58 protein-coding genes and 3 riboswitches (2 of these 61 cut by a window edge) are annotated in these 57,671 nt (G+C 36.3%); of the genes, 25 read left to right on the top strand and 33 right to left on the bottom strand.

From position 1 onward, the window contains the following. The 6 genes from C9J37_RS10865 to panF form a co-directional block, all read left to right on the top strand. A protein-coding gene (locus C9J37_RS10865; RefSeq protein WP_107895353.1) for a 3-oxoacyl-ACP synthase crosses the window boundary here: on the top strand, window positions 1–426 show its 3' end. Its footprint begins 579 nt before the window's first position; only the last 426 of its 1,005 coding nucleotides appear in the window; its start codon lies beyond the left edge, outside the window; it ends in the stop codon at window positions 424–426. 12 nt (window positions 427–438) lie between these two features. Continuing rightward, on the top strand, window positions 439–1,350 hold the full coding sequence (gene phaZ / locus C9J37_RS10860) for an intracellular short-chain-length polyhydroxyalkanoate depolymerase (RefSeq protein ID WP_107895352.1): 912 nt from the start codon (window positions 439–441) through the stop codon (window positions 1,348–1,350). Continuing rightward, window positions 1,334–2,065 carry a 3-oxoacyl-ACP reductase FabG gene (gene fabG, locus C9J37_RS10855; RefSeq protein ID WP_025219463.1) on the top strand — a complete coding sequence of 244 codons (732 nt, stop codon included), beginning with the start codon at window positions 1,334–1,336 and terminating at the stop codon, window positions 2,063–2,065. Before phaZ ends, fabG begins: the two co-directional genes overlap by 17 nt. Window positions 2,066–2,082: 17 nt before the next feature. After that, on the top strand, window positions 2,083–3,549 hold the full coding sequence (locus tag C9J37_RS10850; protein WP_107895351.1) for a class I adenylate-forming enzyme family protein: 1,467 nt from the start codon (window positions 2,083–2,085) through the stop codon (window positions 3,547–3,549). A gap of 244 nt (window positions 3,550–3,793) precedes the next feature. After that, on the top strand, window positions 3,794–4,057 hold the full coding sequence (locus C9J37_RS10845; protein WP_024361794.1) for a YhdT family protein: 264 nt from the start codon (window positions 3,794–3,796) through the stop codon (window positions 4,055–4,057). Then, window positions 4,057–5,502: a sodium/pantothenate symporter gene (gene panF, locus C9J37_RS10840; protein WP_107895350.1), complete on the top strand. Its 1,446-nt coding sequence runs from the start codon at window positions 4,057–4,059 to the stop codon at window positions 5,500–5,502. The genes C9J37_RS10845 and panF overlap by 1 nt, the downstream gene beginning before the upstream one ends. Window positions 5,503–5,597: 95 nt before the next feature. Here the strand turns inward: panF and C9J37_RS10835 are convergent, their stop codons facing one another. Continuing rightward, entirely contained in the window at window positions 5,598–5,969 is a 372-nt protein-coding gene (locus tag C9J37_RS10835; RefSeq protein ID WP_024361792.1) for a nucleotide excision repair endonuclease, read from the bottom strand. A gap of 243 nt (window positions 5,970–6,212) precedes the next feature. After that, window positions 6,213–6,322: riboswitch (SAM riboswitch) on the top strand. 101 nt (window positions 6,323–6,423) lie between these two features. Between C9J37_RS10835 and metA the strand changes: the two genes are divergently transcribed. Continuing rightward, on the top strand, window positions 6,424–7,359 hold the full coding sequence (metA, locus tag C9J37_RS10830) for a homoserine O-acetyltransferase MetA (protein ID WP_024361791.1): 936 nt from the start codon (window positions 6,424–6,426) through the stop codon (window positions 7,357–7,359). A 77-nt stretch (window positions 7,360–7,436) separates the two neighbouring features. Here the strand turns inward: metA and C9J37_RS10825 are convergent, their stop codons facing one another. The 6 genes from C9J37_RS10825 to plsY all read right to left on the bottom strand — a co-directional run bounded on the left by C9J37_RS10825 (window position 7,437) and on the right by plsY (window position 12,678). Next, complete coding sequence (locus C9J37_RS10825) at window positions 7,437–8,594, bottom strand: GerAB/ArcD/ProY family transporter (protein ID WP_107895349.1); 1,158 nt, start codon at window positions 8,592–8,594, stop codon at window positions 7,437–7,439. A gap of 28 nt (window positions 8,595–8,622) precedes the next feature. Next, complete coding sequence (locus C9J37_RS10820) at window positions 8,623–8,853, bottom strand: hypothetical protein (protein ID WP_107895348.1); 231 nt, start codon at window positions 8,851–8,853, stop codon at window positions 8,623–8,625. A 6-nt stretch (window positions 8,854–8,859) separates the two neighbouring features. After that, window positions 8,860–10,056, bottom strand: a complete 1,197-nt coding sequence (locus C9J37_RS10815; RefSeq protein ID WP_107895347.1) for a Ger(x)C family spore germination protein — start codon at window positions 10,054–10,056, stop codon at window positions 8,860–8,862. A 21-nt stretch (window positions 10,057–10,077) separates the two neighbouring features. After that, a complete protein-coding gene (locus C9J37_RS10810; protein ID WP_107895346.1) occupies window positions 10,078–11,619 on the bottom strand; it encodes a spore germination protein in 1,542 nt (513 codons plus the stop codon). A 146-nt stretch (window positions 11,620–11,765) separates the two neighbouring features. Further along, window positions 11,766–12,056 carry a HesB/YadR/YfhF family protein gene (locus C9J37_RS10805; protein ID WP_107895345.1) on the bottom strand — a complete coding sequence of 97 codons (291 nt, stop codon included), beginning with the start codon at window positions 12,054–12,056 and terminating at the stop codon, window positions 11,766–11,768. 19 nt (window positions 12,057–12,075) lie between these two features. Further along, complete coding sequence (gene plsY / locus C9J37_RS10800) at window positions 12,076–12,678, bottom strand: glycerol-3-phosphate 1-O-acyltransferase PlsY (protein ID WP_069512652.1); 603 nt, start codon at window positions 12,676–12,678, stop codon at window positions 12,076–12,078. 652 nt (window positions 12,679–13,330) lie between these two features. Here plsY and parE point away from each other — a divergent pair. From parE to C9J37_RS10765, 7 genes are all read left to right on the top strand, one after another. Then, window positions 13,331–15,307 carry a DNA topoisomerase IV subunit B gene (gene parE / locus C9J37_RS10795; protein WP_107895344.1) on the top strand — a complete coding sequence of 659 codons (1,977 nt, stop codon included), beginning with the start codon at window positions 13,331–13,333 and terminating at the stop codon, window positions 15,305–15,307. After that, window positions 15,304–17,736: a DNA topoisomerase IV subunit A gene (gene parC, locus C9J37_RS10790; protein WP_107895343.1), complete on the top strand. Its 2,433-nt coding sequence runs from the start codon at window positions 15,304–15,306 to the stop codon at window positions 17,734–17,736. Before parE ends, parC begins: the two co-directional genes overlap by 4 nt. A gap of 198 nt (window positions 17,737–17,934) precedes the next feature. Next, window positions 17,935–18,046, top strand: a riboswitch (TPP riboswitch). 200 nt (window positions 18,047–18,246) lie between these two features. Beyond that, a complete protein-coding gene (locus tag C9J37_RS10785; RefSeq protein ID WP_107895342.1) occupies window positions 18,247–19,245 on the top strand; it encodes an ABC transporter substrate-binding protein in 999 nt (332 codons plus the stop codon). Then, window positions 19,246–19,539: a thiamine-binding protein gene (locus C9J37_RS10780; protein ID WP_024361781.1), complete on the top strand. Its 294-nt coding sequence runs from the start codon at window positions 19,246–19,248 to the stop codon at window positions 19,537–19,539. A gap of 8 nt (window positions 19,540–19,547) precedes the next feature. Next, window positions 19,548–20,309, top strand: coding sequence for an ABC transporter permease (locus C9J37_RS10775; RefSeq protein WP_407656242.1), 762 nt, complete (start codon window positions 19,548–19,550; stop codon window positions 20,307–20,309). Next, window positions 20,284–21,033: an ABC transporter ATP-binding protein gene (locus tag C9J37_RS10770; RefSeq protein WP_107895340.1), complete on the top strand. Its 750-nt coding sequence runs from the start codon at window positions 20,284–20,286 to the stop codon at window positions 21,031–21,033. Before C9J37_RS10775 ends, C9J37_RS10770 begins: the two co-directional genes overlap by 26 nt. Further along, on the top strand, window positions 21,023–21,772 hold the full coding sequence (locus C9J37_RS10765) for a TatD family hydrolase (RefSeq protein WP_107895394.1): 750 nt from the start codon (window positions 21,023–21,025) through the stop codon (window positions 21,770–21,772). The genes C9J37_RS10770 and C9J37_RS10765 overlap by 11 nt, the downstream gene beginning before the upstream one ends. A gap of 22 nt (window positions 21,773–21,794) precedes the next feature. Here the strand turns inward: C9J37_RS10765 and C9J37_RS10760 are convergent, their stop codons facing one another. The 5 genes from C9J37_RS10760 to C9J37_RS10740 form a co-directional block, all read right to left on the bottom strand. Then, window positions 21,795–21,983: a ribosome rescue factor BrfA gene (locus C9J37_RS10760; RefSeq protein WP_024361777.1), complete on the bottom strand. Its 189-nt coding sequence runs from the start codon at window positions 21,981–21,983 to the stop codon at window positions 21,795–21,797. Between the two features lie 97 nt (window positions 21,984–22,080). Then, a complete protein-coding gene (locus C9J37_RS10755) occupies window positions 22,081–23,625 on the bottom strand; it encodes a solute symporter family protein (RefSeq protein WP_107895339.1) in 1,545 nt (514 codons plus the stop codon). Then, window positions 23,622–23,960: a DUF485 domain-containing protein gene (locus tag C9J37_RS10750; protein WP_107895338.1), complete on the bottom strand. Its 339-nt coding sequence runs from the start codon at window positions 23,958–23,960 to the stop codon at window positions 23,622–23,624. Before C9J37_RS10750 ends, C9J37_RS10755 begins: the two co-directional genes overlap by 4 nt. A 460-nt stretch (window positions 23,961–24,420) precedes the next feature. Next, entirely contained in the window at window positions 24,421–25,974 is a 1,554-nt protein-coding gene (locus tag C9J37_RS10745; protein ID WP_107895337.1) for a solute symporter family protein, read from the bottom strand. Next, window positions 25,975–26,310, bottom strand: a complete 336-nt coding sequence (locus C9J37_RS10740; RefSeq protein ID WP_069512644.1) for a DUF485 domain-containing protein — start codon at window positions 26,308–26,310, stop codon at window positions 25,975–25,977. 559 nt (window positions 26,311–26,869) lie between these two features. Between C9J37_RS10740 and C9J37_RS10735 the strand changes: the two genes are divergently transcribed. The 6 genes from C9J37_RS10735 to C9J37_RS28945 all read left to right on the top strand — a co-directional run bounded on the left by C9J37_RS10735 (window position 26,870) and on the right by C9J37_RS28945 (window position 30,351). Next, window positions 26,870–27,490 carry an SCO family protein gene (locus C9J37_RS10735; RefSeq protein ID WP_107895336.1) on the top strand — a complete coding sequence of 207 codons (621 nt, stop codon included), beginning with the start codon at window positions 26,870–26,872 and terminating at the stop codon, window positions 27,488–27,490. Between the two features lie 338 nt (window positions 27,491–27,828). Beyond that, a complete protein-coding gene (locus C9J37_RS10730) occupies window positions 27,829–28,062 on the top strand; it encodes a hypothetical protein (protein ID WP_137067792.1) in 234 nt (77 codons plus the stop codon). A 194-nt stretch (window positions 28,063–28,256) separates the two neighbouring features. Next, on the top strand, window positions 28,257–29,024 hold the full coding sequence (locus C9J37_RS10725) for a class I SAM-dependent methyltransferase (RefSeq protein ID WP_107895334.1): 768 nt from the start codon (window positions 28,257–28,259) through the stop codon (window positions 29,022–29,024). 281 nt (window positions 29,025–29,305) lie between these two features. Beyond that, window positions 29,306–29,623 (top strand): YcaO-like family protein, encoded by a 318-nt coding sequence (locus tag C9J37_RS10720; RefSeq protein ID WP_107895333.1) that lies wholly within the window; start codon window positions 29,306–29,308, stop codon window positions 29,621–29,623. A 26-nt stretch (window positions 29,624–29,649) separates the two neighbouring features. Then, the gene (locus C9J37_RS28950) at window positions 29,650–30,000 is read left to right on the top strand and encodes an MFS transporter (RefSeq protein ID WP_235617086.1); all 351 of its coding nucleotides are present in this window, start codon (window positions 29,650–29,652) and stop codon (window positions 29,998–30,000) included. A gap of 201 nt (window positions 30,001–30,201) precedes the next feature. After that, window positions 30,202–30,351, top strand: a complete 150-nt coding sequence (locus tag C9J37_RS28945; protein ID WP_235617085.1) for a hypothetical protein — start codon at window positions 30,202–30,204, stop codon at window positions 30,349–30,351. A 748-nt stretch (window positions 30,352–31,099) separates the two neighbouring features. Here the strand turns inward: C9J37_RS28945 and C9J37_RS10710 are convergent. From C9J37_RS10710 to C9J37_RS10625, 18 genes are all read right to left on the bottom strand, one after another. Beyond that, a complete protein-coding gene (locus C9J37_RS10710) occupies window positions 31,100–31,552 on the bottom strand; it encodes a tetratricopeptide repeat protein (protein WP_201262158.1) in 453 nt (150 codons plus the stop codon). Between the two features lie 223 nt (window positions 31,553–31,775). Continuing rightward, the gene (locus C9J37_RS10705; protein WP_107895332.1) at window positions 31,776–33,131 is read right to left on the bottom strand and encodes an FAD-dependent oxidoreductase; all 1,356 of its coding nucleotides are present in this window, start codon (window positions 33,129–33,131) and stop codon (window positions 31,776–31,778) included. 190 nt (window positions 33,132–33,321) lie between these two features. After that, window positions 33,322–33,603, bottom strand: a complete 282-nt coding sequence (locus C9J37_RS10700) for a Fe-S cluster assembly protein HesB (protein ID WP_107895331.1) — start codon at window positions 33,601–33,603, stop codon at window positions 33,322–33,324. Beyond that, on the bottom strand, window positions 33,600–35,369 hold the full coding sequence (gene arsA / locus C9J37_RS10695) for an arsenical pump-driving ATPase (RefSeq protein ID WP_107895330.1): 1,770 nt from the start codon (window positions 35,367–35,369) through the stop codon (window positions 33,600–33,602). The genes C9J37_RS10700 and arsA overlap by 4 nt, the downstream gene beginning before the upstream one ends. 1 nt (window position 35,370) lies before the next feature. Further along, window positions 35,371–35,730 (bottom strand): arsenite efflux transporter metallochaperone ArsD, encoded by a 360-nt coding sequence (arsD, locus tag C9J37_RS10690; RefSeq protein ID WP_107895329.1) that lies wholly within the window; start codon window positions 35,728–35,730, stop codon window positions 35,371–35,373. Window position 35,731: 1 nt separating this feature from the next. Beyond that, window positions 35,732–36,151, bottom strand: coding sequence for an arsenate reductase (thioredoxin) (gene arsC / locus C9J37_RS10685; RefSeq protein ID WP_107895328.1), 420 nt, complete (start codon window positions 36,149–36,151; stop codon window positions 35,732–35,734). Between the two features lie 12 nt (window positions 36,152–36,163). After that, entirely contained in the window at window positions 36,164–37,222 is a 1,059-nt protein-coding gene (gene arsB / locus C9J37_RS10680; protein ID WP_107895327.1) for an ACR3 family arsenite efflux transporter, read from the bottom strand. Continuing rightward, complete coding sequence (locus tag C9J37_RS10675) at window positions 37,215–37,541, bottom strand: ArsR/SmtB family transcription factor (protein ID WP_107895326.1); 327 nt, start codon at window positions 37,539–37,541, stop codon at window positions 37,215–37,217. Before C9J37_RS10675 ends, arsB begins: the two co-directional genes overlap by 8 nt. Before the next feature lie 428 nt (window positions 37,542–37,969). Further along, complete coding sequence (locus C9J37_RS10670; RefSeq protein WP_107895325.1) at window positions 37,970–39,532, bottom strand: glycoside hydrolase family 10-like protein; 1,563 nt, start codon at window positions 39,530–39,532, stop codon at window positions 37,970–37,972. Between the two features lie 344 nt (window positions 39,533–39,876). Continuing rightward, window positions 39,877–40,110 (bottom strand): cold-shock protein, encoded by a 234-nt coding sequence (locus C9J37_RS10665; protein WP_107895324.1) that lies wholly within the window; start codon window positions 40,108–40,110, stop codon window positions 39,877–39,879. Between the two features lie 146 nt (window positions 40,111–40,256). Further along, entirely contained in the window at window positions 40,257–41,033 is a 777-nt protein-coding gene (locus tag C9J37_RS10660) for a GNAT family N-acetyltransferase (protein ID WP_107895323.1), read from the bottom strand. A 475-nt stretch (window positions 41,034–41,508) separates the two neighbouring features. After that, a complete protein-coding gene (locus C9J37_RS10655; protein ID WP_107895322.1) occupies window positions 41,509–43,365 on the bottom strand; it encodes an alpha/beta fold hydrolase in 1,857 nt (618 codons plus the stop codon). Between the two features lie 57 nt (window positions 43,366–43,422). Beyond that, window positions 43,423–43,989, bottom strand: coding sequence for a TetR/AcrR family transcriptional regulator (locus tag C9J37_RS10650; protein WP_137067794.1), 567 nt, complete (start codon window positions 43,987–43,989; stop codon window positions 43,423–43,425). A 217-nt stretch (window positions 43,990–44,206) separates the two neighbouring features. Further along, the gene (locus C9J37_RS28940) at window positions 44,207–44,347 is read right to left on the bottom strand and encodes a hypothetical protein (RefSeq protein WP_235617084.1); all 141 of its coding nucleotides are present in this window, start codon (window positions 44,345–44,347) and stop codon (window positions 44,207–44,209) included. A 441-nt stretch (window positions 44,348–44,788) separates the two neighbouring features. Then, complete coding sequence (locus C9J37_RS10640; RefSeq protein WP_107895320.1) at window positions 44,789–45,793, bottom strand: DUF4179 domain-containing protein; 1,005 nt, start codon at window positions 45,791–45,793, stop codon at window positions 44,789–44,791. Further along, entirely contained in the window at window positions 45,771–46,313 is a 543-nt protein-coding gene (locus C9J37_RS10635; protein ID WP_167397297.1) for a sigma-70 family RNA polymerase sigma factor, read from the bottom strand. The genes C9J37_RS10640 and C9J37_RS10635 overlap by 23 nt, the downstream gene beginning before the upstream one ends. A 334-nt stretch (window positions 46,314–46,647) precedes the next feature. Beyond that, on the bottom strand, window positions 46,648–47,061 hold the full coding sequence (locus C9J37_RS10630) for a DUF6892 domain-containing protein (protein ID WP_107895318.1): 414 nt from the start codon (window positions 47,059–47,061) through the stop codon (window positions 46,648–46,650). Between the two features lie 240 nt (window positions 47,062–47,301). Next, entirely contained in the window at window positions 47,302–48,216 is a 915-nt protein-coding gene (locus C9J37_RS10625; protein ID WP_107895317.1) for a LysR family transcriptional regulator, read from the bottom strand. A gap of 304 nt (window positions 48,217–48,520) precedes the next feature. Between C9J37_RS10625 and C9J37_RS10620 the strand changes: the two genes are divergently transcribed. Both C9J37_RS10620 and C9J37_RS10615 read left to right on the top strand, forming a co-directional pair. Continuing rightward, entirely contained in the window at window positions 48,521–49,069 is a 549-nt protein-coding gene (locus tag C9J37_RS10620) for a cupin domain-containing protein (protein WP_107895316.1), read from the top strand. Window positions 49,070–49,240: 171 nt separating this feature from the next. Continuing rightward, on the top strand, window positions 49,241–50,038 hold the full coding sequence (locus C9J37_RS10615; protein WP_107895315.1) for a dihydrodipicolinate synthase family protein: 798 nt from the start codon (window positions 49,241–49,243) through the stop codon (window positions 50,036–50,038). A 168-nt stretch (window positions 50,039–50,206) separates the two neighbouring features. Here the strand turns inward: C9J37_RS10615 and C9J37_RS28935 are convergent, their stop codons facing one another. Next, on the bottom strand, window positions 50,207–50,356 hold the full coding sequence (locus tag C9J37_RS28935) for a hypothetical protein (RefSeq protein ID WP_235617083.1): 150 nt from the start codon (window positions 50,354–50,356) through the stop codon (window positions 50,207–50,209). 584 nt (window positions 50,357–50,940) lie between these two features. On the opposite strand from C9J37_RS28935, the gene C9J37_RS10605 reads away from it, so the two are divergent. Further along, entirely contained in the window at window positions 50,941–51,471 is a 531-nt protein-coding gene (locus C9J37_RS10605) for a hypothetical protein (protein WP_107895314.1), read from the top strand. Window positions 51,472–51,852: 381 nt separating this feature from the next. Here the strand turns inward: C9J37_RS10605 and C9J37_RS10600 are convergent, their stop codons facing one another. Further along, a complete protein-coding gene (locus C9J37_RS10600; protein ID WP_107895313.1) occupies window positions 51,853–52,389 on the bottom strand; it encodes a GNAT family N-acetyltransferase in 537 nt (178 codons plus the stop codon). A 203-nt stretch (window positions 52,390–52,592) separates the two neighbouring features. Next, window positions 52,593–53,234 (bottom strand): 5,6-dimethylbenzimidazole synthase, encoded by a 642-nt coding sequence (gene bluB / locus C9J37_RS10595; protein WP_107895312.1) that lies wholly within the window; start codon window positions 53,232–53,234, stop codon window positions 52,593–52,595. A gap of 554 nt (window positions 53,235–53,788) precedes the next feature. Beyond that, window positions 53,789–53,985: riboswitch (cobalamin riboswitch) on the top strand. A gap of 170 nt (window positions 53,986–54,155) precedes the next feature. Between bluB and C9J37_RS10590 the strand changes: the two genes are divergently transcribed. Both C9J37_RS10590 and C9J37_RS10585 read left to right on the top strand, forming a co-directional pair. Further along, complete coding sequence (locus C9J37_RS10590; RefSeq protein ID WP_107895311.1) at window positions 54,156–54,884, top strand: DUF4430 domain-containing protein; 729 nt, start codon at window positions 54,156–54,158, stop codon at window positions 54,882–54,884. A gap of 107 nt (window positions 54,885–54,991) precedes the next feature. Further along, a protein-coding gene (locus tag C9J37_RS10585) for an S-layer homology domain-containing protein (protein WP_107895310.1) crosses the window boundary here: on the top strand, window positions 54,992–57,671 show its 5' portion. 1,118 nt of this gene lie beyond the right edge of the window; only the first 2,680 of its 3,798 coding nucleotides appear in the window; it begins with the start codon at window positions 54,992–54,994; the stop codon falls past the right edge of the window.

Below are 57,671 nucleotides of genomic sequence, written 5' to 3'. Positions count from 1 at the left end.
GTCGTTATCCCCGTTGGAGGTACTAAAAAGCCTTTGACACCAGAAGATTTAGCGAATAATTTGTACCAATTAGATGTTTTAGATCCAGTCGGTATGAAAGAACGGCTTGAGCAAAAATCTTTAAATAATTTTTTAAAGGTCATTCGTACATCTTTAGCGAAAAGTGGATTAAGAGAAGAACATATTAGTTATCTCGCTATGCTTCATATGAAGCGCTCTGCGCATGCATATATCCTATCAGAACTTGGTTTGAAAGAGGAACAATCCATTTATCTTCAAGACTATGGTCATATTGGACAAATTGATCAAATATTATCATTACAGCTTGCATTAGAGCAAAAGCGTATTGTGGATGGGGACATTGTCACGCTTGTTAGTGCGGGTATCGGCTATGTATGGGGAGCTATAACAATTCGCTGGGGATAGGGAGGAAGCACGATGTTACAAACGGTTCAACTAAGAAACGGGGAAACAATGGCTTATCGGAAGCGGGATGGAGGTAACCAAACGTTATTGTGTATTCATGGTAATATGACCTCCTCCAAACATTGGGATGTGCTGTTGGAAGCTCTAGATCCAAACTACACGATTTATGCCATTGATTTAAGAGGTTTTGGAGGTTCATCCTATCATCAACCTATTCGCGCTATTCAAGATTTTAGTGATGATGTCAAACTATTTGTGGATGCCATTGACTTAGACCATTTTGACATGATTGGCTGGTCCACAGGCGGAGCCGTATGCATGCAGTTTGTTGCAAATTATCCAGGTTATTGTCAACGGCTGATTTTATTGGCGTCCGCTTCGACGAGGGGGTATCCATTTTATAGTGACTTCGGTACGGGCAATCCAGCCGCATTCAAAAGAGCTGCCACGTATCAAGAAGTACTGATGGATACGTCGAAAACAAAGACGGTACAAGGTTTCTACGATACAAAAAATAGCCAAGGCTTAAAGTCGATTTGGGATACAATCATTTATACCCATCGTCAGCCCGACCCTGAACACTATGATGCCTATGTAGCCGATATGCTCACACAAAGAAATTTAGCCGAAGTTTACCACGCGTTAAATACTTTTAATTTAAGTGCAGTAGATAACGAAGTGGCGAAAGGGACGAATGAAGTACAACAACTAAACATTCCGATTTTAGTGTTAAGAGGAGACCGTGACTTAGTGATTACCGAGCAAATGAATGAGGAAACAATGTGCGATTTAGCAAAGCATGCACAATTTGTTCGTTTAAAAAATTGTGGGCATTCTCCGCTAATCGATGATTTACAACAACTGCTATTTGAAATTGAAACATTTTTACAATTCGGAGGGAAAATCAATGCGCTTAAACAATAAAGTAGCCATTATTACAGGGGCGGCAAACGGGATAGGATTTGCTGCAGCAGAACGATTCATAGAAGAAGGAGCCGTTGTATATCTTGCGGATTTTGATGACAACGCAGGAAAAATGGCAGCCAATCAACTAGGTGAAAAAGCTATATTCGTGCAGGTTAACGTAGCAGATAGAGAGAGTGTGAAAAAGCTTGTGACAACTGTGATCGAGCAAGCTGGTCGCATTGATATTTTAGTAAATAATGCAGGAATAACACGCGATGCCATGTTGTCAAAAATGACAGAGGACCAATTTCAGCAAGTGCTTGATGTCAACTTGTCAGGGGTTTTCCACTGCACGCAAGAGGTTAGTGTTCATATGATAGCTGCTGGATACGGAAAAATTATTAATACCTCCTCGGTCAGTGGTGTTTATGGAAATGTAGGGCAAACAAATTATGCTGCTTCAAAAGCTGCGATTGTAGGTATGACGAAAACATGGGCAAAGGAGTTAGGGCGTAAAGGCATCAATGTGAATGCGGTGGCACCTGGATTTACAGAAACTGAAATGGTCAAAAAGATGCCCGAAACGGTACTGGAAAAAATGCGTGCAATCGTGCCGCTTCAACGATTAGGTACACCTAGGGATATTGCTAATGCTTATTTATTTTTAGCATCTGAAGAGGCTTCCTATGTCCATGGTCATACACTCCATGTGGATGGCGCTATTATGATGTGATAAAGGAGGAGTTCAAGATGTTTGCAGAGCAAGCTTGGATTTTTAATCGTGCATCTTTAACACCGAATCGGCTAGCATTAGTGAACTTAGAAACAAATGAACAATGGACTTATCGGCAATTAACACTTGAAATCGCCAAATGGAGCCATTTTTTTGAAAATCAAGGATTACAGGCAGGTAGCCGAGTAGCGGTTTTTTCTCGAAATAATAGTCACTTATTTGCTATATTATTTGCTTGTGGATTACGGGGGCTGATTTATGTTCCTTTAAACTGGCGCTTAAGTGCAGAGGAGTTAAATGAAATTGTTGCGGATGCTACACCTTCTTTACTTTTATATGATCAAGGAATACCATGCCCTTTACAACTAGCAACGATGTACCCTATTCAACAAGTTCTGCCGTCAGCGACTATTGCGAGCTCAATAGAACTGGATTTAAATGAACCTTGGCTAATGATTTATACAGGTGGCACAACTGGCAAAGCAAAGGGGGTAGTGTTGTCTTTCAATTCTGTAAATTGGAATGCAATTAATACAATTATTAGTTGGGGGTTATGTGAAGACGATTGTACGTTAAACTATATGCCTATGTTTCATACCGGTGGGCTTAACGCACTATCCATTCCATTGTTAATGGCGGGTGGGACCGTTGTTATCGGTGATAAGTTTGAAGCGGAAACAGCACTAAAAGCAATTAATTTCTATAAGACAACGATTTCGCTTTTTGTCCCAACGATGTATCAAGCCATGATAACGACAAATTATTTTCACAAAAGTAGTTTTCCCACTGTAAAGGTGTTTTTATCTGGCGGCGCACCGTGCCCTCTGCCGATATATGATGCGTTTTTTAAAAAGGGACTTTTTTTTAAAGAAGGTTATGGCTTAACAGAGGCTGGACCGAACAATTTTTATATCTCACGTGAAGAAGCCTATGTCAAAAAGGGGGCAGTAGGTAAAAGTATGCAATTTAATGAGGCGAAAATTATCAATCAAGCGGGTGAAAGCTGCGCTGCCCATGAAGTAGGCGAACTGTTCGTTAGAGGGAAGCATATGTTTCGATTTTATTGGAATAATCAGCAGGAAACCGACAATACGATACGAGATGGCTGGTTAAGGACTGGTGATTTAGCGACAATGGATGAAGAAGGTTATTTTTATATCGTCGGTCGTAGGAAAGACATGATTATTAGTGGTGGGGAGAACGTCTATCCGCAAGAAGTGGAGCAATGCATACTTCGTCATCAGCTCGTAAAAGAAGCGGCAGTCATTGGAGCACCAGATAATTATTGGGGCGAAATTGTCACAGCATTTATTGTCTGCCATCATAAGTCAGATACGTTAGTAGACGAAGTAGAAAACCTGTGTCGAAGCTATTTAGGTCACTATAAAATCCCGAAAAAAATTATTATGATTGATGAATTACCAAAAACGATTGTTGGGAAAATTGATAAAAAAGCGCTTCAATTGCAATTAAAAAGCTCTTGAAGATAGGTAAGGTGTGTGAAATCGCCACGAAAGACTCTGAAACCGCCAATAAGAAGGGGGAAATCGCCACAAAAATCACAACAATCGCCCGAAAAGGCAGAAAGCATATTCTGAGGAGCCTTTTTAAGACACCCATTTGATAGGTATTGTTCGCTAACTTTCGCTTTTTTTATCTACTTTTCTCACAATGCTTCCCATTAGACCTACATCACAGTAAAATAGAGTAGGTTAGGGGGATTCTATTTTGAAAGATCAACGCTTTAAAATTGCGCATCGTGAGGCGCTTATTGGCATTGGGCTTGTATTTGTCAACTTTGCAATTTGGTACGGCTTTGCATATGGTCTAGGTTCGGGGGATCCAACAGCATATTCGTATGTATTGGGTTTCCCCGCTTGGTTTTTCTATAGTTGCATCGCTGGAACAGGTTTTATGATTGTATTAATCTGGCTCGTCTTAAAGCTCTTTTTTAAAGAGGTACCATTTGATGACGGGGAGGTGGATGAATAATGCATTGGCAAGTTATTTTTCCGCTTCTTGTTTTTTTAATTATTATTTTTGGGATTGGCATATGGGCGAATAAGCATGTTCGTTCATCGAATTCATTTTTACAGGAATATTTTCTTGGCGGTCGTGAAATGGGCGGCTTTATCCTAGCAATGACGATGATTGCCACGTATGGTAGTGCAAGCAGCTTTATCGGTGGACCGGGTGTTGCTTATAATAAAGGGCTTGGATGGGTCTTGTTAGCGATGGCTCAACTGCCAGCAGGCTATTTTGTACTGATGATACTAGGCAAGAAATTTGCCATTATTGCTCGCCGCTATCAAGCGATTACATTAATTGATTTTTTACGTGAACGCTACAAAAGCCATGTCATCGTTATATTGTCCGCGATTAGTATTATTGTCTTTTTATTTTCTGCGATGATGGCACAATGGGTCGGGGGCGCGCGCTTAATTGAATCATTAACAGGTCTTGACTATACAGCAGCACTCTTTATTTTTGCTGTTTCAGTATTAATTTATGTAATTATCGGAGGATTCCGTGCTGTAGCGTTAACGGATACGGTTCAAGGTTCCATTATGGTGATTGGTACTGTTATTTTACTGATTGGGACAATCGTTGCCGGTGGTGGCATCGATCAAATTATGACGTCCCTTGTTGCAGAAAATCCAAACCTAGTGTCACCATTTGGTGCTGAAGGGGAACTGACACCATTGTACGTCTCAACATTTTGGATTTTAATCGGCATTGGTGTGGTAGGGCTCCCTCAAATAGCAGTCCGCGCCATGAGCTATAAAGATTCCAAAAGCATGCATTTAGCGATTATTATTGGCACAATTGCTATTGGGACAATTATGTTCGGAATGCACTTGATTGGTGTATTAGCCCGTCCAGTAATTCCTGGCATTGAAATTGGTGATAAGGTAATGCCGTTGCTTACGTTAAAAGTGCTGCCGCCGTTTTTAGCGGGCATTGTGTTAGCAGCACCAATGGCAGCGACGATGTCTACCGTGAATGCGTTGCTGATGCTAGTTAGTTCAACAGTGGTAAAGGATATTTATTTGAACTATATCAAGCCCACTGCCAATGATAGAGAAATCAAGCGTGCTAGCTTCGTGGTAACAACGGTGATTGGTTTAGCAGTCGTTGTATTTGCGTTAAATCCGCCAGATTTACTTGTTTGGCTCAATTTATTTGCATTTGGCGGCTTAGAGGCTGTCTTTATTTGGTCAGTTGTCCTAGGGTTGTATTGGAAAAAAGCCAATAAATACGGTGCGATTGCGTCCATGGTTACGGGCATGACGTTATATATTATGATTGATCGCTTTTATCCGACGATTTTTGGTATGCATACGGTGACCATCCCGATAGTAGCTTCATTGATTATCTTTGTTATTGTCAGTTGGCTAACAGCTCATAAATTTAAAGATGAAAAACTATTTATCTAATGATGAAAACCTCGAGTGACAACGCTTGGGGTTTTTCTTTTTGCCACTATAGAATAGAAAAACCGTTAGCATCATGTATGCTAACGGCTTGAATCTTAATAAAATACTTTATCTAGATTATATTTTGCACGGAATGTGTTAATCGCATATGTTTCGTAAATTTCACGTTCCATTGGATCATCAATTTCATACACTTCGATTTTGAAAATTTCATCACGGTATTTTTTCATTGGTGATACATTATCTTCAAAATGCTTTTTAATACGTTGGCGAATTTTACGTGCTTTCCCTACAAATAATAGCTCATTTTTTTCATTATAAAATAAGAAAATGCCACCTTTTTCGCGAGTGATTTTATGGAAATCAATAAAACCGTGGAAAGGCGTAATTTCTACATCCCCTGGTTTTAATACTTGCTCACGTTGACGAATTACTAAGTCTGGTTTTGGGAGTTCAATTTTAATCAAAATATTCACGTTCCTCTCTGTTACTAAAGGTATATGTTAACATAATACCTCTATGATTGCCATTACGATTTATTGGTTCCATTAATTTTCGTGTATGCCTATTAGAATTGGGACTGGCTGTCAAAAATATAACTTGATAGTAGTGTTTAACAATTCATAAGCTTCCATTCGTTTAAATACGAAATATTCTATGTATTATTGAAATTCTTAATTGTTCATGATACAATTCTTTTTAATTGAATAATCTTATCAAGAGAAGCTGAGGGATTTGGCCCTATGACGCTTCAGCAACCTCTAACATTGTTAGAAAGGTGCTAATTCCACCAAAGGATTTTTCCTTTGAGAGATAAGAGTGAACGTGATAATTATCCTTCTCATTCTTGCTCTTATGGAATGAGGGGGATTTTTTAATTTTACATAGAGAGAAAAAAATGAAAGAAAAGGGGACTACAATATGCCAATTAATATTCCGAAAAACTTACCAGCTGGAGAACATTTACGTGAGGAAAAAATATTCGTCATGGAAGAAGATCGTGCCAAAACACAACAAATTCGTCCGTTAAATATTTTAATATTTAATTTAATGCCGGAAAAAGAGAAAACAGAATTACAATTACTTCGATTGCTTGGAAATACGCCATTACAAGTCAATATAACATTTTTAAATACGGCAACACACGAGTCTAAAAATGTTAGTAAATCGCATTTACAACTCTTTTATTCAACATTTAATGAGATACGCCATCGTCGCTTTGACGGGATGATTATTACGGGTGCACCAGTGGAAAAAATGGCATTTGAAGAAGTGAATTATTGGGAAGAAATCTCAGAGATAATGGATTGGTCTGCTAAGAATGTCACATCTGTCTTGCATATCTGTTGGGGTGCACAGGCTGCCTTATATCATCACTATGGCATCGGAAAATTTGAATTACCAGAAAAGTGTTCGGGTGTATATTCACATGTGATTACGGATTTAACGGTCGATTTAGTAAGAGGATTTAGTGATTTATTTACAGCACCACATTCGCGGTATACTTCTGTTTCAATCGAAGAAGTACGCAATCATCCGGAATTACGTTTACTATCATATTCAGAAGATGCAGGCGTTTTTATTGTCCAATCAAAAGATAATAAAAATATTATGATTACTGGGCACTTAGAATACGATGCGACAACACTAGCCGATGAATATAGTCGCGATGTGGCAAAAGGAATCGACATTGCAGTGCCTGTTAACTATTTCCCGAATGATGACCCAGCTAAAGAACCTATTAATACATGGCGAGCACATACCCATTTATTATTCTCCAATTGGCTAAACTACTATGTTTATCAAGAAACGCCGTATGAATGGGATTTTGTTGATGAAATTGAATACCATATCTAATTGGTCGCCTTCCATTTGCTCTTATGAAATTCTAAAAAATCCAATTTCTCAATCGATATACTGAGAAGTTGGATTTTTTATGGTGTTTCACTTGAGTTCAATGTACTTTTTTCAGTCTGTTGATTTGAATGGTCACCGGCTGTTTTGCTTCGAATCTTTCGCACTTTTGCAATGACTAGTAATAATAGGGCTAATAAGACAGTGAATAAGCCTGAATACAGCGGCCAAATTTTTTGATTATAATTATTAGAATGCACAATATTCGGATGAACAATTTGAGACAGCGCAATCATACACATTCCTAATGGCAAAATCAATGGTCGAGGATCTTTAATATTTAGTATTTGTGCTATACCTATTACAGATGCATAAAAATAGAGAAATGTTCGAATATAGATGGAGATAATCCACATGACAGCCATAACAATTTCAACACGTTGAAAAAAATTGCCTATAGAAATCCGTTGAGCCAGTGCATAGCTAGGAAATGTCTCAATGGAAGTATTCGTTGGACCAATCACGAGTGTTGAGAGGGCTATAATGATAATTAATACAATTCCTCCGCAAAGTGTGCCGAAATAAAATCCTTTTTGCGCTGCTTTCGGTATATTGACAGCAGAAGGGAAAATCATAAGTAACATAACGAGCGGGAATGAAAAAATACTCATAAATTTAAGAATACCGGTTATTAATGATGTTGTCTTTGTTTCAAAAATGGGTTGAATATTTTCAATATTAATTTGAGGCGAAATACAAATAAGAAATACAATAAATATAAATGAAAATATAGGAAATAGGATTTCTGCTGACCGTGCAAACACTTCAATGCCTAGAAACGATGCAAAAACAAGAATAATGGTAAATAATACAGCAAAGGACAAAGTAGGTGTCTCGGGCATTACTTCTGTTTGCATAAAGATGCCGATAAAATATAATAATTCACTTGCCGAAAAAAATGCGAGTGTGATAAACCCTAGAGAGGTTAAAGTTCCAAGATATTTACCTAAAATTTTTCCATTTGCTTCGACAAACGTAAGGTGCGGTGTTTGATTTCCAAGACTTGTATACAGTTTTACAATTAAAAAGCTTAATAAGACGCCAATAGTTGCGCCAATCCATGCATCTTGATGAAGCTGCTTCGTAATACTCGCTGGCACAATTAATATGGCCGTCCCAATAGAATGGAGAAGGGTAATGATTGTAAATTGTCTGGCACTAAGTAATTGTTTTTCCATTAGTCACTACCCTTTCTAGTCATTCTTATTAAAAAAATGATAATAACATTTTCCTAATAGGTGTAAAAATAAATGTAATAAAATCTAATGGGCTAGGGATATTTATTTTTAAACCAATGGCGATATTTAAAATGGCGCCTATAAACAATAAAATGGAAAAGGCGAATATTGTTTTTTTTTCGCCTTTTTTCAATAATGGAGGAATCGTAATATAGGCAATAATCAACGAAACAAGTATGACGATCATGCTAATAAACATCGTGAGTTACTCCTTTGAATTGTACAATAATGAGTTTTGAATTGTTCCTAATCCTTGGGTTGTGACCTGTACATCGATCGTAACAGGTACAGTTGGATAAATTGTTGACCATTCTTTATGAATCTTTTCCCACTTTTTCGGATCGCTGCGATGGAGTGCCTCGCTAAAACCTAATAAATCGAGCTTATAATTTTTCTGAATAATAGCTAAAGTTTTTTCTGTATGTTCTTTTATTTTTTCTGCTGTCTTTTGGTCAATCTGTTGAATCGTGTTGTTTTGGGTTAAATTAATGGCACAATTCACTTCACCAATATTTTGTGTAACATCAATTTTTATCGTGATTTGTGGCGTACCATTTTTGAACGTCCCTTTAATTTTGGAGGACGAACTTGTAATTTCTGTTGATAACTCTCCACCTTTAGGGCACGCGAGAACTTCTACGGTACTTTTAACTTTGTTATTCAAGTAATTAAAATAAATACTGTCATCTTCTGATAATAACCCCACTAATTTATCCTCTTTAAAGATAGCGATACCCGCATATTTTAAAATAACAGGTGTTTTAATCCTTTCTACATTGGTTTGGTCAATCCCTAATTGCAAATCTCCGTGTATTTCAACTGCTGATAATACCGCACTTTTTTCTTTGCTACTAAGGGTATTAAGCAATTCATCTGTGTTAACAGATAATGTTGAACCCCATGATTTTTCCGACACCTTAATCGAATTTAATAATTTATTGGCTGGCATTTTTTCAATGGGTGTTAATACGTTCAGCACGTCTTTTGCAGGCGCTTTATGAGATACTACAAGATCAAAGTCGTTTCTAAATTCATGATCTCTTGCAATAAAATCTAGCGGTTCGTTTAAGCCTTCTTCTGCTAATTCTTCACCAATTACGACAATTTGTAGATGAGAAAAATAAGGTTTCCGTGGTGTTATTGTTGTCATTCTTCTAATGGCTTCAAACACACTTTTTCCCTTTGCATGGTAAGTAACAACGGGGGCACGTCCACTAGACGGTTGCCTTGAGGAAATTTCACTCGGAGCAACAACTTGAATGGAAACTTCATACTCCTCGTCTACCTTATCAATGCCAAGTGCAACGACGATCGCTAATTCGTTTAACTCCCGCTTACTCCAGCAACCACTCAATATTAAAGTGAGGATTAAGAATAACAAAATCATCTTTCTGTTTGACATGATGGATTCCTCATTTGCACTTTAATGTTTAGTTCTTTTTTCGTAATATTGTTGTTCTCGGACATTATTTTGTTGACTAACGAGTCGTGGTCTTGTAAATAACTTTCTACGTGGGAATAAGACCATCGCATCTTTTTGATCTTTCACAATTAATGGCCCGAATGGACTCATATAGGGAACACCAAAAGATCTTAAACTACATAAATGAAGAATAATCATCATAATGCCGAACATCACCCCAAATAAACCAAAAATCGCAGCTAATATCATAAGAGGGAAGCGTAGGACACGAATCGTATTTGATAAGCCGTAAGAAGGAAATAGGAAGCTACAAATGGCTGTTAATGCCACGATAATGACCATCACTGCGGATACTACGCCAGCTTCCACGGCAGCTTGACCTATTACTAACGTACCGACAATGGATACCGCTGGACCAATCGTTCTTGGCATCCGTAGACCTGCCTCGCGTAATATTTCAAAGGCAATTTCCATAATTAGCGCTTCTACAACGGCAGGGAAGGGCACGCCTTCTCGCTGTGAAGCGATACTAATAAGCATCGGCGTCGGTAGCATTTCTTGATGAAAGGTCGTAATAGCTACATATAAAGAAGGCATAATTAATGCAAGCGAAATACCAAAAAAACGTAAAAGTCGGATAAGTGAACTAATAATCCAATTTTGGTAATAATCTTCTGCAGCCTGTAAAAAGGATGTAAATACGACAGGGACGGTTAACACAAGAGGTGTTCCATCCACTAATATCGCAATTCGACCTTCTAATAATTCAGCGGCAATAACATCTGGACGTTCTGTGTTGTAAATCATTGGGAATATAGAAAATTTCGAGTCCTGAATAAAATCTTCTATATATCCGGTTTCTAATATGCCATCAATTTTAATTTGATCTAGGCGGTCAAGCACCTCTTGTACAATTTTGTCATTGGCTATGCCATTGATATACATAACAGCTACATCTGTTTGGGTTACCTCTCCTATGACCCGAGATTTTATCCAAAGATTAGGGCTTTTTATTTTGCGACGAATGAGTGCTGTGTTCGTCCGCAATGTTTCAGTAAAAGACTCTCGTGGCCCTCTAATCACAGATTCTGTTTGTGGCTCGGTGACGGCTCGATCTTTTGCGCTTTTAGTATCTGTCGCAATTGCCACGGATTGCCCTTCTAATACAATGACGGTCTCACCATTTAAAATGGACGTAAATAATGCGGTAAAATCAAAAAGATCCTTTACATCACCTACCGCTAAACATTGTTTTTTCATATAGTCGTTTATATTGTCAATTTTATTTTCCGGTTCGTTGTCAATTTCAAGCAGTAGATTTTCAAGTATAAAATCCGTAATAACAGTTTTGTCAGAAATACCATCAATGTTGATAATGGCGATGGATAAACAATCAAGTTTGTCGATAATAATTTCACGAATAATCACATCATTACTATGACCAAGTGCTTCTTTGATTGTAAAAATATTTTCTGAAAGCGAAGTGTGCAGTAAATTCGTTAATGGCTGTTGGGAGGTATTGTTGTTTTCGGAAACGGGCATTTATATTCCTCCTCAGAGTATAGATTGACTAGTATGAGGATGGTCAATTTTGTGGAGAGCTAAACCAAAACGAGTAAACTTAAGATGGTTTAGTTTTGAAATAAAAAAAACAGTATTTCCTTTCAATAGCGAAAGGAAATACTGTGTTATTTTTTATAGTCATACTTTAATTCGTGAAGTTGTTCGTCTACATCAACGTGTAAGTTATAATCGTTAAAAAACCATAAATCTTTTTCGTCAATATAGTATGTGACATCGTCTACTACAGTTTGAACGCCTATCTCAATCGGTTCTTCACGTGTCATCCCTAGGGAAAAACCTTCATGAAAGGGACTTGAGCCGCCATATCTAGCATAAAAGCGAATTGAATCACCTTTTTCGACTTCCATTTCATTTTTAAACCATTGTAAAGCTTGCGCTGTCAGTGCGATATTCATGCGAGAACTCCTTTCATGTTTAAAGCCATTTAACTTTTGGCTCCGTGCCATTTTTAATGCGCGAAATATTTGCTCGGTGTCGATAAATGATAAAGGTAAATAAAAAGGCTACTAAAATCCCTAATGCAAAATCGCCTGTCACAAAAAAATAGATTATCGAATAAATTAATGCTACGAGTGCCGCAATCATTGATGTGAGGCTGACAATTTTCGTGAGCTTTAATGTTACGATAAAAGTGATGAATAGTAAAATGAATAAAGGCCAAGAATAGCCTAGGAGGACGCCAGCTGAAGTGGCAACAGCTTTACCGCCACGGAAACTTGCGAAGATAGGGAACATATGTCCAATGACCGCAACAAGCCCTAGAATAAGTGAGTGAATCGTGACATCAGCAAATACTGGTAGCGTCACTAGTAACACGGCTGCTGTTCCTTTTAAAACATCCATCACCGTCACCACTAAACCTGCTTTTTTCCCTAATATACGGAAAGTATTGGTAGCCCCTAAATTGCCGCTACCATGCTCGCGAATATCTGTTTTGTAAAATATTTTGCCAATCCATAACCCGGAAGGTATAGAGCCGATGAGATAGGCACATAAAATAATAAGTCCGTTTAACATAGGTGGACTCCTTTCATCCAAATAATAACACTTGGTACTAATAGTTTGTAACAAGTATTTTACACTTTTTCTCTTTAATCTACAATGATATGAAGGAGATTTCATCATGAGCCTTGAATTCAATACAAAAGGAAAAAGCACTTCATGATTTCAAAAGTCACAGGCTTATGATAGCTTATGTTAGGTTATTCGGAACTAGTATCGTATTAATACCTAAGCACTTTCTTAAAATATAGGTAAAATGGCAATTTTGTCAATCACACATTCCTTTGGTAGAATAGAAGTCTATCTTTAATTTCTCTTGTGAAGCTATTAAAAATCATCACTCAACAGAAAACGTCTACCGATGATGTTTTTGGTATGCTGTAGTGTTAAGTAATTAGAAGGCGTTCAATGCTGGCTTTAGTGAAGATAGCGCCTCTTACAGTTGTCGTGGATTTTTGTTTGGTCGTACAAGGCAGTAAGCTTAAAATAGGTGCAGTCATTCATGACAGCAGCCTGCCCTGGCCTCTAAATAAAGTTCATAGAAGCAATTACGTTGTAGCGTAATTAAAAAAATATATATCTGTCACTAGCTATTGACAGGAAATGCTATTATTATTAGGATGAGAACGTAATCAGAACATGCGTTTGTTTTTTGGAGGGGAATCTTTTGGCGAATAAACAGTCACCTAGCGTCTATAATGATGACGCAATTCAAGTATTAGAAGGATTAGAAGCGGTACGAAAGCGACCCGGCATGTATATCGGTTCCACAGATGGCAGAGGACTTCATCACCTTGTATATGAAATCGTAGATAATGCGGTGGATGAAGCACTTGCTGGCTTTGGTTCTCATATCATTGTCACAATTCATAAAGATCAAAGTTTAAGCGTTCGAGATTTTGGACGTGGAATGCCAACAGGTATGCATAAAATGGGCAAACCTACCCCTGAAATTATTTTCACAGTCTTACATGCAGGTGGTAAATTTGGACAAGGCGGCTATAAAACGAGTGGCGGCTTACACGGTGTTGGCTCTTCCGTTGTTAATGCCTTATCGACATTTTTAGAAGTGACGATTCATCGCGATGGCAAAAAATATAAACAGCGTTTTGAAAACGGTGGACATCCTGTGACGACTTTAGAAGAAATCGGTCAGACAAAGCAAACAGGCACACTGGTCCATTTCCTGCCAGATGACACGATTTTTTCCGTCACAAAATTTAATTATGATACACTTGCAGAACGTTTACGTGAGTCTGCATTTTTATTAAAAGGATTAAAAATTGAGTTAATTGATCAACGCGAGGAAGGCAAAGGTGATGTTTTCTTTTACGAAAACGGCATTGAAGCTTTCGTTGCGTATTTGAATGAGGAAAAAGATGTTCTTCATCCTGTCAAATATGTAGAGGGTGAGCAAGACGATATCGAAGTTGAATTTGCCTTCCAATTCAACGATGGTTATTCAGAAACGATCTTATCGTTTGTAAACAACGTCCGTACACGTGATGGTGGTACGCATGAGACCGGTGCAAAAGCTGCCTTGACAAGAGTTTTCAATGAATATGCACGGAAAATAGGATTACTAAAAGATAAAGATAAAAATCTTGAAGGGACAGATATTCGCGAAGGTTTAGCGGCAATTATCTCTGTCCGTATTCCTGAACATTTATTACAATTTGAGGGGCAAACGAAAGGAAAGCTTGGTACAAGTGAAGCGCGTTCGGTAGTCGATAGCGTTGTCTCAGAGCAAATCTTCTATGTGCTAGAAGAAAATGCGGAATTGTCTGCATCTCTTGTTCGAAAAGCGATTCGTGCTCAACAAGTACGTGAAGCGGCGCGAAAAGCACGTGAAGATGCTCGTAACGGGAAGAAAAGCAAAAAAGGAAGTACGATTCTTTCAGGGAAGTTAACCCCTGCACAATCTCGCAATGCTGCGAGAAACGAATTATATTTAGTCGAAGGTGATTCTGCTGGCGGTTCAGCGAAACAAGGGCGAGATCGTACGTTTCAGGCGATTTTACCGTTGCGCGGTAAAGTCATTAATACCGAAAAAGCGAAGCTCCAAGATATTATGAAAAACGAGGAGATTTCCACGATTATTCATGCTATTGGTGCAGGAGTTGGAGCGGATTTCTCAGTAGAAGATTCAGCCTACGATAAAGTTGTCATTATGACCGATGCTGATACGGATGGAGCACATATTCAGGTGCTACTATTAACATTCTTCTATCGGTATATGCGCCCATTAATTGAGGCTGGCAAAGTGTTTATTGCGTTACCACCACTTTATAAAGTATCAAAGGGTGTAGGGAAAAAAGAGGTCATTGAATATGCTTGGACCGAAAATGATTTACAAAAAGCCATTAAAAAAGTAGGGAAAGGCTATATCCTACAACGTTATAAAGGACTTGGTGAGATGAATGCTGACCAACTGTGGGATACAACGATGAACCCTGAGACGCGTACGTTAATTCGTGTCACGATTGAGGATGGGGCACGTGCTGAGCGTCGCGTGACAACGTTAATGGGCGATAAGGTAGAGCCGCGCCGTAAATGGATCGAAGCAAATGTTAACTTCGGCATGGAGGATGATTCGAATATTTTAGACAATGAATTCATCCAACAAGAGGAGGACCAAGCATGAGTAGTACGGAAAAGTTTCAAGATTTACCATTAGAAGAAGTAATGGGAGACCGATTTGGTCGTTATAGTAAATATATTATTCAAGACCGCGCGTTGCCAGATGCGCGCGACGGTCTTAAACCTGTACAGCGACGTATTTTATTTGCGATGTATACAGAAGGCAATACGAACGATAAACCGTTCCGTAAGTCTGCCAAAACGGTCGGGAATGTAATCGGTAACTACCATCCACACGGTGATAGTTCGGTATATGAAGCGATGGTGCGAATGAGTCAAGATTGGAAAGCGCGCCATATGCTGATTGAAATGCACGGAAATAATGGTTCTGTTGATGGAGATCCACCTGCTGCGATGCGTTATACAGAAGCAAGATTGTCAGCAATTGCGGCTGAAATGCTACGCGATATCGGTAAAAAGACAGTGGAGTTTGTACCGAATTTTGATGATCAGGATATGGAGCCAACAGTATTGCCTGCTCGCTTCCCGAATTTGCTCGTCAACGGGTCGACGGGGATATCCGCTGGTTATGCCACAGATATTCCCCCACATGCGCTTGATGAGGTGTTAGATGCCGTTTTAATGCGTTTAGATCAACCGAATGCTACTGTCGATGAGCTAATGACGGTGATTAAAGGCCCTGACTTCCCAACAGGAGGGATTATTCAAGGTGTCGATGGTATTAAAAAGGCTTATGAAACAGGACGTGGTAAAGTTATTGTTCGTGCTCAAGCAGCCATTGAACCATTAAAAGGCGGGAAAGAACAAATCGTTATTACAGAGTTGCCATATGATGTAAATAAGGCGAATCTTGTAAAGAAAATTGATGAACAACGCGTCGATAAACGACTGGAAGGCATTGCAGAAATTCGAGATGAATCCGATCGTACTGGTTTACGCGTCGTGATTGAGTTAAAAAAAGACGTGCCAGCACAAGGAATTTTAAATTATTTATTTAAAACTACTGATTTGCAAGTAGCCTATAACTTTAATATGATTGCGATCCATAATCGTCGTCCAACGATGATGACATTGCCACTGCTACTTGATGCGTACATAGCCCATCAAAAAGAAGTGGTGACAAACCGCTCCATTTATGATTTACAAAAGGCAAAAGACCGTTCTCATATAGTTGATGGTTTGATTAAAGCACTGTCGATTTTAGATGAAGTAATTGCAACAATTCGTTCATCGAATGATAAACGCGACGCAAAAACAAATTTACAGGTGAAATTTGACTTTACTGAAGTGCAATCTGAGGCGATTGTGAGCTTACAATTATACCGTTTAACGAATACGGATATTACAGAGCTACGTCGTGAACAAGATGAGTTAAATGCACTGATTGCGAAACTAGAAGGTATTTTGCATAGCGGGGCGAAACTTGTTCGTGTCATTAAACAAGAATTACTCGACATTAAAAAACGTTTTTCTGAACCACGCCGTTCGAAAATCGAACAAGAGATTGAAGAAATTAAAATTACATTAGACGTGCTTGTTCCAAGTGAAGATGTTGTGGTCACAGTGACGAAGGATGGCTATATTAAGCGCACATCCACACGTTCGCATGCAGCATCTAATGGACAAGATTTTGCCATGAAAGACTCCGATTATTTACTGTATGAGGAAACGTTAAATACCCAGCATCATCTATTGTTGTTCACAAATCGTGGGAATTATATTTATCAGCCTGTACATGAATTGCCGGATATTCGTTGGAAAGATCTTGGTCAGCATATCTCAAGTATTGTGCCAACAGGGGAAGATGAAACAATTATTGCAGTCTATGGTTTTGATACCTTTGAACAGCCAAACACCTATATTTTAACCGCTACAAAGGAAGGGCAAATTAAGCGCTCACCACTGCCAGATTATGCAGTGACACGTTATTCGAAGCCGATTAAGACGATGAATGTCAAATCAGGTGATGAAATGATAATGGCGGATATTGTATCAGACGAGGCAGAGCTGTTATTGATTACTGATACAGCCTACGCTATCCGCTTCCCAATTGAAGAACTTCCTGTCACAGGTGTTAAAACGGGTGGCGTGAAAGGTATCACGTTAAAAGATGGGGAAGTACTTGTTGGTGTAACAATATTAAAGCCGTCTGATACAGAGTATGTCGTGATTGTTACCCAACGAGGTGCTGTGAAGAAGATGAATGTCGCTGAAGTCGATATGGCAAGTAGAGCAAAACGTGGTTTAAAAGTGTTAACCGAATTAAAAGCCAATCCACATCGTATAGTTGCGGTAGTAAAAGCAAGTGATGAGGAGCAAGTCATTGTTGAAACAGAAAAAGGCGTGCAAGAAATCATTGATGTCAAAGGGTTAACGCGCGCAGATCGTCATTCGAATGGTTCCTTTAAAATAGATATCGCTACAGATGGTACCATTTCTCATGTAATGAAAATGAAAAAAGAAGAGGAATAATTCATTATGCCCATGTTCTTTTACAGAACTGGGCTTTTTTCATCTAGCAAAATGCTTTGGAAAATGAATTACTAATTAGATAGCAGTTTGCTCGCTTATGAAAGGCACAGACAGCAAGGCTGATTTTAAAGGTTTAAAAATACGAGCTTGTCATTTGAAGATAGATAGGGGTATAATAAACAACGAAAAGTTCATAAGTTAAGAATGTAGGGGGGCTGGAAGTTGCCAGCTGAGATTGCGTCCGTTCAGATGCTGACCCTTTGAACCTGATTTGGCTCGTACCAGCGTAGGGAACATCTATTCAAAAATATTCGTACACTATTTTTTGATACCGTTTGCAAACGCCTGGGATAATCCCTAGGCGTTTTTTGTTTAAGGATGATCATTAACCTTAAGCAGATAGAAAACAATGAGAATCGCCTGCAAACGGATTAAAAACAGCATACGCTTTTCTTCTGGTGAAACATTCAATCATGAACACTTTCAAATTACTTGCTAGGAGGATATAGCATGAAAAAATGGTTATTCATTATGGTTGCTGCACTAATTACATTAGTTGGATGTAGCGCAAAAGAAGACAAAAAAGAGGAACCGAGTTCAGAAAAAAAAGTATCCGTTGTACTGGACTGGACACCTAATACGAATCATACGGGACTTTATGTGGCGCAAAAGCTTGGCTATTTTAAAGAGCAAGGCTTAGACGTAGAGATTATTTTACCAGGTGATGCAGGTGCTGATCAGCTTGTGGCATCTGGGAAAGCAGAGTTTGGCGTAAGTTATCAGGAAGGTATTACGCAAGCACGTGTACAAGATGTACCCCTTGTATCGATTGCGGCAATTATTCAGCATAATACTTCAGGTTTTGCATCACTCGCTTCAAAAGGCATTACATCACCAAAAGATTACGAAGGAAAAACCTATGGTGGCTGGGGTGCTCCAGTTGAACAAGCTGTTTTACAGTCATTGATGAAAGCAGACAATGCCGATATAAACAAATTAGATATCGTCAATGCGGGAGATATCGACTTTTTCACAATGATGCAAAAGGATATTGATTTTGCGTGGATTTATTATGCTTGGACAGGTATTGAGGCAGAACTTCGTGGGGAAAAGTTAAATATGCAGTATTTAACCGACTATAGTGAGCAGCTCGATTATTACACACCTGTATTGGCAACGAATGAAAAGATGATCAAGGATAATCCTGATGTCGTAAAGGCATTTGTCGCGGCTACTACAAAAGGCTATGAATATGCGATAGCGCATCCAAGTGAAGCGGCTGATATTTTACTTGAAGCGGTACCTGATTTGGATAAAGAGCTTGTGCATAAAAGTCAGGAATGGTTAGCGGGCAAATATCAAGACGATGCGGCGCAATGGGGAGAACAAAAGTTAGCAGTTTGGGAAAACTATGCGGACTGGATGACAAAGAATAACGTTTTAGAAGGCGACTTTAATGCACAACAAGCATTTACAAACGATTTCTTACCAAAGAAAGGAGCGAAATAAATGGCGAATTCATTAATTAGTGTACAAATCATACCTAAAACAGAAAAATATGAGGATGTGATCCCATTTGTAGATGCGGCAATTGCTGTAATCGATGCTTCCGGTGTGCACTATGAGGTGCATCCACTGGAAACAACAATGGAGGGTGAATTATCCACTTTGTTACAAATTATTGAAGAGATGAATAAAAAGATGATTGACTTAGGCGCTATCAATGTTATTACACAAGTGAAAATTTTATATCAGCCAGCTGGTATTACAATGGGAACGTTAACGGAGAAATATCGAGGGTGAAACAGGTAATGCTGCAAGGAAGGTCGATTATTTTTATCGCCTTCCTCTTATTCATTTGGGAACTTATTATACGTGTAGCTGATATCCCACATTGGCTATTGCCAGCGCCAAGTGCCATTATGATTGAAGGTATTGAATCGTATTCAACGTTTAGTCCCCATGTTTGGGCCACGATTCAGCTAGCATTAATAGGGCTTGCTATTGGTGTGATGTGTGGCTTAAGCGTTGCGGTATTTTTACATCGCTCATCAACAATTAGAGCGTTTGTTTATCCGATTCTCATTGTGTCTCAAAATGTGCCAGTGCTCGTTTTAGCGCCATTATTAATTATTTGGTTTGGCTTTGGCCTGTTACCCAAGCTGATTATTATTTGTCTCGTTTGCTTCTTTCCAATCGTTATCGCGGCGATGGATGGGTTTCGTCAAACCTCCCCTGAGCTCAAACATTATTTTGCAATGATTGGTGCTACGAAAGGGCAAACATTTTGGAAATTAGAATGGCCTTATGCGTATCCATCCATCTTTTCCGGTATTAAGATTGCGGCGACCTATAGTGTGATGGGCGCTGTCATAGCAGAATGGCTTGGTGCAAAAAAAGGAATTGGTGTTTATATGACGCTCGCACAATCATCGTTTCGAACGGATCGTGTATTTGTTGCGATATTTGCGATTGTCTTATTAAGTTTATTGTTATTTAGTGTGATTCGTTTTGTAGAAAAGCTTGTTGTAAAGGGGAGGGGCGCACATGCTGAACATTCAGGACATTTCTAAATCCTTTGGCTCACTTGAAGTGGTTAAAAATTTATCCTTTACAGTTCAGGAAGGTGAATTTGTGGCAATCATTGGCCCTTCAGGTAGCGGCAAAAGCACACTCTTTCAATTGATAGGAGGAATAACGCCTGTCGATCATGGCACTATTTTGTTAAATGGAGACAATATTCAACGACAAACAGGTATCATTGGCTATATGCCCCAACAACCTTGCTTATTACCGTGGCGGACGATTTTAGAAAATGTCATGATCGTTGAAGAATTGCAGCGTCGGCCGAATAAAGAGCTTGCCAAAGCGTGGCTAGAAAAGGTTGGTCTTGCTTCGTTTGAAAATGCTTATCCGCATGCATTATCAGGAGGCATGCAGCAACGTGTATCATTTTTGCGCGCTATCGTCAGTGGGAAACCGATACTATGCTTAGATGAACCTTTTTCAGCGCTCGATGAGTTTACAAGATTAGAAATGCAGGCATGGCTGTTATCTATTTGGGAGGAACATAAAAAATCTATCCTATTTGTGACACATAGTATTGAAGAAGCGCTATTTTTAGCGGATCGCATTATTGTATTAACAAAACGTCCAGCGACGGTTAAGGAAGAAATTATTGTGCCATTTGCACGACCACGGTTCGAGGAAATTCGCCATTCCACTCAATTTACACAGTTAAAACAACAACTTTTTCAGTATTTAAAGGAAGAAAAGGACGATGCATATGTTGATTGATGCACATATTCATTTAGATCAGTATCAAGAAGAAGAAGTACCTTTGCTACTTGATGAGGCGCAAACGGTTATAGCGGTCAGTACGGACTTACAATCTTGTGAGAAAACGCTGAAGTTATCGAGAGCCTATGCGAAGGTCAAGGCAGCGTATGGTTTTCATCCTGAACAGTCGTTGCCTAATGATAGGGAGAAAGAAGCTTTATTTGATTGGATACGACTGCATGCTAGTGAGATGATTGCTGTTGGAGAGGTTGGTTTACCTTATTATCGAAAACAGACGCATGTATTGGATGAGCGCCCTTATATTGCGTTATTAGAACAATTTATTCTGTTAGCGCAAGAACTTCACAAACCGATAGTGTTACATGCTGTTTATGAGGATGCACTAATCGCTTGCGATTTACTTGAGAAACATGGTGTAAAGAAAGCTCATTTTCATTGGTTCAAGGGAAGTGAAGAGGCAATTGTACGCATGATACATAATGGTTATTATATTTCCATTACGCCTGATTGTGTTTATGAAGCGGAAATACAAGATTTGATTACAAAGTATCCATTGGAACTGATGATGGTGGAAACGGATGGACCTTGGCCATTTGAAGGACCTTTTGATAAGGCTCGAACATCGCCGTCTATGATGGCTAAAAGTATCGAAGTCATTGCAACGCTTAAAGGTATAACAACGCAAGAAGCGGCCAATATTGTGACACGAAACACAAAATTATTTTACGATTTATAAGAAACGACAAAAACAGCCACATTTAGAGCGAGTAATCGTCTCCGTGTGGCTGTTTCCTATGTTTTGTTCTATTGTGTTCTAATGTAGCATGCTTCGTTTTTGTCACGCGCTCATGCGTACTAAAAGGGGCGGTTTGACGTTTTTTCTCAACATCCTTACCTTGCGTCCGTTTTAAATGCATACGTTTCTTTTTAGCTTTAGATAGTGCCATGCTAATCCCTCCATTTCACATTACCAATATATTACCGAAAAGAGGGAGAAAAGTAAAACCCCGTAAGCATAAAATTTACGGGGTTTTAGTGATAGTATTAGTGAGATACGTCTTGAACTGAAATACCAGTGTTTGCTTTTACATCAACTTCACGATATTTCGCTTCATCAGATTCTTTAGAAAGTAACGTTCCGATGAAACCACCTAGGAAACCAAGTGGTACAGAAATTATTGCAGGATTCGTTAACATAATTAACGGATTACCTACGAAGATTGCTTTACCTTCAACTGGATTCCAAACGTTTGGAGATACAGCTACAAGTATTAAAGCAGAAATTAAACCTGTTAACATCGCTGTTACTGCACCAGCCGTATTAAAGCGTTTCCAATAAATTGTGTAAATAATTACTGGTAAGTTTGCCGAACCAGCAATACAGAATGCTAGTGATACTAAGAACGCAACATTTAATGTTTGGGCACCAAGTGCAAGAAGGATTGATACTACAGAGATTGTAATAGAACCGATACGAGCAGCAAGTACTTGCTCTTTTTCTGTAATCTTACCTTTTTTAATAATTTGGCCATAAATATCATGTGATAGGGCAGATGCACCTGAAAGTACAAGACCTGCTACTACCGCTAAAATTGTTGCGAATGCTACTGCACAAACGAATGAGAACAGAATGTCGCCACCAAGTGCTTCTGCAAGAAGTGGAGCTGCCATGTTACCAGCCGCGTTTGCAGCGATAATGTCTTCTTTACCAACGAATGCAGCAGCACCGAAGCCTAAGAAGATTGTTAACACATAGAATAGACCTACAATCCAAGTAGCCCAAATAACTGAAGAACGAGCTGTTTTTGCATCTTTTACTGTGAAGAAACGCATTAAGATATGCGGAAGACCTGCAGTACCTAATACAAGGGCAATTAAAACTGAAATTGTATCAATACCGTTTGTGTACTTAAGTCCAGGATTTAAGTATGCCGCACCGTTGTCAGTAGCAGTAGACATTTCTGTAAACATTGTTGAAATACTGAAGCCAAACTCTTTTAATACTAAGAACGAAATAATGACAGTACCTAACATTAATAGACAAGCTTTAATAATTTGTACCCAAGAAGTTGCAGTCATACCACCGAATAAAACATAAGTAGTCATCATAACACCAACGATTAATACTGCAACCCAATAGTCAATTCCTAAAAGTAATTGAATAAGTGCGCCTGCACCAACTAGTTGTGCAATCATGTAGAATAATACAATTGTAATGGTACTTAGAGCTGCTGTACCACGAACTTTAGAATTATTAAAACGTGCTGTAATCATGTCCGCTAATGTAAATTTACCAAGGTTACGTAATGGCTCAGCTACGATATATAGCACCACTAAGTAAGCTACTAAATAACCGATAGAGAAGAAGAATCCATCAAATCCGAATAATGCAACGGCACCAGCGATCCCTAGGAAAGAAGCTGCTGATAAGTAGTCTCCAGCGATTGCTAGTCCATTTTGCCAGCCTGTTAAACCGCCACCTGCAGTGTAAAAGTCAGTCGCAGAAGAAGTACGTTTAGATGCCCACCATGTAATAATTAATGTAAGACCAACGATTGCTACGAAGAAAAATATTGCTATAGGGCTCATAGGCGGCCACCTCCGTTTTCATATTCAGCTATAATTGCTTTTGCTTCTTTATCAAAGCTATTGGCTTTCGCAACATATAGGTGACATAAGCTCCAAGTCATGATGAATAATCCTGCTGCGTAAATCCATACCCAAGTGACTTCCCCAATAGCCTTTTGGTGTAGGATTGTTGTGTAAGATGTAAGAATAGGTAGCAACATGTAGGCTGCTAAAAAGAATACAGTGATTGACCATAGAAAGGCATTCTTTTTTCTTACAAGTGCTTTAAACGATTCTTGTTTTGCAATTGCATCATAATCAATAACAATGCTTTTGCTTGCTTGATTGTTCGCCATAAACATTCCCCATTTTGTGTTTATTTTTACTGCTTAAATACTATTTTTTGCTACTTTAGTGAATTCACATCTTAATTTTATGAGACAGTTCACAAAATTGCAATACATTTCAGAAAAATTATGTAAAAAAAATTTTCTGAAAAATAGACTTTAAACAGAAAATACATGACAAAGCCTAGAAATTAAAGGGTTTTCGAAAATTCAGATAAATTTACAAGATGATGATATTACTAGCTTCTTGACAAAAAAACAGTTGTAATAACCGAGAAAAAATGCGTTTTTTCTAGAAAAAATAAACACCATTTCTCTAGTGAAAATTGGTTATTTTCTTATTTTTGGAAAAATAATAGTATTGTTCGATAAGTAAAATGTTTAATTTTTTATAATAAAAAAAGAAAAAACCCGACCGAAGTCGAGTCTTTTTTTACTATAAAAAGGGGTCATTAAAATCTTAATCTGATTAATGAGAAATATCTGAAACGGATACCCCTGTATTTGCTTTTACACGGATTTCTTTGTAAATACGATCCGCCTCAGCTTGAGATACTTTGTTAGTAGAAAGAACAGAACCTAAGTAACCAGCAATAAAGCCAAGAGGAATCGTGATAATTGCTGGAACTGCAAGTGGCACAAGTGGATTTCCAACAAAGATTGCTGCACCTTCAACTGGACTCCAAACGTTCGGGCCCATAGCACCTAGAACTAAACATGAAACTAAGCCTGTTACCATGGCAGTTACCGCACCAGTTGAATTGAACTTTTTCCAGTAAATTGTATATAAAATAACAGGTAGGTTGGCAGAAGCCCCGATACAAAATGCAAATGATACTAAGAATGAAACATTTAAACTTTGTGCAAACAATGCAAGGATAATAGATACAATGGCAATAGAAATTGAGCCTGTACGAGCAGCTAAAACTTGTTGCTTTTCAGTTAATTTACCATTTTTAATAATCTCACCATAAATATCATGAGAAATTGCAGATGCACCTGTTAATACTAGTCCAGAAACTACCGCTAAAATTGTTGCGAATGCAACCGCACAAATGAATGACATAAGAACATCGCCGCCAAGGAATTCAGCTAATAGTGGAGCAGCCGTATTTCCAGCTTTACTTTCAGCGATGATTTTATCAAGCCCTACAAAGTGCATAGCGCCAAAACCTAAGAAAATTGTTAATGAGAAGAAAATAGCTGTAATCCAAGTTGTCCAAGAAATAGAAGCACGAGCTGTTTTTGCATCTTTAACAGTAAAGAAGCGCATTAGGATATGTGGTAAACCTGAAGTACCTAATACTAGTGCCATCATCATTGAAACAGAGTCAATTGAACTTGAGTATTTCATACCTGGCACTAAAAACTTATCGCCGTGATCAGACGAAATCGTATCAAACATTTTCACTAAAGAGAAATCGAATTTTATTAATACCAGTGTTGCTAATAAACCTGTCCCAAATAGTAAAAGACCAGCTTTAATAATTTGAACCCATGAAGTAGCCGTCATACCACCAAATAATACATAAGTAGTCATCATAACGCCTACAATTAACACCGCAACCCAATACTCAATACCAAATAATAATTTAATAAGAGCACCAGCACCTACTAATTGAGCAATCATATAAAGAATAACGATAATAATTGTGCCTGTAGCAGCTACTCCACGAATACGTTTTTCATTAAAGCGAGCTGTTAGCATATCGGCTAATGTATAGCGTCCTAAATTACGCATTGGTTCTGCAATGACATATAGTAAAACTAAGTTCGCAACAACATAACCTACTGAGAAGAAGAAACCATCGAAACCAGTTAATGCGATAGCACCTGAAACCCCTAGAAATGCAGCCGCTGATAAGTAGTCACCCGCAATCGCAAAGCCATTTTGCCATCCTTTTAATCCACCACCGGCAGTATAGAAATCACTGGCAGAAGAAGTACGCTTCGCAGCGATATACGTAACGATTAATGTTAAACCTACGATTCCTAAGAAGAATCCTACTGATACTAAATTCATTTATTTTCCACCTTTCGCTTGATACTCTGCAAGAACTGCAGCTGCAGCTTTATCGAATGAAGAAGCTTTTTTTACATATACTGTACAAAGAACAATTGTCATGATGAAAAGTCCTGCTGAGTAAATCCAAACGCCCGTAATACTACCAACAACTTTTTGTTGTAGTACAGGCTGAAAAGCAAGGATTGGTAGTAAAATATAAAGAATTAAAAACCCTGCTGTAATCGAAAAAAGGAAAGTATTTTTCTTTTTTACGAAGTTGTTGAACGATTCCATAGCTTCAATTGCATTATAGTCAACTGATTGTACGTTTTTGTTCTCAGTAATGTTAGCCATTATTATTCCCCCTAAAGTTATATATTGCTGTTTAAAACGACATATTTCTTTTTGTCTCGTCGTTATATTCACTTATTTTATGAGGAAGAATCCTATAATGCAATACTAAAATTTTAGTTTTTCAAATTTTTAGTCAAATTTAGATAGTCGAAATAAAGTAGAAATAATAAGGATTTAATAGAAATTATCTGTATGAAAGAGAACGCGTTTCACTCTTGAAATAGTATTGTTAAAATAGCTTATTGATAATAATTTTGAATGTAAAAGAAAAAATGAACTTAAAAGAGAAATTTAGCGTTTTCCTTATTTTTCTATAAAAAAGAGTCTATAAATGAATAGCAAAAAAACCTTGTTATATAACAATTATATGATGTCTTGGGAAATAAGAAAATTAGTAAAAAAATGCTGAAAAAATTTTTAAAAAAACTTTTAATAAGTTGGCATAAAATGGTTTAAAAGCTACCAAAAACATACAAATGAAGGAGTTTGACATAAAGAAGGAAAAGATTCAAGACCATTATCTTGTATTTGTAATCTATAATTTATACAATAAAAAACGATGATAAGTTGGAGGGAAGTGTACACTTTGTTAAGAAGGAAATGGATCATACTAGTTGGATACCTAGTAATAAGTAGTTTATTAACAGCTTGTGGTAGTTATAAATTTAAACCTGAAATGAGTATTGACGTACAAGATTTTTCTTTTACAAATCAAAACAATGAGCAAGTGAACCTTGATAGCTTTAAAGGAAAGCCTTGGTTAGCCATGTTCATATTTACAAATTGCAATTCGATTTGTCCGCCGATGACATATAATATGACAGATGTGCAAAAGTCATTAGAAGATGAAGGCGTAAAGGACTATCAAATCGTAGCATTTAGCGTAGATCCAGAAGTTGACACACCTGAAGTATTAAAAAATTATTTAAAAACGTACTCGGTTGTTGATGATAGCAAATGGCAGCTGCTGACTGGTTATAAGCAAGTATATATAGAGCAATTTGCGCGAAAATCATTTAATTCATTAGTAAAAAATGATCCGAATTCTGATCAAGTAGTACATATGTCGAGTTTTTATTTAGTAAATGCTGATGGTGTTGTCGTAAAAGATTATGATGGCACGACAGATGTACCGGTTGAAACAATCGTAGCAGATATGAAAGCATTGTCTAAAAACTAAATACAACGCAAAATAAACTCAGTTGATTAAACAATTAGCTGAGTTTATTTTTTCTATTAGAAAAGGACCTAAAGTCTATAATGATGATTTATAAATTGTGTTTAGATATTATTTGGATTTTTATATGAAAGTTAATTTCAAACAAGCTAGTTTTTTAACTCTCCTTGTTTTTTTAATACGGATAGTTTGTTCATAATTATTGATATTTCGCGATATACAACTATACTGAAAAACTCTTGATTTAGTAAAGTCGCAACAATTATAAAAAAGTTACGATTAATAACCCTGAATATTGGCTCGGTGGGCACGTACGGACGTTGCCAGGTACATGCTTTCCCTTGTTGATCGCCGTTTACAAATGGCCTTTATTAGCTCTTCAGGATGAGTTTGGAACGGTCTCTGTAACCTTATTCCCGCAAGTTTTTCATCTTGTTCAAGAGCTGTTACTAGAAGATGAATTGCTTTACATTGAGAGAACGCTTGAAAAGCGCTTTGGTAGACTACAAGTGAAAGTAAACATGCACAAACGACGAAAAGAATATGAAATTGAAGGAATTTTAGAAATTGCATAAATTTTTATGCAGTCTTTTCTTTACTTTTAAATAATTGTTTTGTAAGATAAAGCCAAATCCGAAAGTGGCCAGACCACTTTCGGATTCATTCAGTAAGAGACGCCATCATCTGAAGGTGGTGGAGATTGTTTCTTTATAATTAGGTATCCAAACACCTAAATAGTGTGGTAACAATATATTCGGAGGAAAATAAATTGGATAAACGATTTATATTTAATGAGGATGTAGGGAATTACGATAAATGGCGACCAACATATTGTGATGAATTATTTAAAGATATTTTGAATTATTCTCAAGTAGAGTATGGCAAAAAAGTTATTGAAATTGGAATTGGCACAGGTCAAGCGACAAAACCTTTTCTGGATAAAGGCTGTGAATTAACAGCAGTCGAATTAGGAAAAGACCTTGCAGACTATACTAAGTTAAAGTTTCGAGAATATGAAAATTTCAGGGTACATAATTCAGCATTTGAAGACTTTGTGTGTCAATATGAGAGTATAGACTTAATTTATTCAGCTACTGCATTTCATTGGATTCCAGAAGAAAAAGGTTTCCCTAGAGTCTCCAAATTATTAAAAAAAGATGGGACACTGGCATTATTTTGGAACAGACCGTTTGTATCACGAGAAAACGATGAATTGCATAAGCAAATTCAAGGAATATACCAAAAATATAGACCTTCCAATACTAAAATAATAGAAAATGACACAAAGAAATATAACAACAGGTTTAAGACCATTGAATCTTATGGATTTAAGGATGTAGTGTTTAAGTTATATCATTTAACTCGAATATTTTCTTCGAATGACTACATTGCATTATTAAATACTTATTCTGACCATAGAAGTCTGCCTTATAATACAAAAATAATGTTAGAAAAAGAGATTAGAGAAGCGATTATAGATTTTGGGAATAAATTAAAGATATACGATACGATTGATTTATATTTAGCAAGAAAATGATTTTTTCTTATTAAACTAATGGGGAGCTTTAATTGAATATTCGCATCCCGAAATAATCAAACTTTTCTATAAAAACCAAACTAGATGAGTTAATTTCATAATTCCAATCGCTTTAGTATCAAGGGTTTCGATTAAATAAAAATGAGGCACCTCCCAAAATTCAGTATAATGGTAGCGACTAAACCAACCTTATCCGAACGGAGTGTATGCCTCATTACTATTGTAAACCAAATGAGCCTTTTTGACATCCAGCAATTATTCGAAATGGAAAGTTACCAGAAATGAAAGGAAAACTTGAATACTTAGACAAATCTACTGAAGAACCAATAAAGTTCGAAAATTTTGCTGGATTGACAGAAGAGAACCTAACACAATTGATTAATTTTCTCCTTAAAGAAGGTAAGGACATAATAATAAAAGATGTAACTACATCAGATATTGAGCAATTTGGAGCAAAGGTTACTAAAACAATAATTCCTGGATTGCAACCAATGCATTTATTCGAACCGAAGATGAGTTATTCTGAAAGACTATTGAATTATTGTAATTCCTCTTTGAAAACCCATCAATTAAATAAACACCCTCATCCATTTGGGTAATAATAAAAAAGAAGGTGTATTTTAGCTTGAGTGATGTAATGAATGTTAAAAAAGAAAAAAATTATTTTAACGTCTTTTGGATTTCACAATCAATTTCTATGTTTGGCTCTCAAATAACAGTTGTTGGATTACCGCTGACAGCTATTTATTATTTAAATGCAGATTCATCCCAAATGGGCATTTTTCAAGCTTTAGCTACTTTGCCCTTTTTCCTTTTTAGTTTATTTGCAGGCGTTTGGATTGATAGAAGTAGAAAAAAGTATCTACTTATTCTTTGTATTGGTCTTATTCTAAGTTTAGGAAGCATAGGGGGGATTGTAGGGGCAAAATCTCTGGAAAAACAGGTATTGGACGTTCGATTATTGGATCAACATTAATAGTATGGTTAGGTGGATGTATAATAGCTATTTTTGGAGGGAATTCTCTATTTTCAATATCTTTAATAATAATTGGCCAAATTTTTGTGAATTTTGGTAATACAGTATACTTTATAACTCAAGTAAGTTTACGGCATATAAATATTTTAGGAAGAGTAAATGCAAGTAATAGATTTTTAACGAGGGGAGCTATGCCGCTAGGTGGATTATTTGGAGGGTCTTTTAAAGGCATCTTTAATTATTATCACTTTTGGGTATATTTTTGCTTTTATTTTATTATTATTATTTCCGGTAAAAAAGATTAATATTATTTCTGATGCAGAGGAATTTGTGGGTAAAGATTTGAAATAATTTCAATAGTGAATAGTTACCCCATATTGGATTCGAACACAGAGAAATAAACCTGATTTTAGACTCGATGTTTAACAAACCAATCTAGAATTGCTATGAATGAGAGGATGCTGATGGAAAAGCATCAGATACATTCATAGCAATTGTTTTTTTACCGCAGCACAAAGACGGTTAAGTAAAACAAACATTACATACCAACTGTTTTTTTATTCTTGCTTATACCTGTTGAAGATTTCATTAGAAATATTTAATAACATTTATATATCCTCTTCTATTCTGTCTCACTATCATAAGTATACTTAGATATGAAACTTAACTTCCTATAATTTATATTATGTAAACTAAAATTATTTGGCGTGGAGGAGGGCTTAGATTCGTCAACTACTCATAATATCTGTACTGATGTATATGGACAAGAACTTTTGGACATTGCCACAATCCCACCTTTTTTGAACGAGGATTTCAAAGCATTTTGATTCTTTGGACAAGAACGTACATACACTCTTTTTAATTTATGTGTTGACGATAATAAAATTTTATTAAAAATGTGGCAACTCATACATATATTAAAATCTTTATTAATTTAGCCAAAGAATTTCCAGATTAAAAAATAAAATCTTAGGTGTCTCTTGATATTTTTTTATATATTGTTGTTAGATTGTACTTGGATGATCTTTTTCTATTTTAGTGGCTGTATATCACTTAATTATACTTAACCTTTAATGCTATCGCTTTTTTGCGGCGTTCGTTAAATGCCATAATGCGTGTTTTCAGATTTCAAACGTTCAATTGCTTCATCAAGAATTGCAATTTCATTATCATAATCTTTTATTTTACGATAAGCCATAGCATAAGAACTGTACAAGGCAGGTGCATTATAACCGTTATAGCGAGCCTTATCGAATAACTCAATGGCTCCTAAAATGTTGCCAGACTTGCGCTCTATATCACCTTTTTCGTACAAAGGATAACCTTTATCAAATCCTTTCTCCCAATTATTTTGATTTTTAATCTCTTTTAGAGATACACGATTATGGATAGCATTAATTACTGGTTCCTCTTTCGAAACAGATGCAAATACCCCCAAATTATTCTTTAGATGTTTCCATACATCAATTAAATGATACGTAGGAATTCGACGCCCTAATTCACCTAAGGCTTTCTCTTGATCATTATTGTAATTCGTAACGTTAATCATCACCAATGTATATCCATGCCGTTACTGACTTTGCAAATTTACTTTTCAACACCTTATTACCATTAGCTATTAACGTGTTTGTAACCTCATCTTTATACTTTTCTAAATTACTACCGTTTTATTTTGATTTTCTGCTACAAAACGCAATTTTGCATGGTGTCCTCCATCCCATTTCCTCCTTATTATTTATAAAAGGACTGCTAGCTTTCGCTAACAGTCAAATTTTTTAACAACATGAATTTGATTGATCAGCAAGATTTATACCGCAAACCCCTGTTTCTGGTAACTCCAATTCCACACGTTTCGAAGCTTCTTTATCACCTGATAAGTAAGCAGTTATTGAACGGACTTGTTCATAACCTGTTGCCATTAAAAATGTTGGTGCGCGTCCATAACTTTTAGCTCCGACTATATAGAAATCCTTTTCTGGTTGTCTCAGTATTTCTTCTCCATGCGCTCTTACTGTTCCACAACTATGCTCATTCGGGTCAATTAGAGGCGCCAATGCTTTCACACTTTCTGTTGCTGCATCAATGGAAAGCCGTAGTTCACTGTTAATCGTAAGATCTGGTCGATTCCCTGCGTTGACAATTAGCTCTTCAAATCCTGTTAATACCTTTGTTTCCCCGTTAATAGTACCAACAATTTGGATGCTCTTATCTTTCTTCAACTGTGAGATATAGAAAGGTGTTATTACCTCAACCTTACCTGTATCTACTAATTCGTGTATACGTACACCAAGTGCGCCACGAGCTGCTAATGCATCTTTTTCTTCGCCACCATATGCTTCTTCAACAGATCTTTTACGCATAATCCATACTAACTTTGTTGCAGGATTATCTTCTTGTAATTCCGCAAGTGCCAATAAGGTATTAATAGCTGAATGGCCACCACCAATAACAGCAATCTTCTTATTTGCATATCTCTTAGCATTTGAATTTATATCTGGAATACCATACTCAATATGATTTGCTAATGCTTTTTCATTTTGTAGCCAAACACCTGTAGTATTCGCAGGATTTGGATTTCCCCAGGTACCCGTCGCATCAATAACAGCTCTCGCCTCTATGATACTGATGTCATTCTCTTGTTCAACATAAATATTAAAGGATTGTTCTACTCGATTTTTTGTCTTCATCTTATCATTAAATTGTCGTGAAATCCCAACTACTTTTGTGTTCAATTGAATGTTAGGTTTTATTTGTACTAACTCACTCAAAGGTCTTAAATAGAGATCAATTAATTCATTTCCCGTTGGTAACGTATCTAAATTAGGTTCTACCCAATCGGAGGTATCTAATAAAGCTTTGGCTGCTTTATTGATGTTATAACGCCATGGAGAAAATAACGTCACATGCCCCCAACTACGCATATTATGTGCTATTTCACGCCCTGCCTCTAGTAAGATAAATGCTTGCTTTTGTTCTACTAAATGAGCAGCTGTAGCTAATCCAATTGGACCTGCACCAATTATTACGACGGGTAAATTTTTATTGGCATTGGGAATAATCTGTTGAATTTCAATGCTCTTTGCAGGGGTGCAACAAGATGTATTTTGTTTCATTACATTTAGCGTGTTCATATTAACTTCTCCTCTTTTAGTCATTACATAAGTATTTACTTATATAAAATATATTTTTTACGTCTAGCAGTTAGCTAGACGTAATATAGTTATGCTTTGTAACCATGTAGAGGGTCATAGCGTTTGGTATCTCCTTTAAAGAAGAAATCAAAAGCAAACTTTTGTAGCCTCTATTCATGTCGGCTTCTAATTAACAAGATGTCGGAGAGTATCCTACCAGTACTAACCCGTGTTCACCATTCTCTTCTTCTGCATGGATTGTTACATCTGTTAATTGTGGTGCAATATCAGGATGAATTGCGACTTCAATACCTTCAATTGTTTGAATAGCATCTTCTGCTGCTGGTGCTTCTAAACCTACACCTAAATTAACCCCACAGCAGCCTGCAATACCAAAGAAACGAAGTGTTTTAACCTCTGAATCAGCTATTACCTGTTCTAAATAATGTTTGCCTTCTGGACTCATTTTCATTTGATTTTCTCTCCTTTTAGTTCATGTAAGCCTTTTGTTCCAACCGGTGGTGTTTTTACCCATGGAATGGCGACGAATTGATTATTGCTGATGGATTGTACTTCATTCAGCCATTTTCTTTCAGCTTGTTGTTTTTGAATTAATATTGGACTTGTTGTGTGGATTGAAGAAAAGGTTTGATTGACAACCCACCAATCAACAGATAATCCAGCACGCTGCAAATCTTCCTGTAAGCGTGTCGCTTCATAAACAGGTGTTGCTTCTGGAAGAGTTACAATGGCAACACTCGTATAAGAGGCATCACGCAACCTTGGTAACAGGTTAGAAACAGCTCGAGGAATATCCCCTTGTGAACGGCTTATTTCGCGATGATAAGCTTCCGTTGCATCTAATAACAGCAACGTATGCCCTGTTGGTGCTGTATCAATAACAATGACCTCATCTTGATGATTTTCTACCACATTAGCAAATGCTCGGAATACAGCTATTTCCTCTGTACAAGGAGAAGCCAAATCCTCTTTCACAAATGCTAAACCTTCTTCGTTCATCGTTTCACTTGCCTGTGCAAGCACTTCAGCTTCATAGTTTGCAACTTCTACTTTCGGATCTATTCGACTTATCGTTAAATTTTTGACTTGTTCGTCACCGAATGTCCAATTTAAATGTGCAGCAGGATCTGTTGTAGTTAAATGTACATGAGTACCCTCTTCAGCTAAGCGTAAGGCAATATAAGAAGCAACCGTTGTTTTACCAACCCCGCCTTTACCCATCGTAAAAATCAGTTTCGGTTTACGTTCTAAATAATCAGCAATCAATTCTTCCACTTCAGGAATCTTAGTTTTTTCGCTTGATTCATTTGTATGTGTAATTTCTTGATTGGTCATCCATGCTTGCATACGCTCAATACTTGATAATGAGTACGGTACAAACGGTAAGTAGAAATGTTCAAATCGATTTAGTTCTTCTGGAATTCTGGCTAATGCATCCGATTGACGTGCAATGAAAGCCTCTTCGATATGATCAGTAGAATTGACATTACGCATATATCCATTAATTAATAAAGTCTGATTTTGAATACCAATTTCAAATAACTCGTGAGAAGCACGTGCTGCTTCTTTTAAAGGGTTTTCTTCAGGGCGTGTCACTAACATTAACGTTGTTTGGTTAGCATCTTTTAAACGATTAACAGCCTCTTTATAGACTTCTCGTTGTGGTTCTAGCCCTTTTAAAGGACCTAAACATGAAGTGCCAGTCGTGTTTTCATCTAGAAATGCAGACCATGCTGAAGGTAGTTGTAATAAGCGTAAAGTATGTCCTGTTGGTGCTGTATCAAACACGATAGTGTCAAAATTTCCAATCACAGAAGTATCAGTCAATAGTGTTGCGAATTCATTAAAGGCAGCAATTTCTACTGTACAAGCCCCAGAAAGTTGTTCCTCCATATTTTGAATGACCACATCAGGTAGTTTTCCACGGTACGGACCAACCATTTGCTCTTTGTAATGTTGTGCTGCTTGTTCAGGGTCTAAATTTATCGCAAATAAATTGTCTATGCCTTCAATCTTTGTTGGACTATTAGAAAGCGTTTGACCAAAAATATCTTGTAAGTTAGATGCGGGATCTGTACTAATTAAAAGTACCTTTTTCCCTTCATTTGCAATAGCTATTGATAGACTACAAGCAACAGATGTTTTTCCAACGCCCCCCTTCCCCGTGAAAAACAGGAAAGGAGTGTCAGGGAAATGACTTCTTGTAAAGCGTTCCATTTTAGGCATCTCCTTTTAGTGACAAACGTACTTTCGGCTTTTGTAATAGTTCTTTTTCTGAAAGCCCTGACCACTGTGAAAATTGCTCATTTGTTGGATATTGCCCTTTACAAAGCAATTCTCCATCCACAAACGTTGCAGGTAAGGCATCCATTCCTTCTGCCATTAAAAGTTGATTGATTGTTTCGTTTTCTACAAAAGCATTTGGTTCGTTAGTCAGATTAAATCGTTCAGCTTCAAAGTTGGTTTTCTTTAAATTATTCATTATAAATGACATACGCAATAATTCGGGGTCTATAGAAGGTCCACATAAGCCTGTAGAACAGCACATGGCTGGCTCATAGATATGAATTTTTTTCAATTTACTTCAGCTCCTCGGCTACAAATTTTTCAATACGTTTTCCTATAGCATCACGAACGTTTTGGAAAACTGCCCACTTTTCTTCTTCTGAACCGGACGCTTTCGCTGGATCTTCAAATCCCCAATGCTCACGACGAACATGAGTTGGCGTCATCGGACATTTATCAGCGGCATCTCCGCATAATGTAACGACTAATGTTGCATTGTTTAATGTATCTAAATCAATTAAATCTGATGTATGATTTGAAATATCAACCCCTACCTCCGCCATCGCTTTAATAGCATTTTGATTTACGCCATGTGCCTCAATCCCAGCACTTTTTACAATCCAGTTAGTAGGCAATAATTTTCTAGCCCATCCTTCAGCCATTTGACTACGGCATGAGTTCCCTGTACATAAGAAATAAAGTGTATTTTTCATATTTATTGCTCCTTATAATTTAATGGTTTTAAAGTATTTTTTCTGCCAACGTAAGGCAACCCATACAAGTCCTATGAGTACGGGTACTTCTACAAGTGGACCGATAACAGCGGCGAATGCCACGCCACTATGAAGGCCAAATACGCCAACTGCTACCGCAATCGCTAACTCAAAATTGTTACTTGCAGCTGTAAAAGAAAGAGCTGCTGTGACAGGATAAGACGCGCCAGCTTTACGTGAAGAGAAGAATGAAACAGCAAACATCACAACAAAGTAAATAAATAATGGAATTGCAATTCGTACGACATCGAGTGGGAGTTCCACTAGTTGCTCACCTTTTAAAGCAAACATCATCACAATTGTGAACAGCAGTGCAATTAGAGTCAGTGGTGAAATCTTCGGCAAGAACTTTTCTTCATACCACTGTTTTCCTTTTGTTTTAATACCAATCCATCGAGTCAGAAATCCTGCAGCAAAAGGTATTCCTAAATAAATAAGAACACTCTTTGTAATTTCCCACATAGAAATGGATACATTGAAATTCTCTAAACCAAACCAACCAGGTAATACATTTAAGAAAAAGTAAGCAAAGATTGAATATGTCACGATTTGAAAGATAGAGTTAAAGGCAACTAAGCCAGCTACATATTCACGGTCCCCACGTGCTAGATCATTCCACACGATGACCATGGCAATACAACGAGCTAAGCCAATCATAATGAGACCAGCCATGTACTCAGGATAATCACGCAAGAAGATGATGGCTAAAAAGAACATTAAGAATGGTCCAAGTAACCAGTTTTGAAAAAGTGATAGTAAAAGCACTTTCCAATCCTTAAACACGCGCCACATTTCCTCATATTTCACTTTTGCTAAAGGTGGATACATCATGACAATTAACCCAATAGCAATCGGTATCGATGTTGTGCCAATAGACATGGACTCTAATGCTTCACCAATATTGGGCATTGTCAGACTTAATAAAACCCCTATCCCCATTGCAACAAATATCCAAATGGTAAGGTAACGATCTAGAAAAGAAAGCTGTTTGGTTAAAGACTCATTACTCATTATCATTTCCCCCTACATGGCAACAATTTGTACCACAGTTGCACCCGTTTAAAGGCTGAATTTGTTCTAAAATGCCCTTCATCAGTGGCGTTTGATCCTCTACTAAACGATAATGCTTCCAAGTCCCTACTTTTCGTTCAGTAATAATGCCTGCCTCCTTTAATTTTCGTAGATGCTGACTAACTGCTGGTTGTGATATGCCTAGTACATCTACAAAATCACATACACATACCTCCCCATTTTTCATACATGCAAGTAATTTGATTCGATTCAAGTCAGCTGCTGCCTTTAATTGTTTTTCAATTAGTGTGTTTTCCATTTATCTACACTCCTTATATATAATCATTTACTTATATATTTTTTTAAATAAAATCACCTCTTTAAAGATAGGTGAATTAATCATAATATAGCTATATTCTTATATTATGATTTAATGTTTTAAAATGCAACAGATATTTGCCCAATTTGGAAATTTTACTGATGAGAAAATAAGTACCATTTATATCTCCAGGCCGAATATAAAGCTGCTTTACAATAAGGACAACTAAATGTTCCTTTGCGTTTAACTAATGGAAACAACCTCGTAAGCTATAGTTACGAGGTTGTTTCCATTAAACTTTTCAGTTTGATATGTTCTTATCACCTTTTTAATAAACGTCCCAGGAATACTTTTAAGTTTTTCCTGGGACTTTGGTGTTATTGGGTTTGATGGATTTTTGTGTTTAGGATCAGGTGTTGGCTCTATTGCTACTGGTAAGGAATTCCGTCTTTTAGAACAAAAGCAGTTTTACTTTCCACACCTGTAGCAGATATAGACTTTATACCATATGTGTATACTTTATTCTTATTTGCCTTCGTATCTACATAAATCGTAGTACCTTGTGTGTTATAAACCACGTCCACTATATTTTTAACGTCTTCATATGATCCTTCTTTTGTTCCATCAAATCGATATATTACATATTTCCTTGGTTGAGTACTATTTTCATCTGAAATTGTAAGCTTCATGCCGATAGACTCTTTACTCAATTTAACATCAGTTGGGCATAAAGGTATTGCAGAGTCTTTCCAATAAATCGAAGGTGTTAAAGCTTTATAATTGTATAGTTGCTGATTTAGATAAGAAGCATGTCCAAGAGCGTTATTGTTAATACTTCTTAGAGAAAAATGCATTTGTCCTTGAACATTATTATTTTCTCTGTTGGCGATTACTTGGCTGATAAGCTCCGTCTTATTTTTCCATGTAGCATCAGAATCATTTCCAACTTTATGATTGGCCATGCCAATATATAGATTAACAGGATGGACTTTTGCGTACGTTTGAACTTCTCTTCCCCACCAATCTAATAAAACAGAGTAATTTGCTGCTTTATGATTTCTAGACCAATAGATTTGAGGCGCGATATAATCGATACTTCCATCTTTAATCCACTGTCTTGTATCAGCATAAAGATCATCGTAGTTACTCATTCCATTCGTGTTACTACCAGTAGAATCTTGCTTTTTGTTTCGCCAAATTCCAAACGGAGATATTCCGTATTGAACATGTGGTTTAATTGCCTTAATGCTTGCATAAACCTTTTTGACTAATTGATTAACATTATTTCTGCGCCAGTCTTCAATATTATTGAATGAGCCGCCATACTTTTTAAAAGTTTGTTGATCTTGAAAAGTCTCTCCTTTTATTTTATAAGGATAGAAGTAATCATCCATATGTACAGCGTCGATATCATAGTTGCTTACTAATTCTTCTATGGTTGATAATAAGTAATTTTGAACTTCTGGCAAACCAGGATCTAAATAGTATTGTTTACCGTATTTCACTACCCAATTAGAATTTTTACGGGCTACATTATCGGCAGCAAGATTAGACAAAGTTTGCGATGGCATCGTGACCCTATATGGGTTTACCCAAGCATGAAGTTCTAATCCTCGCTTATGTGCTTCGTCCAGCATTATTTGCAATGGATCAAAACCCGGATTGGTCCCTTGTGTCTTGCCTGTTATATACGATGACCATGGAGCAAGCTTAGATGGGTACAGTGCATCATTTAATGGCTTAACTTGAAAAATAACTGTATTAAAGTTATTAGCTTTTAATTTGTCTAAGGTACTTTGAACCCATTGAGTATATTGGGTTTTACTCATACCTGCCTTCATATCAATATTAGAAACTGTTGCAATCCACGCTGCACGCATTTCATTTTGAGGTAGTGAATTAGCTGTAGCCTTTTGATTTGTAAAAACAGGGATAAGTAAAAGTAAAACAAAAAAAGTTACTAAGCACTTTCCAAAAAATTTTTTAAACATAAATATTGAAATCTCTCCTTTTAATTTTCAGCTATTCAAACCTAGCTGTTACTATAACCTAAGTAAATACCATTTCAGCCTATTCTATAAAAGTAGGAACTGATTTATCCTTCTAAATTTTGTCGGCAGAACCCCCTATTGTGATTTCAATTGTTTGCGAAGCTCGTTGGAAAATTTTATTCTGTTTCTTCGCTTACTATATAATACCACAAATGCCCAATTATTCTCTCTTCACTGGTGATTTCCATTTCCAATCATTTGGTCAATTGTTAAGTTTGTGTGATAAAGTGGACCATAAAAAGATTGATTATTTCGGAAAGCGAATATTCAACTAACGCACCCCGTTAGTTGAATTTTACGGGTTTCTTAACATTTACAGCTCGACGTGATTGTTCTTTTAAATGTGGATTTTCTTCAAGGTCAAACGATACTATGTCACCTTTAGTAAGTGATTTAAAACCATCCATTTTAATACTACTAAAGTGTACCCATACGTCATCCTCACCTTCAATTGAAATCCATCCCCAACCCTCGTCTTCGTGATAAATTTTACAGACCCCTTTAATGTTATGTCTCATTATAAAACCTCCAATTTCATAAGGTGAAGTCATTATATAACTACCCGTTAGTTGAATAAGAAAAGAAACGCTTATTCCACAATCGCACCCTTTAACGGAATAACACATGAGCTTCTATTAGCTAGTTTTTTAAGTAAGAGGCTCTACTACTTGGTAGAAGGTGACTGGCAGCCATACGAGTATGCAAGACATAGAAAACCACTCTTTTCTAGGATAGGCCTACTCATTGAACTGGCGTCAACAGTAAGGAAAGGATGCCCATTTTCATATGCCTTTTTTGCACGAGTAGCTAAAAGTGCTGTATAATAACCTTTTCCTCGGAACAACGGTAGTGTTGAACCTCCCCATAAGCTGGCGAAGGAGGAGTTTTCTTCTAAATACATCCAAGCTGCACTTACAAGCTGCCCATCTTCATAAATTCCATAAAGGTATAGGGATTCAGGATTATTCTGTTTATCTCTCCAAAGTCTTTCTCCCAGCTCAGCATGCGGTACATTCCAGATGGCATCTTCTAGCACAATAATGTCTTGAATGCCTTGTTCATCTGTTATTTCTTTTAAATTGAAGTGTCGGTCATAATTAAGCAAGGGGTGCTGTTCATCTAACTTCATGACCATTAGTGCTTCACGGTCATCTATTGTGAATCCTTCTTGTTCAAGAATATCTTTCAAACTAGCAGGCTTGTCGTAGTTATACACCTTCCACTCAAAATCCTGCTCAAGGTTACTAAAATAGTTTAACTCGTTCTTAATAATTTCTCTTACATCACTTTCGTTTACATTAGATGAGACAATGAACCCTTTTTCACCAAACTGTGAAACGTGACGCACGACATGTTCTGTTTCCTCTCTTATGTAACCTTTTACTTGAGCCTCTTGTCGAAGCTCTTTGTGGAATAGTGTGATTAGTTCATTTTTATCCATGGGCGCCCCCCTATATTTTAAAAATTCTTTTCTAACGAATCTTAATCCTTTAATTAACATATTGATTAGTACCAATTATTTCAAAAGAAGACGTTCGACTCAACCTTTTTTTCGTAAAAAAGACGCTTTTCCTTGTTCCATAATCGCGCCCTTTAATTGAATAACGATTAACCTTCTATTAGCTAGTTTAGCTCAATAAAGAAAAAGGAGCTGTCTATGCACCTCATTTTATTGAACTTTCTTTATCTTTTCTTAATACTTCAACTGATGTAATTTACTAATTTTCAAAATAATATTAGAGCTATGAGACGTATCGAGATTCAGAAACGCGTACCGTTACCCATCTCGATTACTCTCCCAGCGCATAATAAAAGTCTTTATCCTTTGTCAAGATAAGGGTAATTACATGCCATGCATAAAGAGCAATACTTTGTTCAATTCGCATTTTACTATCTTAGGATACGGATATACACTCTCATCTGCTAGTACTACTATTTTTTATTACCAAATTAGCCGTTTCACTCGGATGGTTAAGAGGAAAATGATGTCCATATGGAACAAAATCAACCTTACCAAGATGCGAAGGAGCAGAATAGCCTCTGTCATAATCCCCCCAAATAATGTGAAGATTATATTTTGTTACTTCATTGAAATCACCTTGAACGTTTTTCATTAGTAAACTGTTAAGCTGAACGGTAGTATTTAAAATTCTAGGAGAAGTAAAACTGTTACTTATTTTTTCAATGTAATGTTCAGGGATGCTCTCCGTACTTTCAAATAAACCATTACTTAATAAATAACGCTCTATCAAATTAGTAGTTGCCAATTTCAATGTCCATTTGTTCATAAATTGAGGAACATTTATCGATTTAGCCTTTTTTTTAGCAACAGGTGGCTGAAGTAAAGTAATTGTATACTTCTTATCTATGTATTTTTGTACTAATGCTTCCAAAAGAATATACGCACCAAATGAATGGCCAATTAGATGGGCACCAGTAGTAGCTTTCTCCAATAACTGTTTCAATACATTCAAATAGATATTTAAAAGATTTTTCTCTCGTTTAAAAGGAGAGCGTCCCAAACCTGGAAGGTCCATGATCCATACAGGTCGACCCGTTTTTTCATGAAGCTCTTTTCCTAAAGGAAATAAATCCTCTCCATCACTTAATAAACCATGTAATAAAATAAACGGTTTACCCTCTCCTTGTGATTGGTAAATGGTAGTATTATTACATAATGTTCGTATAAATAAATGACTGTGCTGGCCATTTTGATACATCATGCGATAATCCAGATCAGCTATTACGGCTGGGAAAAATTTCATTACATTTGTCTCCTGAAACCAATCTTTTCCCATAATCTTTTTCACTGAACCATTTGAAAATGTTCGATTTGTAATAAAGTTTAGCCCATCAGCAGGAATTTGGGTTATTTTGCTTACGCCACTATTCATAAGTGCTTTCATAAATGGCAATGGGGCAGAGATTTTAGGTGCAGTCATATTCATACTTTCTGACATAGCGTCTAATAATTGTGAAATATTTTGATCATGTTGTTTATCTTCAACAAGTGTATATGTTTGTATAGTTGGTTGCTCCAATCTGAAAACCTGCACAATAAACTTTGCTAGTTCATCGTTTGCAATAAGTGGTAATCTATATTTCTTGCCTCCTGGAATCACTGGCATGAGCCCTTTTCGCATACTCATCACAAGCAAGCCTAAGCCTCCTGTTTGCTCCGTACTCCCTGTTTTACTACTACCAACTACAGTTGGTGGATTAATTACTGAAAGCGGATAACCTATTGTTGATGCCTGCTGACGGATATAAAGATCTGCTAAAAACTTTGTTTTCTCATATGGATTTTTTATTTTCAAAAAATTGTTTCCTTCTTTAAACACATCTATCGCAATTTTGCCATTTTTATCATCAAAGGGACTCATATAGCCTACAACATGAATAAATTGTTGCAATCCCTTCAGTTGATGGATCTTTTTAGCGAATTCACTAATATGTTTGGCACCATTCAAAAATACGGAAGCTGCCTCTTTGCTTGACGCTTGAATATCCATTGGGCCTCCTGCATGAATAATCACATCCGTTTTCAATACCCACTCCTTATCTTCAGCACTTAGACCTAAGTCTATTTTCGTCAAATCACCTTCAATAAAGTGCATAACTGCCTCATTTAAGATGCCTCTTTCTTGATAAATGCGTGTTGCTTTGCTTTTCGATCTCACTAATAGAAGAATTGTAACCTGCTCTTTGGCTAATTCCTTCACTAATTCCTTTCCAATAAAACCTGTTCCGCCAGTTAAAAATACTGTTCTCATATAAATCCTCCTTTTAGTACTATTTAGTACTAATTTAGTGTAAAAAAAATGCTTCTTTTATCGAAGCAAGTTAAACAAATGATCTGCTGTTTTCATGATTACAGTTGCATCCTTCAGTGTTTCTGAAATAAATAGCGCTCCTTCAAGATTTGTAATAAAAAGAGATGCAACCTCGTCAATATTAATTGTCTTTTTAAATTCACCATTCTCTACCCCTTGTTTAAGTAATAGAGAAACTTTCGTTTGTAATCCTACGAAAAAAAGACCTATTTTTTCTTTTACTTTTGAGGCATTTGTAGGGCTTTGAATATAAAGCGTAATAAATGGACAGCCCCCCTTATATTCTCTCGTCTGTACTCCTTGTGATAATTGCTTTAAAAACAGTTGGATACGATCTTCAACTAATAATTGGTTTTGAGATAGTAAGTCATCAATTGCAGCTTGATACATTTCAATCCAATAATCGACGACCCCATCCAACAATTCTTCCTTATTAGAAAAGTGATAATACACATTAGACTTTGAAACTTTGCTTACACGAACTAATTCATCCATGCTTGTATAAGCAAACCCTTTTTCTAAAAATAATGTTGCAGCTACTTCAATCACACGTTTTTGATTCATTAATTTTCCTTTTGTCATAATTAGTACTATATAGTACTAGAATAGATGTTGCAAGTATTTTTGTTAGTTTAATAAAAAATTGATTAAAAAAGCTATACTTTAATTGTTTTTACTTCACATAGAGATTTTTTGTATAGAATGACAAAAAGATTGGGTGGATACACTAAGCGAACTTGGGCTTCACTTCTGTCTTCTAAAAGATTCTGTAAGATCATAATCAACTCTTTTTTTCAAAATACTTATTATCAAAATTTAGAGTATCAAACTTAAAGATATTACTTGGTGTTTCTTTTAATCCTTCAGTAATCTTTTCTAAGGTCTGAATAATATTCCTATCTCCTCTTTCAACCCCAGCCAAATACGAAGTTTGCAGTCCGCATTTTTCAGCTAATTCTTCTTGAGTGAGTTTTTTAATTTCTGTAGTTCTTTGATGTTGCTACCAACTAATTTGACTAAACTATCCACAAAATCATTTCAGGATAAAAAAATGATAAGGAGAAATACTCCATATCATTTTTTATCCTTTGTTATGTTATAATATCAACCAGCTAAGGTTGTACACTCTTATGAACAATTTTCATAAATCTTGGAGAAATCTACATTAAACGATAATTTGCATTGCTTAATCTTGTTCAAGATAATCCCTCAATAGCTCTATAATATTTATCACTTCGAAATCACTCGTAAATAAACTCCTTTTCTTGCCTTTATAGAAGCCTTTGAATTTTGCTGTTGAACTTTCTTAGAAATTGTTGAAGCCTTAATCAATTGACCGTCCAACCAGATGAAAGGATAATAGTTAATTTAATTCAATCGTAATAGGTTCGAAATCAATTCGTTTATTATCACTTTGACTACTTACATGAGCGAATGGATAAAACATAATTGATGTTGCCTCGGGATCCAGTCCATGAATTGTTGCATTCCATGTGATATCTTCACTCGAATCCCCACCCTTTGTGTCAGATCCACCATTATACGGCACTTCATATTTATTGCCTAAATTATCAATCGCACTCAACTCAGCCTCAACATAGCTCCATCTTTCATGAACAGCAGGATCGATATCTTGTAAGTAATTAATCGTTAAATTAACATCTGTTTTGATTGCATCGATTAGCTCGACCGTTACCCCCTCTTTTTTTACTTGTTCATTAATTACGATCTGTTTTCCTTCTAGCTTGTTTAAAGAAAATTCAAAATGCCAGTCACCTTTTATTACTTTTTCTCCTGAATGAATTGCTTGAGGACTCCACATTATATTCACTTTGTCTTGCGGGTTATCACGCATGGATACCGTCATCATGCCAACATAGCCAACACCGTCCACATACTTCCCATCATAGCCTGCGTTCCTTATATTCATTGGCATATTCTCAAAAGTCGGAAATGAACCTAAATCCTCTTCAGCTCGTAAAACATATGAAAGAGTTACCGTACTCCCATCGTAAAATGCTTGCTCAATAATGATCTCGATCCCATTGCTTTCTTCAACTAAACCAATATCTGTACTGATCTCCTCATATGCTTGATAGTAGTCTTCTTGTGAAATGAAATAGTCGAATGCCTGACCAATAATCGGAATTTGTGTAACAAAGTTAGCAAATGCAGGTGAAACATAAACAGATGAAATTAGACCAATCGATAAAATTCCCACGGCAGCCGTATATTTAACCATTCGTTTAAAAGGGAATTTCCGCTGCTTCTTCTCTTGCTGAAAAGCATCAGCCAAAATAGCGTCTAATTCTTTAGAAGGAACAGGAATTTCATTCATAGCCTCTTTAAATCGGTTTTGTTCGTTCATCTATATACACTCCCTTCAATGTCTTTTTAATTTTCGCTAACCCTCTTTTGCCGTTCGATTTCACTGTACCAAGCGGTTCGCCAAGTACCTTTGCTATTTGTTCGAAAGTCAAATCCTCATAATATTTTAAGAGTAGAACCGTTTTATATTTTTCATCTAATCGATAAATAGCATCAAGTAAGTCCATCTTTTCATCAGATGTTGCGATTTCAGTGGAGAGAGATTGAAATTTTAACTCATCAATTAAAATCACGTTCTTTTGTTTTTGAAGTACACCAAGCGATACATTGATACAAATTTTCATCAGCCATGTCGTGAAATACTTTGGCTCTCGTAGCTGATGAATGGACTCAATCGCCAGTAGCACTGTTTGCTGGAAAACATCTAAAGCATCCTCCTCATTCCGAACATAACTATAAGCAGTCCTATAAAGCTTGTCTTTTTCTTGCTTTAGTAAAAATAGCAGTGCTTCCCGGTCCCCTCTGATTGATTGTTTCACTTTCTTTTCGTTAACCGTCATCCTGTTCACCACCTTATCTATTAGAGAGCCGACCATCAAAAAAAGATGCACTTTTCTAAAATAAAAAAGACATATTCAAATGAATAAGTCCTTATTAAACACTTTTATTCAAATAAAATGCGGCGTTAGTTGAGCAAAGATAAGTCCCTAAAGCGTCGTTTGGTGGACATTTCATAAAAATCTTTTATTCCACAATATGGCCCTTTTATGAAACGAGCGCTAATCCTTATTCCACAATTGCGCCCGATTGTAGAATATTAAGATAGTGATTTATGATTGCTGCCTTTAACATGGTGAACTAACTTACTCTGTTAGTGCAATATTATATCCTTCATTAATAATTAATTTCAATTCCAGCTTGTTTAAAGGGCTCTAACACTTTTGGATAACACATTGAAATATAATCTACTGTTTTTAAATTTTTTAGATTCTGAAAACCTTCAACAGATACTACATCAAATAAATCATCCTCACCATCCCAATCTGGCTTTAGGATATGATAGATTTCATTACCTCCATCAAAGCAAAGGTACTTAACCTTATCCAGGTCACCGGCTTCCAAAGTTAACTCTTCTAAATATTCCCGGATTTCAACAATTGGACCATTTCCAGAATACCATTCAAAACTATTTAAATATTTATTTTTTAAGTCAGTTAATTCCTCTAAAAACAGTGGTTCTTTATCTAATAACGCTTCAATTACTATTAATTTAAAATTAAAATCTTTAAATATCCCACTTTTATCCATTATCCTACCTCCAATTTTATTTCTGTCTTCTACTTTTAACCTAACCAGTTCCAATAGTTAAGTGAAAACCTTTATAATATCCATTTTGCTTTAAAATCATGTATAAACGATAAAAATGAACAATTCGGAACTTCCCAAAATAATTGGCCTTATGTTAACTAGGTTTGTATAGAGTATTCATTGTTGTTTTATCGTTTTATCCATTGCAACACCACCTCGTTAGGTTCAGCTAGGTAACCTTTAATCAGTATCTTTATCGGTTCTATAATTCAAATTAATCGTGGTGGCCTTTAGCTGTTCAATAAACATACGTGTAGCTGCACCCATATATTTATCTTTCCTATAGACGATTCCTACTTCTCGGGAAAGATTAGAATTTAGAATTGGAATGACTCTTATTTTATTATTGCTAAGGCACTCTAAATATGGTTTAGGCAATATAGTCACTCCTACTCCTTTTTCAACCATGTCAATTAACGATTCCATCGTTGTTATTTCAAAAGCCGGCTGAGGGAGAAATCCCAATTCATTACAAGATTTATTGATAAGTTGTCTTAAAAAGTAGTTTTCAGGAAATAAAACGGACGATGTTGTCCGCAAAACATCTAAATGGACCATTTCCTGTTCCTCTAATGGATGCCCATTGGGTACCGCAAGAGCCAGTTCCTCCTTGTACAAAGAAATCGATTCTAATTCTCTATCTTTCATAGGTAAAAAAACAATCCCTATATCCAATTTATTTTCTAACAAGCTTATCCTAATGTCTTCCGTGCGTAGTCCAAACACAGAGATTTTAATAGCAGGGTATAAACGATGAAAATTAAGTAATGTCGGTGGAATTAGGTAGTTTTCAACTGTTAACAATGTTCCGATAGAAATATTTCCTCTTTGGAGTCCGTTTAATTCCTTTATAGCTGTTTGTGCTTGTTCTATTTCATGGAAAATATTCTGAGTATACTTCAAAAGTAGTCTTCCTGATTCTGTAAGTGCCGTCTTTTTACCAATTCGATCAAATAAAGGTGCTCCAATCTCATGCTCCAATAAACGAATTTGTTGGCTTAAAGATGGTTGGGAAATTCCAATCTTTTCTGCGGCTCTTGTGAAGTGAAGTTCCTGGCATACTGAACGAAAATATTCAAGTTGTCTTAATTCCATTCTAGGGTCCCCCTCATAAATCAATTTATGGCAATATGTATTATATCATATTTTTAACCTATTATTACTATATAAATAATTGAATTGAACTATGGTTTGAGGTGCCCTAAACTGTTAATTACAAGCCCAGTTTATAACAGCATTTAATAAAGTGGGTTTACCTTTCCAACGCTGTATTGCTAGGTATCATATTGAAATTTTTAAATTCACTTAGTCCTGAAAGGAGGTGCCTTTAAGATTTGATAGGGGCGATGGAAGCACAGGAAGGTTAAAAAGTTCTCAAAAAATTTAGGAGGTTATTAGAATGAGCGATAAAAGAACTGATATTATTAGTTACAAAGATTTTTTACAAAAAAGTACCAAGCCGACTGTTCGTCCTTGTATTTGGAAAGGAACAGATATAAAGGCACAATTAGATGATTCATTGTCTAGCGATTTTATGGGTGATGGCAGAGGTGCAGTATCACTGGTAAATAAAGATACTGGTGATAAATACGGAGTGACCCCTACTATAAACGCAGTGGTACAAGTATTGGCGCCAGGTGAACATAATAACCCACATAAACACAGTAATTTGGCTATCTTCATTGTATTTGAAGGAGAAGGCTATAGTATCATTAATGGCGAGAAAATTGAGTGGGAAAAAGGCGATGTATTTGTATCTCCTGCTTGGCTTTCACACGAACATTGCAATACGTCTGATCATGAAAATGCTGTTCTTTATACTATCCAGGATGTACCTACTGTCTCCGGTATGGGGACATGGTTTTTGGAAGAACCTGTTGGGTCAGGAGCAAAACATGTTGTTAAAGAAAATATAACTAATAAGAATGATATTTTACCAGAAAAGTAAAATAAAAAGCTCCTGCCAGCAATGAATATTTACTCATACCTCTTACAATAAGTTTGTACGGATTCGTGTGCACGCGTGGAGAGATAATTCTCCCTCTTATCCGTACAAAGTGGTGGTATTACGTTGGTTCTATATTAAAATTATTGGGTAAATAATTGGAGGATATAATTGATGAAAAATCTAAATGTTGCTATTCCAACCCCCTTTCATGATGATGAAAGCTTATATTTAGAAGGTTTCAACCCCATTGTTGAACATTTAAAGAATAACGGAATTGAGTCACTACTTGTATCTGGTTCTACCGGTGAGCAAAATTCAATGAGCATTGATGAACGATTGCAAATCATTGATTACTTTAATAAGCAAGACTTTCAAAATATTGAACTTATGTTTGGTGTTTCGGGTGCGAGAACGAGAGATGCGATAAAACTTATTCAAGCACTTGAGAAATCTGTTTTTGATGCAATTCTTGTCCAGTTTCCACTTTATATTCAACCATCACAAAAACAAGCCATTGCTTATGTTAATGAATTGCTAAGCCATACAACCAAAAAAGTTGTGCTATATAATAATCCTGCCCGAACTGGATTTAACCTAAGTGTTGAATCCCTGAATGAACTTGTTTCTCAACAACACTCGAACCTTATCGGACTTAAAGAAGAGTACAATGTAAAGCGTCATAAAAATACACATTTACCAGATGATTTCATTATGTTTGCTGGAGGAGATGTTGACCTCATAGAAAAAATACTCGGTGGCTGCAATGGACTCTCCAGTATGGTAGGAAATGTTTACCCTAAAGAAATCAAGCAAATTTTAAATGACCTACTAATGAAAAAACCAGTTGACGTTCATAAAATAAATCAACTAATTGACGAAGTGACACATTATCAAGCCATTATCAACATAAAAGAACATTACAATTCCCTTGGTATAAAAGTGGGTCCTTGTCGATCACCCATTAATTAGTAACTAGTTTCCAGCTACTATACACAGTTGATTTAAACAAACGACTTTTTTGAAACAGCCGCATTTTTCAACATGAGAATGCGGCTTCATGCTGTACAAAACAGAAATGGACTGCGAATGCTTAGTCACTCAATAATTCCCCTGAAGTTGGTCAGGGGGGAGTTTCAATTATTCATTAGGACCGATTAGGCGGTTACGAAAATCTAATTTTGCCTCGCCCTGTACTCGTTTGTTTAACGTAAAAAAAGAAGCCGCAGCAACTAAAGGTGTTTCGCTTTGATAATCCAAGGCTTCTATATCTGTAAAGAAGCAATTCATATATTCCCTCGCCAACTTATTGCCTGATTATGTAAAGCCAATCTTATGTAATTGTCTCCCGCATTTATATTTGCCCCCTGTTCCACGAGCCAGCGAACCAATTCATCCGATATTACTATAACCACCATCTGCATCTAGCTCGCATTTTGTAAATACCTCTTGTAATGCCGCAATATCATCTACTTCAATTAGTTCATGAAAATTTTTCGGTAACGTTTTCTCTTCCTTGCCATATGTATTTATGCTCCTTACATTAGATTTATAATATAGTTCATCACGTCATTTACCATTTATATACCAATCTATATTTTACCGCGTTATAATTAAGAAAAGAGGTTATACTTATGCAACCGTTTTGGGAAAATGACTATAAAGTAGATGGGTATTACGCTTTTGGTAATCCAAGATAAAGTAAAAGGTCGTTTAAACATTCGTGTTTTTTCCTCCTCTTGGCGAGAAAGCTTTAGAGTAATTACGCTTCTGACAGTATCCGTGACTCCAATTAGGAATATGATTCATATAACTCTAACGGGCAGTATAACGTGGTATAATTTGTATGTAATAGTGACGAGGTGATCATTTACATGGGAAACACAATAACTTTATGTGACAATTGCGATGAAAAAATTGTTGAGTCACTCTCTATGTCCAATGGCGCCACTAATGTGCTTCTCGATGTACTAGCATTAAGTGGGTCAGACTTAGCAGTAACAGCCAGAGAGAAAGAGTTTATCGTTTGGTTGAATCAAAGAGATCAATCAGTTGTAGGTATTGGAACTGTGGGTTTTAGCATTAGTGAGATGCCTTGGACGAAAAGGGATTTTATCGAGCTAAAGAGATTTTTGTTGTCAGTTATTGATGGTGCAATTAATAAATGCAGATGGGAAGATTTAAATTACACCCCAAATGAGTACATGGTAGTAAGGATTTTAAATCATTTATGTTTATTAATAACTAATTTTCATGAAGAATTTGTAGATGGGAGTTATTACACTTACTGGGTTACAGACGAGTCAGATGAGGAACCTACAATACCAATTGGTTTCCCAAAATGTTCGAACCATAAAGTTCTTCTATCTTGTCATGGTTGCCTATTATGTAATAATGGCATGTAGTCTTTCCTTACCAACAGTGAGCAACACATTAGTATTGGTGGAGTTCTTGTCTCAAATCCTTTACAAAATACTGTTTGGGTGAAAAATACATGGATCATGAAGTCAAAAAAATTATGTGTAATAAACACAGGTTTTTTTTCTATATTTAACAAAAACACGTAGTTACTTGTTCTTGGAGTCCAACGTAGGCGCACTAGTTGTCTCTGAACAGCTACTGATAGATTAAATCCATATAAAAAAGTTCAACCAGAAATTTCTGGCTGAACTATATAATACGAAGCCTCCGTTACTTTAAGTACATTGCTTTACAATCTTTAAGGAATACATAGCTTTTTTGTGTTTCAAAACTACCCATGAAAATATTTTTTACAAATACAAATATTATGCGTATTTCATGTCAAATTCTTGTCTTGTCATTCCATAGCAAATACCATCATAATAGAATCCTTTGGTGAAAATGATACTTCTTAGTTGTCCCTCTTTTAGGAAACCTAACTTCTCATGCAAGTGCATCGATGGAGTATTAAAAGAATAAACAGTTGCATTCACTTTTTGATAAGAAAGCTCTAAAAAGAAGAAACGAAGAACCATAAGAATCATTTCTTTAGCGTACCCATTACCTCTGTATGGTTCAAATACAGCTAAATAATAATCGAAGGTTCCATTTTTTCGATCACAATCAAATGTTTCAATTATACCAACAATATTATTGTCTCTATCAATTGCAATAAAACGGAATTCATCGACCTCTTCCAATTGTCCTTCTACCCATTCTCTCATTCTTTCAGCTGAACGAGGAAAATAAAGTGAGTCCATATTTCGTAGAATCTCGTCATCTAATGATTCAAATATTATGATATCTTCAGGTTGAATAGCTCGTAGTGTAAGTTTTTTTCCTGTCCAATAAGTAACTGCCATTATAACTACCCCCCGTAATTTTCTAGATATGTAAAGGTAGCGAGTTTGACCCCCCTTTTTTAACACATCTTTATATTATTCTGGCTGTCTATTAATAAGTTCTTCTTTAATTCAACTACTTCGTTAAGTTCAATAAAGAAAAAAGAGTTGCCCATGAAAATCAACATTGTTCAATTAACGCACCCTAATAAATTAATAAGTCTTTAGTTTTGTCCCCATCTATTTTCGAAAATAAGATGTTCTAAAGAACGTCTTTTTTCCCAATTAGCCAACTCTAAAATGGGCTTTTCCGGGTAATTTTCAGTATAACCGATTGATATAAGAGCAATGGGATCGATGTGTGGTGGTATTTCTAAAATATCTCTAATATCATTCTTTTTATAAAAACTTACCCACCCCATCGCAAGTCCTTCAGCACAAGCTGCTAACCACATATTTTGAATAGCACAGGCTGTTGATAAAATATCTGTTTCAGGAATTGAATTTCGTCCTAATACATGGGAACCTCCTCTTGTAGGGTCACATGTAACACAAATTGTTATAGGAGCTTCTTTTAAGCCCTCAATTTTCAAATCAAGGAATTTCATTTTTTTCTCCCCATCATAATGAATAGCTAATGCTCGGCTTTCTTTTTCTGCAGCCCAAGCCAATTTTTCTTTAATTTCGTCAGTGGAAATCAAAATAAAGTTCCAAGGTTGCATAAATCCTACTGAAGGTGCATGATGAGCTGCATTTAATATTCTATGTATAATGTTTTCAGGGATAGGGGTTGATAAAAAACTTCGAATATCTCTCCTATTATAAATAACTTTATAAATAGACTCTCTTTCTTCATTAGAAAACATAAATATCTCTCCTTTTTCTTTACAAAAATGTCTATTTTTAATATTAACTGATTTTTCATTATTCTGCCACGTAAGTTGAAGTAAAAATGCACCAAAAGCGTGTCCTTATCGTTGAATATCCGCATAAATCTGACTCCACCCCTTCTTACTTCGGATTAACATTCTTCAAATCGATTACCACATTTTCGACTACAAAATTTGCTCCTGACCACTCGTTAGGAAAATTAGAAATTCTGTAGTCCAAACGGATTGAAAACAATAATGTACAAGTGATCTGCATTTTTTGCACTATTTTTTACTACTAATAAAAGCCGATATTTCCTTATCATTTGGAATACCGGCTTTTTTCATCTGCAAATTTTCTTAACGTATAAAATTCGCGTTTTGTCGGCATGACCCCTACATAGATTAGTTGACATTTTGTATACACAAAAAATTATTAAGGAATTCATAAAGCTGGTTATTTGATGGAGGTAACCCCATAGGAAAATCCCTCCTTTTTATTTAACTATTTGGAAAATGAGGAAAATATGTTAAACTAATCATCAAGTGAATAGCAATTGCAGAATAAAGGTGCTCTTTTAAGAGCTTAATAGGGAATTCGGTGCAAAGCCGAAGCTGTTTCCGCAACTGTAAGTGTAGATGACTACAGAAAATACCACTGTCAAACGGGGAAAAATGCCCCCAGTAGATGGGAAGGTTCTGAATAGGATACACGAGCCAGGAGACCTGCCTTTATTCCATCGTATTAACTCTCTTCGGAAGCTAGGAGAACTTACGGCAAATAGATGGACAGGCATATTATTTTATTGTGCTCCTTTTCTGTTTACCTTGGATGCTTCCCTTTTTATAGAGAAGCATCTTTTTTATTGGAGTTAATTGCAAGAACTTTCACTACAATAAAATTAGGAGGTTTTCAAAATGGCTACTTTTAAAAAATGGTGGCATGTAGCGTTCGCTTTTCTTTTAGTTGTTTCGCTATTATCACCGACAGCAAGTGCAACAGTATTACAACCTACAAATCAAAAGGTACAAACTGCAACATTCGATGTCCAATTATCTGTTGACGGTTTATATGGCTCCATCCTACCAGCAACAACGGAGATTGCCTCAACTGGCACTACTGCATTATCACTAATGGAAAATACATTAACAGCAAACGGTATTCCATATATAGTTACTATTCATCCTATCTATGGTCCTTATCTTGAATCCGTTGATGGGCGAGCTAGTGGCAGCTTAAATGGTTGGGATGGTTGGGTATACACTGTAAATGGTATTAGCCCAACTGTTGGTTTAGATGCTTATAAATTAGAGCCCGATGATAAAGTTCATATTTATTATACGACATGGGCTAAGCTGGGCACTGCTAGCACTGTGGATGTTGGAGAAATAAATCCAAAGGTTACTGTGGATTTAACGGGTGACCTATTTCTAACAAATGCCTCTAATATCGCTAATTGGACAATTAACACAGGTACTACAGCGCTAACAGCTCAATCAATTACTGTCAACACAGATCAACAAGCAGTTATCACATTTTCTGGTCAAGCTGAAGAAGGTAATATCTCGATTACTGCCTCTGCAAATGCACTATTTGGTGATTCAGCAAGTGAACCATTAACAATTGACGTAGCACCAAGTAACTAAGTAATTAAGTACTGAAAAAGTGAATCCATTTTAAATAAAGGCACTTTTTCAGTACTATTGTTTTTTTGATATTACTAGCAACATCCCTAAAGGAAGTGAGTTTTCAAATGGATAATTTTAAAAAGCAAATACATTTAGTCATTATCTTTATTTTAATATTTTCGCTATTATCTCCTGCTGCTACCGGCAAAGCACAGCATCTTGAAGGAGAAACATATGAACAAAATACTCCAGACATAAATAACACAGAATTAGACAATCCAAATGAACAATCAACTATTACGCCATTACTAGAGAATGGGCTGGACACAATTAGTGATATTCAATTAAATACCACAGGACCATTATTTTTAACAATTGGAGCAACATCGCAACTTGCTGTAGCTAGCTCAACAACAGAAGATAGTACCCTAGTTGAATGGTCATCGAGTGCTCCTACAATTACAACGGTTGACAATCAAGGATTAGTTACAGCAATTTCAATTGGGGATGCTCAGATTAACGTAAAAGTTGGTGAAGTATCTAAGATAATTGATGTATATGTTATTACACCTGAAGAACAAAACTTTATAAATTTGGTGAATAACCTTCCAGAAATTATAGTTGCTGATGAGGTAACAGATATACAATTAACAGCAGCTCGTAAAACATATAGTGCATTAACACTAGATCAAAAGAAAAAAGCATTAATAAGTAATTACAATAGAAAACTTGGTGAAAAAGAAGGCCAACTGGTGGAAGCCTTCATTAATTCTATTTCTTCATTTGATACATTAGATGAAACAATTGCTCAACAATTAATAAATGCTCGTACGAAATGGAACGCTTTACTACTAAATGAAAAAAAGAAACTAGTACAAATAGAGGCTACCTTAATAGAAAAGGAACTGAAATACGTCGGACTTTTAATTTCTACTATTTCGACATTAGAAATAAGCAATGAAGAGTTAGGTACACTATTCAAAACTACTCGAAAAATATACAAAGGAATACCAGCACAGCAAAAATTAAATGTAACAAATTACCAATACCTTGTAGATAAAGAAATTGAATATGTTATATATTTAATTGATTCTCTTCCTGAAACAATTCAGATTGCTGATGAGGTAACAAAAAAACAATTAGAAGAAGCTCGGACAACATACAATGCCTTAGATAAAAATCAAAAAACTAAAATAAATAATTATCAAGAGCTTGTAGATAAAGAAAACACTTTCACAACAGCCCCTCGGATTCAAGACGTTATATTCAAAATTAACGTGCTCCCCCCTATAGACTCGGTTACATGGGCGGATCATTTGAAAGTTAGTGAAGCACAACAAGCCTATGATAATTTGTCAGCTCAAGAAAAACAATCAGTATCAAATTATGATAAGCTAGATGCTTTACAAAAGCGATTAGTAGAATTGAAGCCAACAACGATTAAAGCCTACAACTCTGTTGGTCAATATTTAGTATCAACCTCACCGCAGCCTCTCTATCAATCAGAGTGGACTATTTTAACACTAGCACGTGGTGGTTATGTCGATTTATCAAATGGTTATTATAGGAAATATTATAAAAATATAGAGAGCCATGTAAAATCAAATAGTGGAGTTCTAGCCTCCCAAGCAACAGATTACTCTCGGGTAATAATAGCTCTTACAGCTATCGGGAAGGACCCTACAAATGTCGCTGGCTATAATTTAGTTGAAAAATTAACAGATTTTAATTTTGTTACACGTCAAGGCATCAACTCTGCCGTCTTCACTTTAATTGCACTAGATACATGGGACTTTGAATTACCTAAAACAGCTACAACAACACGTGAAAAATTAATTAAATATATTTTACAAAGACAATTAAACGATGGTGGCTTTGCCTATTCTGGTACTGAAGCTGACCCTGATATCACTGCAATGGTAATTCAATCACTCGCTCCATATTATCAAAGTAATGCAGAAGTAAAAACAGCCGTTAATCGTGCAATTGATACATTAGCAGCTATTCAATTACCTAATGGCGGATATAAGTCAGATAACTTCGAAAATGCTGAAAGTGCAGCACAGGTTGTGACTGCTCTAGCAAGCTTAGGGATAAATGCTAACAACGATAATCGTTTTAATAAAGTCATTTCTAATATCATGACATATAGCTCAGAAGATGGTGGCTTTAAACATGTATTAAGCGAAAACAAAGCAAACGGCATGGCAACGGTTCAGGTTGGCTATACATTAGCAGCATACAACCGTTTATTAAATAATCAAACTGCGCTTTACGATATGTCAGATACAAAGTCAGATAATACCGGAAATAATCCAGGAGATATTGACAATGGAAGCGATGGACAAGAACCTTCCAACCCTGAGGATAAAGGAAATCAGCCCTCTAACCCTGATGGACAACCTTCTGATAATGAAGAAATTGGTTATACGACATTCTCAATTCGAATTTCGTCTTCTGAAGTGCCATTAAAATCAACATCAACTAAATTATTTGCTGGTGAAACTGCTTTTGACGTTTTAAAACGAGTAACATCGGAAAACGGTGTTGCCTTAAGCTATCGTCAAACAGAATATGGAACATATATTGACGGAATTGCGGGTGTTTATGAATTTGACCGCGGTCCTTTAAGTGGTTGGATGTATCGTGTAAATGGTCAATACCCTTCTTATTCTGCGGCACTTTACACACTATCCCCTGGTGATTCAGTTGAATGGCTTTATACGACCGATTTAGGTAAAGATGTCGGTGGATATGTAGAAGATGGAAGCGAAAAAAGCGGAACTCCAGCTGAAGAAAACAAAG

Source organism: Lysinibacillus mangiferihumi, assembly GCF_003049665.1.
Taxonomy (GTDB): Bacteria; Bacillota; Bacilli; order Bacillales_A; family Planococcaceae; genus Lysinibacillus; species Lysinibacillus mangiferihumi.
This window is presented reverse-complemented; position numbering and strand designations above follow the sequence as displayed.

Bases quoted from the DNA above. Each gene is read 5' to 3' on its own strand.
- phaZ (WP_107895352.1), top strand. From the start codon at position 439: ATGTTACAAACGGTTCAACTAAGAAACGGGGAAACAATGGCTTATCGG.
- fabG (WP_025219463.1), top strand. From the start codon at position 1,334: ATGCGCTTAAACAATAAAGTAGCCATTATTACAGGGGCGGCAAACGGG.
- C9J37_RS10850 (WP_107895351.1), top strand. From the start codon at position 2,083: ATGTTTGCAGAGCAAGCTTGGATTTTTAATCGTGCATCTTTAACACCG.
- panF (WP_107895350.1), top strand. From the start codon at position 4,057: ATGCATTGGCAAGTTATTTTTCCGCTTCTTGTTTTTTTAATTATTATT.
- metA (WP_024361791.1), top strand. From the start codon at position 6,424: ATGCCAATTAATATTCCGAAAAACTTACCAGCTGGAGAACATTTACGT.
- C9J37_RS10825 (WP_107895349.1), bottom strand. From the start codon at position 8,594: ATGGAAAAACAATTACTTAGTGCCAGACAATTTACAATCATTACCCTT.
- C9J37_RS10820 (WP_107895348.1), bottom strand. From the start codon at position 8,853: ATGTTTATTAGCATGATCGTCATACTTGTTTCGTTGATTATTGCCTAT.
- C9J37_RS10815 (WP_107895347.1), bottom strand. From the start codon at position 10,056: ATGTCAAACAGAAAGATGATTTTGTTATTCTTAATCCTCACTTTAATA.
- C9J37_RS10810 (WP_107895346.1), bottom strand. From the start codon at position 11,619: ATGCCCGTTTCCGAAAACAACAATACCTCCCAACAGCCATTAACGAAT.
- C9J37_RS10805 (WP_107895345.1), bottom strand. From the start codon at position 12,056: ATGAATATCGCACTGACAGCGCAAGCTTTACAATGGTTTAAAAATGAA.
- plsY (WP_069512652.1), bottom strand. From the start codon at position 12,678: ATGTTAAACGGACTTATTATTTTATGTGCCTATCTCATCGGCTCTATA.
- parC (WP_107895343.1), top strand. From the start codon at position 15,304: ATGAGTAGTACGGAAAAGTTTCAAGATTTACCATTAGAAGAAGTAATG.
- C9J37_RS10785 (WP_107895342.1), top strand. From the start codon at position 18,247: ATGAAAAAATGGTTATTCATTATGGTTGCTGCACTAATTACATTAGTT.
- C9J37_RS10780 (WP_024361781.1), top strand. From the start codon at position 19,246: ATGGCGAATTCATTAATTAGTGTACAAATCATACCTAAAACAGAAAAA.
- C9J37_RS10775 (WP_407656242.1), top strand. From the start codon at position 19,548: ATGCTGCAAGGAAGGTCGATTATTTTTATCGCCTTCCTCTTATTCATT.
- C9J37_RS10770 (WP_107895340.1), top strand. From the start codon at position 20,284: ATGCTGAACATTCAGGACATTTCTAAATCCTTTGGCTCACTTGAAGTG.
- C9J37_RS10765 (WP_107895394.1), top strand. From the start codon at position 21,023: ATGTTGATTGATGCACATATTCATTTAGATCAGTATCAAGAAGAAGAA.
- C9J37_RS10760 (WP_024361777.1), bottom strand. From the start codon at position 21,983: ATGGCACTATCTAAAGCTAAAAAGAAACGTATGCATTTAAAACGGACG.
- C9J37_RS10755 (WP_107895339.1), bottom strand. From the start codon at position 23,625: ATGAGCCCTATAGCAATATTTTTCTTCGTAGCAATCGTTGGTCTTACA.
- C9J37_RS10750 (WP_107895338.1), bottom strand. From the start codon at position 23,960: ATGGCGAACAATCAAGCAAGCAAAAGCATTGTTATTGATTATGATGCA.
- C9J37_RS10745 (WP_107895337.1), bottom strand. From the start codon at position 25,974: ATGAATTTAGTATCAGTAGGATTCTTCTTAGGAATCGTAGGTTTAACA.
- C9J37_RS10740 (WP_069512644.1), bottom strand. From the start codon at position 26,310: ATGGCTAACATTACTGAGAACAAAAACGTACAATCAGTTGACTATAAT.
- C9J37_RS10735 (WP_107895336.1), top strand. From the start codon at position 26,870: ATGATAAGTTGGAGGGAAGTGTACACTTTGTTAAGAAGGAAATGGATC.
- C9J37_RS10720 (WP_107895333.1), top strand. From the start codon at position 29,306: ATGAAAGGAAAACTTGAATACTTAGACAAATCTACTGAAGAACCAATA.
- C9J37_RS10705 (WP_107895332.1), bottom strand. From the start codon at position 33,131: ATGAACACGCTAAATGTAATGAAACAAAATACATCTTGTTGCACCCCT.
- C9J37_RS10700 (WP_107895331.1), bottom strand. From the start codon at position 33,603: ATGAAAATGAGTCCAGAAGGCAAACATTATTTAGAACAGGTAATAGCT.
- arsA (WP_107895330.1), bottom strand. From the start codon at position 35,369: ATGGAACGCTTTACAAGAAGTCATTTCCCTGACACTCCTTTCCTGTTT.
- arsC (WP_107895328.1), bottom strand. From the start codon at position 36,151: ATGAAAAATACACTTTATTTCTTATGTACAGGGAACTCATGCCGTAGT.
- arsB (WP_107895327.1), bottom strand. From the start codon at position 37,222: ATGAGTAATGAGTCTTTAACCAAACAGCTTTCTTTTCTAGATCGTTAC.
- C9J37_RS10675 (WP_107895326.1), bottom strand. From the start codon at position 37,541: ATGGAAAACACACTAATTGAAAAACAATTAAAGGCAGCAGCTGACTTG.
- C9J37_RS10670 (WP_107895325.1), bottom strand. From the start codon at position 39,532: ATGTTTAAAAAATTTTTTGGAAAGTGCTTAGTAACTTTTTTTGTTTTA.
- C9J37_RS10665 (WP_107895324.1), bottom strand. From the start codon at position 40,110: ATGAGACATAACATTAAAGGGGTCTGTAAAATTTATCACGAAGACGAG.
- C9J37_RS10660 (WP_107895323.1), bottom strand. From the start codon at position 41,033: ATGGATAAAAATGAACTAATCACACTATTCCACAAAGAGCTTCGACAA.
- C9J37_RS10655 (WP_107895322.1), bottom strand. From the start codon at position 43,365: ATGAGAACAGTATTTTTAACTGGCGGAACAGGTTTTATTGGAAAGGAA.
- C9J37_RS10650 (WP_137067794.1), bottom strand. From the start codon at position 43,989: ATGAATCAAAAACGTGTGATTGAAGTAGCTGCAACATTATTTTTAGAA.
- C9J37_RS10640 (WP_107895320.1), bottom strand. From the start codon at position 45,793: ATGAACGAACAAAACCGATTTAAAGAGGCTATGAATGAAATTCCTGTT.
- C9J37_RS10635 (WP_167397297.1), bottom strand. From the start codon at position 46,313: ATGACGGTTAACGAAAAGAAAGTGAAACAATCAATCAGAGGGGACCGG.
- C9J37_RS10630 (WP_107895318.1), bottom strand. From the start codon at position 47,061: ATGGATAAAAGTGGGATATTTAAAGATTTTAATTTTAAATTAATAGTA.
- C9J37_RS10625 (WP_107895317.1), bottom strand. From the start codon at position 48,216: ATGGAATTAAGACAACTTGAATATTTTCGTTCAGTATGCCAGGAACTT.
- C9J37_RS10620 (WP_107895316.1), top strand. From the start codon at position 48,521: ATGAGCGATAAAAGAACTGATATTATTAGTTACAAAGATTTTTTACAA.
- C9J37_RS10615 (WP_107895315.1), top strand. From the start codon at position 49,241: ATGAAAAATCTAAATGTTGCTATTCCAACCCCCTTTCATGATGATGAA.
- C9J37_RS28935 (WP_235617083.1), bottom strand. From the start codon at position 50,356: ATGAATTGCTTCTTTACAGATATAGAAGCCTTGGATTATCAAAGCGAA.
- C9J37_RS10605 (WP_107895314.1), top strand. From the start codon at position 50,941: ATGGGAAACACAATAACTTTATGTGACAATTGCGATGAAAAAATTGTT.
- C9J37_RS10600 (WP_107895313.1), bottom strand. From the start codon at position 52,389: ATGGCAGTTACTTATTGGACAGGAAAAAAACTTACACTACGAGCTATT.
- bluB (WP_107895312.1), bottom strand. From the start codon at position 53,234: ATGTTTTCTAATGAAGAAAGAGAGTCTATTTATAAAGTTATTTATAAT.
- C9J37_RS10590 (WP_107895311.1), top strand. From the start codon at position 54,156: ATGGCTACTTTTAAAAAATGGTGGCATGTAGCGTTCGCTTTTCTTTTA.